Raw genomic sequence first — 57,671 nt, 5'->3', positions numbered from 1 at the left:
AACAGCATTTGTACAAAAATCTTTTTAAAGAAGTAATGGCTTCTATTTTATCTCTTTTTTCCCAAAGTCTAATAAAAATATTTTGCACTATATCTTTAGCTCCGTCAGAATCATTACAAAAGCTGTAAACGTATAAACATAAGGGGTGGTGGTAGGTATCCATTAAGTAAGATAGCGCTTTTTCGTTCCCATTTTTTAATTCTTTTTTTAACTCTTTTTCATTAGTAAACATCTCTTTCATTTTGTTAAAAATTAATATTAATCGTTGCAATGTAAAAAAAAAATTAAAAAAACGTTGGGGTAGTGTTAAATAGTTGCGTCATTTATATAAAAGCGCATAGGAATGCCAAAATCAGAAAAAATAGAAAAAATAATAACCAAGTATTTATCAAAATCTACCACTAAAAAAGATTTAGATAAATTATTAGACGCATTAAAAAGTGAGTCTACTAAAGAACTATTTAAAAGCTATATAAAGACTAATTATTTAGTTGATTATCACATGAAAGATTTTCAAACAGAAGAAGAAAAAGAAAAATTATTTAAGTTATTAAATAGTAACACTAAAATTTTAAAAAAGAAAAAGCAATTTCAGTTTTTAAAATATGCAGCTTTATTTGCTGTTTTGGTGAGTTTAGCGAGTTATTATTGGATTTCTAAGAAAAACTTTAAAATTGCTGATGATGTAATTGTATCTCAAGAGCAGAGTGTATTACCTGGCTCTTCTAAGGCTATTTTAACTTTAGAAGATGGTTCTGATATAGTTTTACATAAAGACAGTGTATATACTAACACAAATAGTAGTGCTGTGAAAAATAAACTTATCTACTCTAAAAAAACGAGTGAGGAATTAGCTCAAGTAAAGTATAACTTTTTAACTGTACCAAGAGGAGGGCAGTACTATGTAAAACTTGCAGATGGTACTGCAGTGTGGATTAATTCTGATTCTCAGTTAAAATACCCAACAAGTTTTAAAAGTGGCGAGACAAGGAAAGTAGAGTTAGTGTACGGAGAAGCTTATTTTGATGTATCTCCTAGCGCAGAACACAATGGTAGTAGGTTTAAGGTTTTATCTAAATACCAAGAAGTTGAGGTTTTAGGAACAGAGTTTAATATTAAAGCTTATAATGATGAGTCTTATGTGTATACCACATTAGTAGAGGGCAAAGTATCACTAACAGCAAATGCAAAACAAGATATTTTAAAACCAAATGAGCAAGTTACATTTAATGTAGACAATAAAGAGTATGCTAAAAATATAGTAGATGTTTATGATGTTACCTCTTGGAAAAATGGAGTATTTAGTTTTAAAAGAAAGCCGCTAAAAGAGATAACAAAAGTCTTGTCTCGTTGGTATAATGTAGATTTTAAGTTTACTAATAAAGAGATAGAAGACGTTAAGTTTATGGGAGTAGTTAGTAAAGATTCTCCTTTAGAAGATATATTGTTATCAATTAAAAATTCAGGATTTATTAAATCATATCAAATAAATAAAACAAGTGTAACCTTAAATTAAATATAAAAAAGTAGCGAAAAAAAAGAACAGAGTCTATGCCGTGGAAAGTTAAGACCCTGTCCCTTAAAAAATTATTAATTAATTAACCAAATGGTTTAACCAACTAACACTCAAATTTATGAAAATAAAAATTATTAACCCCATTTACTTTCGAAAGAGAGCAGGTGTCTTGAAGTTTATTATGAGAATATTTCTGTTTCTATTTTGTACAACCGTATTTAGTTTTACTTCTAATGAAGTATTTTCTCAGAACGCCAAGGTGTTTATAGAAAAAGACAAAGTAATATCTGTAGACGAGGCATTTACTATTATTAGAAACCAAACCGACTATACATTTCTTTACCACGAGGATTTATTTAAAGACTTTCCTTCAATAGTGGTAAAAAAAGGAAGTATAAGAACCAATGAGTTATTAAGTAACTTTTTTGAATTGAAAGGGTACCATTTTTCGTTAACAAAAAACAATACTATTATAATTAGTTCTAAACCAGCTTTAAGTCAGCAAAAAATTACAGGTAAAATTACAGATGTAAACGGTGTACCATTATTAGGCGTTACAGTTTTACTAAGAGGAACTAGAGATGGTGTTGTTACAGATTTTGATGGTAATTACAGTATAAATGTAAGTAAAGGTAATACTTTAGTGTACTCATATATAGGCTTTGATACAGTAGAAAAAATAGTAGGTACAGAGACTACTTTAAATATTGTAATGAAAAGAAATGCGACACAGTTAGACGAAGTAGTTTTAAGTACCGGTTACCAAAAAATATCAAAAGAACGAGCTACAGGTTCTTTTGACAAGGTAGATTCTAAAGTACTAGATACTAAAGTGTCGCAAAGTATTTTAAATAAAATAGAAGGAGAATTGTCTGGCCTTTTATTTGATGATGTAGACGGCCCAGTAATTAGAGGTATTGGTTCTTTAGAAGTTGCACCTACACCATTAATTGTTGTAGACGGTTTTCCTATATCTCAGGGTATAGAATCTATTAACCCTAATGATGTAAAAGATATTACAGTGCTAAAAGATGCCGCAGCAGCATCTATTTGGGGTATTAGAGCAGCAAATGGTGTTATTGTAATTACTACTAAAAAAGGAAATAGAAGTAGAAAACCAGTAATAGAGTTTTCAACAAACTACTCTATAACGCCCAAAAATAATTTAGAGGATTTAAAATATGCTTCTACCAATAGTTTTTTAGAGTTTGAAAAACATAGAGCAGACAATGAGTGGAGTTTGTTACCAGAGGGTAATAATCAGCCTGCATTAGGAGCAGGTATAGAAACATATTTAAAATTAAATGAAGGATTAATTTCCCAGGCAGAAGCAGATGCTATTATTAATAGTTTAAGAGGAGTAGATAGTCGTAAAGAGTTTCAGGACTTGTTTATGAACGATTCTTATTGGTCTCAGTACAATTTTGCGATTAGTGGAGGAGGAAAAAATAGTATGTATAGAAGTTCTATATCATACAATAAAAATGAAAATAATAATTTTTTTAAGAATAATGACTCAGACCAACTAATTGCAAATTTAAGAGGCATTTTTAACGTAACTCCTAAGCTAACAATTTCTAATGATTTTAATTTTACTTCTAGCAAAAGAGAATCAAACGGTATGTCAAGCGGAGATTATAGTAATCTTTTTCAATACCAAAATATTTTAGATGCTAATGGCAACCAAGTAGCGCAACCATATGGATTAGGACAAGATTTTAAAGATGAAAAAGTAGCAAGTGGTTACCCATATAATTGGGATCATAATTTAATGCAGGAATTTAATAATAAAGATAATACTATAGAAGGTACCTCTATACGTATACAAACTGCTGTAGATTATAAAATACTAGATAATTTATCTGTTAGAGGATCTTACCAATATGAGTGGAACAATTCAGAAGGAAATTCTCTTTTTAATGAAAATACATATTATGTTAGAGACCTTGTAAATACATATACAAGAGTAGAAAACGGTGAATTTATTAACCATGTAAATAAAGGAAGTATTTACCGTTTTAACAATGCAACAAATAAAACAAGACAAGGAAGAATACAATTAAATTATAACGAGTCTTTTAATGATAATAAGCATAGAGTAACAGCGTTAGCAGGGTATGAACTTAGGCAGGTTAAAAATACATTTAATAATAATACATTATATGGTTTTGATCCACAAGCATTAACTTCTGCATCTATAGCATTTGGAGAAAGGGTGCCTGTTACAAGCAGTGGAGTAAACCCTACTAGGGCTTTATTAAACCCATCATCTGTAGCATATGAAGAAAATAGATATGTATCTTACTATGCAAACGGTGCTTATACTTATTTAAACAAATATACATTAACTGGTAGTATTAGATTAGATGATACCAATTTGTTTGGAGCAAGTAAAGATTATAGAAACATACCTCTATACTCTATAGGTGGTAAATGGGATATTAATAATGAAGGTTTTTTTAAAGGAAAGGTATTTAATACCCTTTCTTTGAGAGGTACATACGGTGTTAATGGTAATGTAGACCGTAATACAGGTCCTTATTTAATTGCAGGAAACTCTAGAAACTATGTGACAGATGTAGAGTTTGCTTACATTAGAAATGTTAAAAATCCTGAGTTGCGTTTAGAAAAAGTTTATGTAACTAATTTAGGAATAGATTTTGGTTTGTTTAATAATACCATAAGTGGTAATGTAGATTATTATCATAAAAAAAGTACAGATTTATTATCTCCAGTTTCTTTTCCGTCTGTTTATGGGTTTAATAATGCCACAATTAATGTTGGTGAAATGGAAAACGAAGGTGTAGATGTTAATTTGAACATTAATGTTGCTCAAAAAACAGATCTTAAATATAATACAACACTACGCTTTAGTCATAACAAAAATACAGTTACAAAAGTAGATGTTCCAGAGGAAACAGTAACAACATATTTAAGAGGGCAACCTTTAGTTGGTAATCCTTTAAGATATATTTATAGTTATAAATCTGCAGGTTTAGACGCAAACGGAGATCCGTTAACATTAAACGAAAACGGAGAATTAGTAAATGTAGATGGCAAAGTAAATGTTGCTGGGACCTTAGAAGAAGCTGCTATAGAAAATACAGATGCTTTAGTATACAGCGGTACAACAACACCTAAATATTATGGTTCATGGGTAAACAATATTAGTTACAAAAACTTTTATGTAAGAACATTAGTTACCTATAAGTTAGGACACGTATTTAGAAACACTAATATTCTAGATTATACAAATGCGTCATCTTACATAACAGCTAATATTCATTCAGATTTTGAAAATAGATGGCAAAATACTGGAGACGAGAACACTACAAGTATACCTAGGTTGCCATTGCTTCGTTCTGATGCTTATAAGTTAGGTTACTCTTATTACGCTTCTGGAGATCAATTTGTAGATTCTGCATCACACATTAGATTTAAAGAAATAATTCTTGGTTATAATTTTGATAAAAAGGTATTAAAAAATACAGGGATAGATGCTTTTAAGGTTAGTTTACAAGCAACAAATATTGGTTTAATAAACTTTAATAAATGGAATGAAGATCCAGAAAGTTTTGTCTTACCTACCACACCTACTTTTACTCTAAACTTTTCATTTAATTTTTAAAATACAGTATATATGAAACTAAAATATTCAGTATTAATACTTGTATTAGTATTAATTTCAGCTTGTAATAAGGAAGAATGGTTAGATATTAAACCTAAAGGGCAAGTAATACCTACAAATGTATCAGATTATAGATTGCTTTTAGATCAAGTAGACCGCAACGGAGAAGGGTTTCCTAAAATTTCTCCTGGTTTTGGAGTTACGTATGCCAACACAGATCTTATGTCTGATGATTTTACAATTAATGACAATACATTAAATCAATTTTCTCCACAAGCTATAAGAGAATATACTTGGGATAACGATTTATATTTACCTAATGAAGAAGATGGCGATTGGGCAAGATTGTATGGGCAAATATACCCAGCAAACATTGTTATAGATGAAATAATGTCTGCTGAAAATGGGTCTGAGTTAGAAAAATTAGAAATTTTGGCAGAAGCAAAAATACAAAGAGCATTTAGTTATTTTGCTTTGGTAAATATGTATGGTTTGCATTATAATGAAAATGCAGCTTCTAACCCAGGAGTACCAATGCGTTTAGACTCTAATCTAGAAGGGGCAGATTTATCTAGAAAGTCAGTACAAGAAGTCTACAACTTAATAATAGAAGATGTAAAGAGTTCTTTACCTTATTTGCCAGACCTACCAGAATCTAATAACCACAAACACAGGCCATCTAAATCTAGTGCTTATGCGTTTTTAGCAAGAGTTTATTTGTATATGGCAGAGTATGATAAAGCTTTAAAAGCAGCAAATAGTTCATATGCAATATACAATGCCATAAATAATTATAATGATTATGGTTTTTATTTTGATGTTTTATATCTAGATCAACCACAAAATGACAAACAATTATTATGGGTTAAAGGATCTCCTAATCAATATGATTTATTAATTGCTAGCGATGAATTATTTTCTATGTATCAAGATGATGATTTACGTAAAACAATGTTTTCTCCAATTTCTTTCTTTTTTGGTATCCCTGAAGATGGCTATGTACTAGGTGCACCATTTTTTACAAACTATAGAGGTTCTGGTTTTACAGTACCAGAAGTGTTATTAATTAGAGCAGAGTGCAATACACGCCTAAATAATTTAGACTTGGCTTTAGCAGATATAAACTTAATTAGAGAAAATAGATTTAAAACAGGAACGTACACACCTTTAGTAAGTACAGATAAAACAGAGGTTTTAAATATAGTTAAGAATGAAAGAAGAATGGAGTTAGCGGGCGCTAGCTTACGCTTGTTTGATCTTAAACGTTACAATGAGTTTGATAATGCAAATATTTCATTGTCTAGAAACTTAAACGGACAAACATACAGCTTACAGGCCAATGGTAACAACTGGGCTTTACCAATTGCAAGAAAATATATTAACGCTACACCAGAAATAGGTGAAAACATAAGAGATTAATTTAATCTCTTATGTTTTAAAAAAAACACACATTTAATATGAAAATAAAATTTATAGCGCTTATGCTATCTGTATTTCTATGCAGTGTAGTTAGCTGTCAGTCAAAAGAAAAAGTTAGTAAAACACAAGAATGTGTTATTACAATACAAACAGGAGAAGTAAAAGAAGGTAAAGTAGTAATTTACCCATATCAAAGTCTATCTTCTAGAGAAGAGGCAGAGAGGTTAACAATAACTAAAGATATAAACTCTTCTAAAACCATACTAAAGTTAGATGGCTCTAAAGTACTGCGTAATGTAAATATACAATTGGCCAATAAAAATTATAGGTTAGAAGTATTTACGGGCCCCATAGCTATAAATATTAAACTAGAAAATGGAGAATTTATAATTGATGAAAATGAGTACCAAAAAGAGTTTTTAAGTATTAGTGAAGAGTTGGGATACCAAAGAATGTCTAACTTAAAATATAAGAGAAATTTAGCAACTAATGATTCTATTTTTATGGCAGACTATGCCCAATCTTTATTAACAGCTATAGACAAGTACCCTAATAGTTATGTTTTGCCAGCAATAATTAATAAGGAGTTTTGGGCAGCAAAAGCAGTAACACTACAACAAATACTTAATGGTTTCTCCCCAGCAGTTAAAGATTCTTATTACTTAACATCTTTAGATAAAAGACTTAAGTCAGAATTAACTACTGCAGTTGGTCAAAAAGTTCCTTTGTTTACAATTCCTTATGCAGAGAAAGAAGGCAATTTTAAAATATCTGATTATAAAGGTAAGTATGTTTTAATAGATTTTTGGGCGTCTTGGTGTGGTCCTTGTCGTCAAGGAATTCCTAATCTAAAAGAAATACATAAGTCATTTAAAAATAAAAATTTAGAGATTGTTAGTATATCTACAGATGCTGTAAGAAAAGATTGGGAAAAAGCTGTAGAGCAAGAAAAAATGCCTTGGATACAATTGCTAGACACCAAAGAAGTATCTAATAGTTTTAACATAACGGCAATTCCTCACATTGTTATAATAGATCCAGAAGGTATTATTGTTTCTAGAGGTAACTTTCATGAAGAAAAACTCTGGGAAGAGCTTGCAAAATATGGTTTTAAAAAATAATCTAATAGTTAAAAATGAAAGAAATAATATATATACTTTGTGCTTCGTTTTTAATAGCGTCTTGTAAAAATACTAAGCCAGAAACTATAGATTATGTTATAGTTTCTGGTAAAATAGAAAATGCATCTGTACCTAGCTTAAAAGTTAAAAAAAATTATAAACCAGTTAAGGAAATAACATTAAATAAAGATGGTTCTTTTACAGACACATTAGTGTTAGATACTGGAGCTTATGATATTCAGGCAGGTAAATATTTTTTTCCGGTTTACATAAAAGAAGGTCACAATATTAACATTAATGCGAATGCAACTAATTTTAAAAATAGTTTAACTGTTACTGGTATTGGTGCGCCTGAGACTAATTTTTTAATCTTAAAATCTAAAGAAAAAGAACAGTTTTACGGCGAAGCAGGACAAAAATTTTATGCTTTAGGTGAAGATGCTTATAAAAACAAAGTAGCATCCTACAAGAAAAGTTTAATTAAAAAGCTAGATGAAAATCCAGAATTTAATAAAAACTTTATAGAGTTAGAAAAAAGAGATTTAAACTATTATTACATAGATATGCTTTTAAAGCATCAAAGAATGCACAGGTACTTTGCAAAAGATTCTCTTTATACAGTATCTAATAGTTTTTTAAAAGAAACAGAAAGTTTGTCATATGAACTAGAGGAGGATTATAAATATTCACAAACATATCAAAATCTGGTTAGAGGACATTATCAAAATATAGCAAAAAAAGCGAGTGAAAAAGGAGAAGATTATAATATTACTTACTTAAATGCTTTAGGAACTAATAAAAACGATTTTATAAGAAATTCTCTTTTAATAGATGTTGCTTCTGGCTCTATAACGTATGTAAAGGATAGAACCACATATTATAATAACTTTATGAAATTCTCTACTAATAAAGAGGATAAAAAAGTAATTACAGATTTGTATAATAATTTACAATTAACTGTGCCAGGAGAAATATCTCCTAAATTTACCAACTACGAGAACCATAAAGGAGGAACAACTTCTTTAGAAGATTTTAAAGGTAAATATGTGTATATAGATGTTTGGGCTACTTGGTGTGGACCTTGTTTATATGAGGTTCCTTATTTACAAGAAGTAGAAAAACAATACCACGGTAAAAATATAGAGTTTGTAAGTATTTCTGTAGACGCAGATAAGGACCACGATAAGTGGAAACAAATGGTTACAGATAAAAAAATGGGAGGTGTACAGTTGTATGCAGACAATTCTTTTGATTCAGATTTCGCAAAAGATTATATTATAAAAGCTATACCTAAGTTTATTTTAATAGATCCAGAAGGAAAAATTGTGAAAAGCAATGCACCAAGACCTTCAGATAAAAAATTAATAGATTTATTAGAAGAACTAGGAGTTTAGCTACATTTTTTTAAAAATTAAAACGCCTATAGAAATTTTTATTCTATAGGCGTTTTATGTGTTTAATACCTTTATTAAAAATCAATTTTTAAACCAATAGGGCAGTGGTCAGATCCCATTATGTCACTAAAAACAGTAACTTCCTTTATTTTATCTTCAATAGATTTACTCACCAAAAAATAATCTATACGCCAACCCGTATTTCGTTCTCTAGACTTAAAACGGTAACTCCAAAATGTATAGGCAACTTCATCAGGATGTAGTAGTCTAAAAGAATCTACAAATCCATCAGCAATAAAATTATCCATACCATCTATTTCTGTTTGTGTATAGCCAGCAGTTTTATTATAGTTGCTTTTATCGTTTTTTAAATCTATGGCTGTGTGTGCAACATTAAAATCTCCACAAGCAATAACAGGTTTCTTCTTTTCCAAGTCTTTTAAATAGCTCAAAAAATCTTTATCCCATTGTTTCCTGTAGTCTAACCTATCTAATTTTTGCCCAGAATTAGGTACGTAAACATTTACTAAGTAAAAATTTTTATACTCAGTACAAAGGACTCTGCCTTCTGTATCATGTTCTTCTATACCAATATCCGCCTTAACAGTAATAGGTTCTGTACTGCTTAATGTTGCAGTACCAGAGTACCCTTTTTTATCAGCAGAATTAGACGCTAAATTAAAGTTTTCTAATGGAGAAAGTGCCTTGGCAACCTCATTGTCTTGTGCTTTAGTTTCTTGTAAACAAAGAATATCTGGTTTCATAGATTTTACAGATTCAAAAAACTCTTTTTTTACAACAGCACGTACACCATTTACATTCCAAGATACTATATGCATTAGTTTATACTTTAGGGTTTAAAATAGAATATTATATTTCTAGGTTGAAATTAAAAAATTGAATTGATTTAACCTTAAAAATAAGCGTATTTTAAGTGATATTATTTTAAAAGTGAAGCAACAAGTGCTTAATATTGTATTTTAGAAAAATTGATTATGAAGGTTGACAAATTTGTATTGTTTATAATAGCTGTAATTCTTTTGGCATATTTTTTTCCTGTATGGGGAGCAAATTATGTCATAAATACAATTAGCAGTGTTGGTATATCTTTAATTTTCTTTTTCTACGGATTAAAATTAAGTCCGTCTAAGTTAAAAGCCGGATTAAAAAACTGGAAACTACATATAGTAATACAAGCATCTACTTTTTTATTATTTCCGCTGTTGGTTTTATTGGTTAAGCCATTTTTACAAAGTCAAGAACAAGAAACTATTTGGTTGGCTTTCTTTTTCTTGGCAGCCTTGCCATCTACAGTTTCTTCCTCTGTAGTTATGGTATCTATTGCCAAAGGAAATATGCCCGCAGCCATTTTTAATGCAAGTATTTCTGGCTTAATAGGTATTTTAGTTACACCCTTATGGATGGGGTTATTTGTTACTAATGAACAAGCAAGTTTTAGTTTTATAGATATTTATACCAAGCTAATTGTGCAAATAATAGCACCTGTAGTAATTGGTTTATTATTGCAGCGTTACTTTGGAACATTTGCGCAAAAACACAGTAGTAAAATTACCTTGTTTGATAAGTCTATTATCTTATTAATAATATATAAGAGTTTTGCATCATCTTTTAAAAACAATATTTTTAGTGCTGTTTCTGTTTTAGATTTAGTTTTACTTTTAATTGGTGTACTAGTACTTTTTACTATTACTTACTTAAGCACGGGCTTTATAGCTAAAAAGCTAAATTTTAATACAGAAGATCAGATAACAACACAATTTTGTGGCACAAAAAAGTCATTAGTACACGGTACTGTTTTCTCTAAAATTATATTTGGTAATATGGCAATTATAGGAATAATGTTATTACCTGTAATGCTTTTTCATGCAATTCAAATTTTAATTATAAGTGTAATAGCAAGTAAATTAGCTAAAAGAAAAGTATAAAAAAACCTAGCACATAATGGCTAGGTTCTATTCATATTATAAGCTACTCGCTATCTATTATTTCTTCAATAGTTTTGGCTAGTACAAAGTCTTTTTCTGTAACACCATCTGCATCGTGCGTATTTAAACGTATGGTTAATGTGTTGTATACATTGGTCCAATCTGGGTGATGGCCTTGTAATTCGCATTCAAAAGCAATACGGGTCATTACACAAAAGGTTTCTTTAAAATTTTTAAATTCAAAAGTAGTTTCTAAAGCACCATCGTTATAATCCCAACCATCTAAATTGTTTAATTTACTCGTTATTTCTTCTGTTGTATATTTTTGCATCAGTATTAAATTTAGTGTTTTACAAAGTTACAAGAAGTAGCAACGTTATATCTATTATTAAGAAAAAAGATGATGGTCTATAGTATCTTGGTATGTTGTACGTAAATGTTTTGGTAATTTGTTACTCTTTGGTAGTACAGCTAAATACCTGTCTTCATTAGATGTAAATACTCTTTTGTACACAGGATTATATAATCCAATTTTAGAAATTATTTCTTTTATAAAATCTTCATGATGCACTAAATCTTTACTTCCTAAATGAAAAATTCCAGTTTTTTTATGATTAATAATGTAATGCAATTGCTGGGTAAGCTTGTTTATATGCGTAACATTAAAAACCAAATTAGGAAAAACCTCTATTGGTTCTTTATTTTGTAGTAGAGTTCTAATCTCTTTAATTCTGGGAGTGTTGTTACCAAAAACCATTGGTAAACGTATAATTATGGCTTTGCTTTTAGGTAGCCTAAGTAGCATATTTTCAATCTTAATTTTTAAGCGCCCATAAATACTTAAAGATAAAGTTTTGTCTAACTCGTATGATGGGTATTTGCTATAAGCATCAAAAACGTTAGCAGAAGATAAAAATAAGAGCTTGGTTTTGTGTGTGGCAACATATTCTACTATATGTTGATGAGCCAATACTTGTGCTGCAAAATTACCACGTATGGCAGATATAATATAGTCTGGCTTTACAATTTCTAATAATTCGTATATATCTGTTTCTTCAACATTATAATAAAAAAACTGACCGTTATCTTTAAATTCTTTTTCGTTAAAGCAATAAGTACCATAAGTATCATAAAAGGCATATAGCTCCTTATATATAGCATTACCTATAAAACCACTTGCACCTAGAATTAATATTCTATTTTTAGATTTTTTCTCTTTCATTACTCAGTTATCGTCTTAAAAAATAGAGAGCTTAGTCTGAGTCGTAAATTGTTCTAATGCTTGCATTCCTAATAAAGAATTTCCTTTAGGATTAAGACCTGGAGCCCAAGTAGAAATAATAAAATTATTGGGTAAAAAAGCAACAATACCTCCGCCAACACCACTTTTGCCTGGTAAGCCTACTCTAAAAGCAAATTCACCTGCCTCATCATAAAAACCACAAGTTAGCATAATGGCATTTATACGTTTTGCTTGGCTAACAGGTATTTGTTGTACATTGTTTACGCATTTACCACCATTTGCAAACAAATAAAATGCTTTGGCTAATTGTGTGCAAGTCATATCTATAGAGCATTGATGAAAATAAAAATCTAAAACATCCTCTACATTATTTTTAAGATTGCTAAAAGATTTTAATAGGTTAGCTGCAGCAAAGTTTTTGTAGCCTGTTCTTTTTTCTGATGCAGCAACATCTTTATTGTAATTAATAGTTTGGTCATTGGCAATAGTTCTTACGTAGTTTAAAAAATCTTCTTTAGGGTTTTTTAAATGTGTAACTAAAATATCTGCAACAACTAAAGCACCAGAGTTAATTAACGGATTTCTAGGAATGCCGTTTTCTAGTTCTAAGAGAGATAAATGATTAAATGGGTTACCAGATGGCTCTACGTCTACGCGTTGCCAAATACGGTTATCTTCAAAGGCTATTGCTTTAGACAACGCTAAAACTTTAGAAATACTTTGTATTGAAAACGGAATATCTGCATCACCAGCCGCAAAAGAATCGCCGTTTAAATGTTGTAAAAAAATACCAAGGCTATTTACACTTTGTTTAGATAGTTCTGGTATATAACTAGCAACAACACCCTTAACCTCCTCTTTACTAAGGTGGTCATGAATGTTGTTGATAATGCCTTTAAAATCTGTCATAAAAAATTATGCCTTGTAAAAAGGTAATTTTACTACAGTTGCAGCAACTGCTTTTTTTCTAATCTGTATATAAATTTCAGAACCAGCTGTAGCTACCTCTGTTGGTACATAGCCCAAGCCAATACCTTTGTTTAAAGAAGGAGACATAGTACCAGAAGTTACAATACCTATTTTAGTACCATTGGCATCTACAATATCATAATCGTGTCTAGGAATACCTCTTTCAGTAAGTTCAAAAGCAATTAATTTACGTGTAGGACCATTTGCTTTTTGCTCAGCTAATGCTTCACTATTTACAAAGTTTTTTGTGAATTTGGTAATCCAACCAAGACCAGCTTCAAAAGGAGAAGTGGTGTCATTAATATCATTGCCATATAAACAATAACCCATTTCTAAACGTAAGGTATCTCTAGCAGCTAATCCAATAGGAGCAATACCAAAATCTGCACCTGCTTTAAAAACGTTATCCCAAATTTGTTTAACATCTTCATTCTTGCAGTAAATTTCAAATCCTCCAGAACCAGTATAACCAGTAGCAGATATAATTACGTTATCTATGCCAGCAAAATCGGCAACCTCAAAAGTATAAAATTTAATAGCAGCTAAATCTACAGATGTTACAGACTGCATAGCTTCAATAGCTTTAGGACCTTGTATAGCTAAAAGCGAATATCCTTCAGATATGTTACGCATTTCAGCATTTATAGTTTCATTGTATTTAGAAATATGTTTCCAATCTTTATCTATATTAGAAGCATTAACAACTAGTAAATATTGCTCATCTTTAAGTTTATAAACAATAAGGTCATCAACAATACCACCAGTTTCATTAGGTAAGCAGCTATACTGTGCTTTTCCTATAACTAATTTAGAAGCGTCGTTAGAAGTAACTTTTTGTATTAAATCTAAAGCATTTGGACCTTCAATTAGAAACTCACCCATATGAGATACATCAAAAACACCTACACCTTTGCGTACAGTTTCGTGTTCTATATTTACACCAGCATAAGAAACAGGCATATTATAACCAGCAAAAGGAACCATTTTAGCGCCAAGAGCTTCGTGAGTAGATGATAATGCAGTATTTTTCATTAAAACAATTTATATAATTAGACTATTGTTAGTTTTTTGTCAAAGGTATCGAAAATTGTTTGTTTTATAAATCTGCTGTAGCATTAAAATAAGTTGTTTTTAGGTTGATGTAACTGTAACTTTTAAGAGTAATTCTTTAGTAAACTATACCCTTAACTACTTTGTTAATTTATATTAAACTAACGTTAAACTAGTTAAAACACTAGGAATTGGCACTATTGAAAGTTATACTAAGGGTATGGAAAACATATTAGTAGCCGGTGCCAATGGTACCACAGGAAAACAAATAGTGAACCTTTTAAAAGAATCTCAATATTTTAACCCTATAGCAATGGTTAGAAAAGAAGAGCAAAAAGAATATTTTAAAGCAAAACAAATAGATACAGTTCTTGGAGATTTAGAGGGCGATATTAATAAGGTATTTAACAAAGTAGAAAATGTAGACAAAGTTTTGTTTGCTGCAGGGTCTGGTGGAAAAAAAGTAATAGAGGTAGACCAAGAAGGAGCAAAGCGATTAATTGATGCATCTAAAAAAAATAACATTAAAAAGTTTGTAATGTTAAGTTCTATGGGAGCAGATAAGCCTGAAGAAGCAGAGCAATTGCAAGAGTATTTAAAAGCAAAGCACAATGCAGATGAATATTTAAAAACAAGCGGACTAAATTATAGTATTGTACGCCCTGGATCTTTAACTAACGAGAAGCCCCATAATGAAATAGAGCTCCAAGAAAAGTTAAATAAAAGTGGTGAAATTAGTAGAAACGATGTTGCACAAACATTGGTGAGAACACTAAATGATGATGTTGCCAACAAAGCTACCTTTGAAATTATTAAAGGTGACACTTTAATTGGTAAAGCATTAGATAAATTCTCTACTATTAAGGCTTAATTATTTTTTAGTAAATAAGATTTTAACTCATTGTAGCTGTCAATTTTGGTGGCTACTTTTGTTTTATGCATTACTGACTGTATTTGCGGTGGCAATGGCTGTTTTTCTTTAATTACTTCTTCAACCACATCTAAAAATTTAGTTGGGTGCGCTGTTTCTAAAAATACACAATGTGTATCATCATTATTATTTAAATACGCCTTGCAACCTAAATAGCCAACAGCTCCGTGTGGGTCTGCTACATAGTTGTGCTCTTTGTAAATAGTAGCTAATGCATTTTTAGTTTCTTCATCAGTAAAACTAAAAGACGATAAATTTTCTTTTAAGGCAGAAAAATCATTTTTATGTAACTCCTGTATACGTACAAAGTTACTTGGGTTGCCAACATCCATTGCATTACTTATAGTTTGCACAGATGGTTTAGGATTATAATCTTCGGTTTCTAAATAGTTGGTTACAACGTTATTCTGGTTGTTAGATGCTATAAAATGGTAAATAGGTAAGCCTAATTTTTGTGCAACCATACCAGCACATATATTACCAAAATTGCCACTTGGTACAGAAAAAACTATTTTTTTATGAGTTTTATGTAACTGCTTATAGGCAAACATAAAGTAGAAAAGTTGAGGTAACCAACGCGCTACATTAATAGAATTAGCAGAAGTTAATTGCATTTTGCTGGTTAACTCTTCATCTAAAAATGCACGTTTTACCATATCTTGACAATCGTCAAAAACACCATCTACTTCTAAAGCAGAAATATTTTCACCTAAGGTAGTAAGCTGTTTTTCTTGTATATCACTTACTTTTCCGCTAGGGTAAAGGATAACAACATTTACACCTTTTACACCTAAAAAGCCATTTGCAACAGCACCACCAGTATCTCCTGATGTAGCTACCAACACAGTAACCTCATTAGTATTATCTTTATTAAAATAACCAAGGCAGCGCGCCATAAAGCGTGCTCCAACATCTTTAAAAGCCATTGTTGGCCCGTGAAAAAGTTCTAGTGTAGATATATTTTTATCTAACTGAACTACAGGAAAATCAAAAGATAATGTTTCCTCTACAATAGTTTTAAGAACATCTTCAGGAATTTCTGGAGAAACAAATTGTTTAATGGCAGTAAAAGCAATTTCTGTATAAGATAAGTTATCTATATTTTTAAAGAAATCTGTAGGTAAAGGTGTAATACTTTCCGGAAAGTATAGTCCTTTATCTGGAGCCAAACCTTTAACTACTGCATTTTTAAATGTAGTATTAGGAGCTTTTTTGTTTAACGAGTAATAATTCATTTTTAAGGTATTCTAATTTATTATGTGTGCTAACTGTTCCAGATTCTCCAAGATTCTTCGGCTTGGTATTCTAGCATATGTTGCCCGTTACTTATAGTTGCGCCTTGTGTTTCCCCAGCTTTTAAAAAGGCGGTTTTATTAGGATTGTAAATTAAATCGAACAATAAATGTTCTTTTCCTAAATACTCATAAGGTATAGCCGCTTTGTCTGTAATATTTGGGTGTGTGCCTAAAGGCGTACAGTTTATAATTACTGTATTTATTTTAATTATATTTTTGTCTAAATCTGTATACGTAAATTGATTTTCTTTCGCTTTTCTAGAAACATAAGTACAGGTTATTCCTAATTCTTCTAAAACATATTTTACTGCTTTAGATGCACCACCTGTACCTAAAATTAATGCTTTAGTATGGTGTTTTTTAAGATGAGGTTCTATAGATTTTTTAAATCCGTACGCATCTGTATTGTAACCCACCAGGCCATTTGCTGTAAACTTTATAGTATTTACGGCACCAATAGCTTTTGCTTTAGCATCTAAACTACTTAAAAACGGAATAACACTTTCTTTGTAAGGTATAGTAACGTTACAACCTTTAATATTAGAGTTGTTTTCTAGTGTAGTTTTAAACTCATCAATATTCTGGTAATCAAAATTTACATACTCACAGTCTGTTAACCCAAGATCTTTAAACTTGTGTGTAAAGTAATTTCTAGAAAAAGAATACTCAATATCTTTTCCTATTAAACCATATTTATGCTGTTTTTTTTCTGTTTTTTCCATACCAATCTAGGCCTAATAAAATACTTATTCCTATAACTACAAAAAAAACAGCCCACCAAGTTTCAGAAATCACAAAATCGGGAAAATAGCGAGAATAATTCTTAATAATTTCATTTCCGTTAGAGTCTATTAAAATATTCCCAAGAGCATCTACTTTATAAACCGTTTTTTTCCAAGGCCAAACAACGCCTAAAGATCCTGTTATAAAGCCCAAAATTACAGCTGTAGTTATGTGTTTAAAGTGTTTTAATACGTAACTTATAATATGAGATAAACTTACCAAACCTACCGCAGACCCAGCAGTAAAAACACCAAGTATTGTTAATGTATTTAAGCGTTCTGTATTTTTTGTAAAACTAAAATCACCTTTAAATATTTCAGCAAAAGTATCATACAAAGCATTTACAGAATCTACTAAAAGCAATACGTAGTTGCCTAGTAATATTAGTATAAAAGAACCAGATAAGCCAGGAAGCGTCATACCAGAAACACTAATAATACCACAGAAAAAAATAAAAAACAGATTGTCATTTTCTTTAGCAGGATTTAAAAAACTGATAGATACACCTATGATTAACCCAATTATAGCAGCAAAAATGGTTTTCTTATTCCAATAATCAAAGTCTTTAGCAATGTAATATATAGAGCCAATTATTAGGCCAAAAAAGCAAGCCCAAACATTGAGTTCATTATGTTCTAAAAAGTAATCTAAAATTTTAGACACACTAAAGTAACTTACAAGCATACCAAAAATTAGTAGCGTAATAAACGTACCATTAATATATTTGTAAAAACTTTTTAATCTGCCGTTTAAAAGTAATTTTAAAGCTTTAAAATTAAACTTTTGTAGAGAGTATATAAATTCTTCGTAAAAACCACCAACAAAGGCAACAATGCCACCAGAAACACCTGGTACTTTATTTGCAGCACCCATACATAGCCCTTTAACAACAAGGAGAAACTTGTCTATAAATGTTCTAGTATGTTCCATTGTTTAGTTGTTTTTTGAAGCTACTTTTTCTAGTATAAAAATAGTTAAAAAACCAGTAACCATTAACGCAATAGCAACCATTGTTTGTGGATCTATATAATGGTTTAATTCTGAGTATTTTATTGGTATAATACTTTGTTCCGTTACTGTTTTTAGCGATTCAAAATTATTTATATTTTTTTGATGAACAGCCAGTGTGCCAAGGTCAGATATTGATGCAAAAGGAACAATTTCTCCTGTTTCATCTATCATTACGGTTATTGTTTTTTTCCAAGGCCAAACTTTGTTTAAAGAACCTAAAATAAAACCAGTTAAAAGAGCTAGAGTAGTGTTGTGGTAGTTTTTAAATAACCATTTTAAAATTCTACTAAAACTCAATAACCCTATTAAAGCCCCTGTTGCAAACAAAGCTATTTTTTTTAAATCAAAATCATGAAACGCATCACTTAGTGTTTTATAGGCGCCCATTATTACCAATATAAAAGAGCCGGATATACCAGGTAAAATCATTGCACAAATTGCAACAGCACCAGCAAATAGTAAATAATAAGGATTAGAATTAGCTGCTAAAGCTGGTAAACTTGTAATATAATAAGCTAAACCAGCACCAATAATTAAAGCTATTACTGTTAGTGCATTCCACTTTGTAATTTGTTTGCCTACGAAGTAAATACTCACTACAATTAAACCAAAAAAGAACGACCATATTAAAACAGGATGGTATTCTATTAAGTATTTAGCCAAACGCATAAACGAAATAAAGCTAATTATTATTCCGGTTAATAAAGCCAATATAAAGTTTCCATTAGCTTGTGTCCAAAATGCTTTTAATCCATCGTTTTTTAGAGTTTTAAATAATGATAAATTAATATTGCTAATACTATCAATTAACTCTTCATAAATTCCAGAAATAAAAGCAATTGTACCCCCAGAAACTCCAGGTACAGCGTCTGCTGCTCCCATAGCTAAACCTTTAAGAGTAATAATTAAATACTGTAGTAAGTTACGTTCTTTCATAATTATAATAAAAAACGTAAAAATATAGATTTATTTGGAAGAGTTGCTAAATTCTAGAATAATGTTGTTAATCCAATCATTATTTTTAAACTGAGGAAAATCTGACATAAATACACTAGCTTTTTTAGCGTTAACTCCTAATGCTTTAACCAGATACTCTTTTGTTTTAATGGTTTGATCTAGTACCATATGCGAGCCAGCTATTTTAAATAAAATGCTTGCATTATTAGGGTAGAATTCTAAAGCTTGTTGAAGAATTTGAATAGCGGAATGTGGATCTCCTTTTTTTATTGCTAGACTGCTCCATTTTAACCACGTTGTTAACTCACAATCTCCCAGGTCTACCATTTTTTGATAGCATTGTTCTGCATCTTCAACTAAGCCAAGTGCTTCATTAATTAATGCATTTTTCTCCCAGTAGAACAAGTTTTCTTCTTCTATATTAATAGCTTTGGTAATGTATTCTTTAGCCTTAATGTAATTTTCTTGTTTAATATAAAAGTTAGTAATTGCAAGCCATCCTTTATCTAATAAAGGATCTTCATGTACTGTTTTATAGTAATTTAGTTTGGCTAATTCTGTGTTACCTATTTTCTCATGACATTTTCCTATACGTAAGTAAGCAAAAGCAGAAGGGTCTTCAATTTCTATAGTAATTTCATAATTTTCTATAGCCTCGTTGTAACGTTTTAATTTTTCTAATATTTTACCTTTTTCAAAGTAAGCACCAACAAAACTATCATCAGAAATAATGGCAAAGTCAAAAGCAGAAATAGCTTCTTTAAACATTCCTTTTTCTATGTATTGTTTTCCTAATTGATGCCAAGCAACTTCGCAATACGGATTTTTCTCTAGGTATTCATTTAAAAATACAATAGCACCATCAAAATCTTCTAAAAAGTCAAAACAGTAAATAATATTGTAAAGAGATGCATAATCATGCTCATCAAACAAAACGCATTGTATAAAGTGCTTTTTAGCCTCTTCAAAATTATCCATAAAAAGGTGCTCCATACCAAGTAAAGAGTGTATATCTATAGAGTCCTCAGATAAAGACAATGCTTTTTCTAAAAGTTCAATAGCCATATTATGATTATCTTTTTTAGAAAATATATTTGCTCTTTGTATGTATATTTCTTCGTTATTGCTGTCTATAGTTTGTAAACTATCTAGCATACTTTCAGCAAGTTCAAGGTTGTTTTCAAAAACGTGAACCTCTACTTCTAAAAGTTTTAACTCTATTGTACTTGGGTGTTGGGTTAGTCCAATTTTAATGGCTTTTTTTGCTAATGCCATTTTACCATTATTTAAGTAATGGTGAATAATGTCTTCAAAATCTTCCGCGTCAAAGAAGTAGACGTCATCTGTCTTTAGCATTGACTCAAATTTTGCTATCGGTCTTTCTGGTCTTTCTTCAGCTTCAAATGCCATATAAATTCTTTCTTGCTTGATAAGATTAAAATAAAAGTAAGGTTTTAGGTTACTTTTTTTAGACTGTAGTAGCCTATATTATTAACAAAGTAGTTAACAAATTACTTTTTGTAGGAATTTAAAGCTTCTATAATTAGCTTACATCCTAAGGTAATTTCTTGGTTAGAAATGGTTAAAGGAGGGGAAATACGTACCGCCTTTGGCTCAAACAATAACCAAAATAATATTAGTCTGTTTTTAGCACAGTGCATTACAACATGATTAGTTATATCTGCATTTGCTAACATAACAGCTAACATTAAACCTTTACCATGAATCTCTTTTATATACTCGTGTTTTAATAGCTTTTTAAATAATTTTTCTTTTTCTAAAGTATCATTAATTATGTTACTTGTAGTTAATTCTTGCAATGTAGCTAAACTGGCAGCTGCAATAACAGGATTACCGCCAAAAGTAGTTATATGGCCTAGTTTAGGTTGTGTTTGCAGGTTTTTCATTAGTTTATTAGACGCAACAAAAGCACCTACAGGCATACCAGAAGCCATACCTTTACCAATTACTAAAATATCTGGAGTACAATTATAATGCTCAAAAGCAAATAATTTACCTGTTCTACCAAATCCGGGTTGTATTTCATCTAAAATTAATAAGGAACCTACAGCTGTACAGCGTGCTCTTACCTTTTGTAAAAAATTATTTTTAGGTACTATAAAACCTGCGCCACCTTGTATGGTTTCTAAAATTACAGCAGCAGTATCTGTTGTAATTTTCTCTAAATCTTTATCAGAATTAAAATTAATAAATGTTGTGCCTGGCACAAGTGGCCTATATGCACTTTTTTGAGATTCTGCTCCAGAAACACTCATACTACCCATAGTATTACCGTGATAAGAATTGCGTGCGGCAACTATTTTGTGTCTTCCTGTGGCTCTTTTAGCTAATTTTAAGGCGCCCTCAATAGCTTCTGTGCCAGAGTTAACCAAATATGTAGTTTCTAGATTAGAAGGTAATAGTGACGCTAAAAGTTTAGTGTAAGCTACCGGAGGCTCTTGCACATATTCGCCATATACCATTACGTGCATATATTCTGATGCTTGCTTAGTTACTGCGGCTACTACTTTTGGGTGACAATGACCTAAAGTACAAGCAGAAACACCCGCTACAAAATCTAAATGTGCATTGTTGTCTTGATCATAAATATAACTGCCGCTAGCTCTAGAAACTTGTAAAGTTAAAGGATGCGGACTAGTTTGTGCTTGGTAGTGTAAAAAGTCCTTTTTCACCTGTAATTTATTTTTGTTGCTTTAGTTTTGTACTTGGTACTGGCTTAGATAGTGTAGGTTTAGGTATTCCTTTTTTTCTTGTTCCCTTGGTATTGGGCGGGTTATTTATTGGATCTCCTTGGTTTTTATGACGCTCTTGTTCTTCTGCATCTATATCTATTGGGTTTGTAATTCCCCTTATAACTGGCAGAACAAGGTTGTTATCATCTTCGCCAAAAATATCGTCCTTAGTGTAAATGCGCTGATCACCATACCAAACAAAACCTTTTAATTTTACACCTCTTTCTGGTTCTTGACCTTCTGGAAAAGTTTGGCCACTAGGGTTTATAAAGTAGGTAATAACATCTATAGCATTCTCTTGCATAAGCATGCTTACTTTGCCACAAAGAGATTCATCTATACCTATAAATTCATTTTGATCGTTATAGGAATAGTAGATAACCTCTACGTTTTGTACAAGGTCTATCATATTTAGCTCGTTATTTATAAACTTGCCAAATAAATTTTTACCTTTTGCTTGGTTATACCCCGTTTTGCTTATAGTATCTAGTGATATTATAAATGCATTATTTATCACTTTTAAGGAGTCTAATTTATCAGTCTCTAAATCACTAATTAAATGTATACTATCTCCTGTCATTTGGTTGTCAATATTCCAAATAATAGGATTGGTAATAAGTTGTGTTATCCCAGTTTTTTGATCAAAGTGAATAGAATCACATTTACCACTTATATCAGTTTTAAAAAATTTAGCATCTCTAAAAGCACGTATAACTCTATTGTCTGGTTTGCCAGTAATCATTAATGTATCTCCGTGCATATACAAAGAGTCTTTCTCCATTACATTAATAGCCACCGCTCTTTTTGTGGCAAATATGGAATCTTTTTCTTTGTAAACTTCTGCATAATGAGCTCTAATAACACCATCATTAACTGTGTCTGTAACCACTATGTTATTGGTAGCAGATGCAAATTTTTTGCGTTTATTAAAGTAAACGCTATCGCCTTCAATAATTTTATTACTATAGTCTATGCGTGTATTTTTTATGCCATAACCAGTTTCTACTCTAGAGTCATAATAACCACGCTCACAATACATAACATAGTCTTTACCTGTAATTGTAGAAGGACCATACATATATACGTGCTCAGAATCTGTGTAATAATCCATTTGCTCAGATAAAACGTGGTATTTAGGATTTTCTACTGTAACACTGTCTTGTAATTGGTATTTGTTGGTTTCCATAAAAAACCTGCCAATTCTACTTTTTATAACGTTAGCAGTATCTACAATTTTACCAAAATGTCTGTAGTAAGACTCTTGTTTTTCTCTGTCAAAATATAAAGTATCTGTAGTAAGTGTGGCATCTGGACTTTGTAAAACTACATTTTTAGATGCTTTTGCTAATTTAATGTCACCAAAATATTCTAGTTTGCCACTATCCATTTGTATAGAGTCTCCCTGTTGCATACGAACATTATCTATAGCAATAAGCTTATTTTTTTTAGGATAAAAAACAGCAACATCACACCAAAGTGTAGCACCTTGATGCTCAAACTCTACCTGTCTTTGGCTATCTCTACTAAATATAGATGCGCCTGGGTACTTAACTTCATTTTTGGTAAAGTTAGCACCATGCACTATGTTTATTTGTTTTTTTTCTACGGGTTTATCTTGTGCGTTAACACCAAAAACAAATAAGATTAAACCAATAACTAATTTATATTTAAGCAAGTCTTAAAATTTTGGTCAAAAATAGGTTTTTTTTGATTGTTCTGATAACAGATTGGCATAGATTTATGAATATGAAGCTATGTGCCTAAAGAAGAGCAAAAAAAAAGCCACATTTTAAAAATGTGGCTTAGTATGTTTATCTATTAATTGTCTGTTTTCTATCTGGACCAACAGAAACAATTTTAATAGGAATTTCTAATTCTTTTTCTAGAAAATCTATATACTCATTTAGTTCTTTAGGGAACTGAGAAGGATCTGTCATTTTAGTTAAATCCTCTTTCCAACAAGGGAACTCTGTGTAAATAGGGTTTACATTTTCTGGTTCTATGTTGTATGGTAAGTGAGATATGGTTTCACCTTTATACTCGTAAGCAGTACATACTTGTAGGCTGTCAAAACCAGAAAGTACATCGCCCTTCATCATATTTAATTGTGTAACACCATTAACTTGGCAAGCATATTTTAACGCAACAAGGTCTAACCAACCACAACGGCGAGGTCTACCTGTTACAGCACCAAACTCATGACCAACTTTAGCCATATTAGCACCAACTTCATCAAACAATTCTGTTGGGAATGGGCCAGAACCTACACGTGTGGTATATGCTTTAAAAATACCATATACTTCTTTTACTTTATTAGGAGCAATTCCTAAACCAGTACAAGCACCTGCTGCTGTTGTGTTAGATGATGTTACAAATGGGTATGTACCAAAATCTATATCTAATAAAGAACCTTGTGCACCTTCTGCTAATATAGTTTTTCCATCTTTAATAGCTTGGTTTAAATACTCTTCACTATCTATAAAAGTTAATTCTTTTAAACGCTCTACAGCATCAAAAAATTCAACTTCCATTTCATCTAAGTCATATTGTATATCTACATTATAGAAACTAATCATAGTTTCATGCTTGTCTGCTAAATGACGATATTTTTCTTTCCAAGATTCTAATTCTAAGTCTCCAACACGCATACCATTTCTACCAGTTTTATCCATATAAGTTGGACCAATACCTTTTAATGTAGAACCAATTTTTGCTTTTCCTTTAGATGCTTCAGAAGCAGCATCTAATAAACGGTGCGTTGGTAAAATTAAATGTGCTTTTCTTGAAATAATAAGTTTAGCCTTATAGTCAATATCAAACTGGTCTAAACCTTCTAATTCTTTTACAAAAACAACTGGGTCTATAACAACACCGTTACCAATAACGTTCATTGCTTTTTTGTGGAAAATTCCTGATGGAATAGTTCTAAGTACGTGTTTAATACCGTCAAATTCTAAAGTATGTCCAGCATTTGGACCACCTTGAAAACGCGCAATAATGTCGTAATCTTTAGTTAATACATCAACAATTTTTCCTTTTCCTTCGTCTCCCCATTGGAGTCCTAGTAGTAAATCTACTGCCATTACTTGTAATTGGTTAGTTGTTTTCTTTTTTGTTTTTTGTTCCGTAGAAATATAGTGAGTGGTTTGTTATTTTAATATCAAACACATCTTCTATTGTTTTTTTAATTGACTGTATTCTAGGGTCACAAAATTCCATTACCTCTCCCGTATCTGTTAGTATAACATGGTCATGTTGTCTATCAAAATACGATTTCTCATACTGAGCCTGATTTTTTCCAAACTGGTGCTTACGTACCAATTTGCAATCTAATAAAAGTTCAATAGTGTTGTACAAGGTTGCTCTACTTACTCTATAGTTTTTGTTTTTCATTTTGATATAAAGAGATTCTATATCAAAATGATCTTCACTTTCGTAAATTTCTTGGAGTATAGCGTAGCGTTCGGGAGTTTTTCTGTGTCCGTTTTCTTCTAAAAAAGTCGTGAAGACATTTTTTACAATGTCTTGATTTTTGTTACTACCCATAGTATTTCTACAGCTTTTCGGTTTGCAAATGTAGTGTAAATTTTAAAGTCTAACTACTTTATCTATACCGTTAATTTTCTTTAAATTGTTAATAAGTTTAATTAAGATGGAATTATTTTTAACTACAACCGTAATTTTTCCCGAGAAAGTACCGCCATCTGTACTAAAGTTAACACTCTTCATGTTAACGTGCATTTGTTGAGAAATAATTGAAGTTAAGTCACTAATTAAACCAATGTTGTCTATTCCTGTAAGTTTTATATTGGCAGTAAATTCTTGCTGAGAAGAATCTATCCATTTGGCCTGTATAATTCTGTAGGCATAGTTAGACTGCAAAGATATGGCATTTGGACAGTTTTTAGAGTGTACTTTAATACCTTCGTTTACACTAATAAAACCAAATACATCATCACCAGGTATTGGGTTACAACATTGTGATAGTTTGTATTTTAGTTTTTCTTCTTCTTTACCAAAAACAAGCTGATCATATTTTGCTGTAATCTCTTCCTTATCTATATTCTCTGGAGTAGGATTTCTTCTAATTCTATTTTTAAAAAAACTGATAAAAGCATTACTATATGACGATGCAAAATCTTTTATTTTGTTGTTGTCTATAGAGCCAGTAGCTATTCTGTAAAATAAATCTAAACTTGTTTTTAACTTAAAGTGGGCTACCATTTTATTAATAGTATCCTCATTAAAAGCAATTTTTTGCGATTTTAATTTACGACGTAAAATTTCTTTACCTTCTTCAGCAATTTCTTTTTTCTCTTCTCTTAAAGATGATTTAATTTTAGATCTGGCACGTGCTGTAGTTGCATAATCTAGCCAACTTTGATTGGGTTTAGATTTGTCTGATGTTATTACCTCTACCTGGTCACCACTATGTAAAATAGTATTTAAAGGCACAAGCTTACCATTTACTTTAGTCCCTCTGGTTTTTAAACCAATTTCTGAGTGTATATGAAAGGCAAAATCTAAAGACGTAGCACCTTTTGGCAACGATTTTAAATCTCCTTGTGGTGTAAAAACAAATATTTCTTTTGAGTATAGGTTTAGTTTAAACTCCTCAACAAAATCTACAGCATTTGTATTTGCATTTTCTAATGCTTCTTGCAGTCTATTTAGCCAAACTTCTATACCTTGTTCTTTTTGGTCTCCGTGTTTGTATTTAAAGTGAGCAGCATATCCTTTTTCTGCTATTTCATGCATACGCTCGCTACGTATTTGTACCTCTACCCATTTGGCATCTGGTCCCATAACAGTAATGTGCAAAGCCTCGTAACCAGTAGATTTTGGAGAAGAGATCCAATCTCTTAAACGTACTGGGTTTGGTGTAAAGTTGTCTGTAACTACAGAGTAAATTTTCCAAGCTAAAAACTTTTCGTTTGCTTTGTCAGACTTATAAATAATACGAATAGCAAACTTGTCATAAATTTCATCAAAAGGTACATTCTGAACTTTCATTTTTCTACGAATAGAAAAAATAGACTTCATTCGGCCTTTAATGGTATAATTTAAACCTTCTTTATCTAAGGAGTCTTCTATAGTATGTGAAAAAGAGTCAATATATTCTTGTTGCTCTTCTTTTGTTTCTTCAATTTTATCCTGAATGTCATTATAAACTTCAGGTTCTGTATACTTTAAACTTAAATCTTCTAATTCAGTTTTAATATTGTAAAGTCCAATTCTATGAGCAAGTGGCGCATAAATATATAAAGTTTCAGAAGCTATTTTTAATTGCTTGTACTCTGGCATAGAATCCATAGTAAGCATATTGTGGTAACGGTCTGCAATTTTTATAATAATAACCCTAACGTCATCATTTAAGGTTAGTAGCATTTTTCTAAAATTCTCTGCCTGTTGAGATACGTTCATATCTTTTTTAAGGTGAGCAATTTTTGTTAAACCATCTACAATTTTAGCAACCGTTTCTCCAAACATACGCTCTATATCTGCAAGTGTATACTCGGTATCCTCTACAACATCATGCAATAGGGCAGAGGCTATAGAAACAGCATCTAAACCAATTTCTGAAGCTACAATTCTAGCAACAGCTATTGGATGAAAAATATAGGCTTCGCCAGATTTTCTACGTTGGTCCTTGTGTGCATCCACAGCAATTTCAAACGCAGATCTAATAAGCTTTTTATCATCATCAGAAAGTGTTAAGTAACTAACACGCAGTAATTCTTTATACTGGCGTGTAATTTCTTTATTTTCTTTTTCTATTTCCGCTTCCGTCATATAAACTAAAATTACATTAAAGTTTGGTAATAATCAACAAAAATTATTTTTTTAAATTGTTAATTCGGTCAATTAGCGTAGGGTGGGAGTAGTTCATAAAAACATACGCAGGGTGTGGGGTAAGATTGCTTAAACTAGTTTTAGATAGTTTTTTTAAGGAGGTAATTAACGGGGAAGAAGCATATGTTTTTTTTGCGTAATCATCTGCTTGGTATTCAAACTTTCTAGATAAGTAGTTCATTATTAGATTTGTAATTTCTGATATTGGACTGTATAATATTCCAAATCCTATTAAAGCCGCATGAAAACTAGGTACAGTAACACCAATTGCCAAAGAAATACTTGGGGTATTTATAAAGATTGATAAAATGTACAATGTTAAACCAGTAAGCAAAATTGAAGCCGTTAAATTAAATAGAATATGCTTGCGTTTGTAATGACCAACCTCATGCGCTAAAACGGCAATAATCTCTTCTTCATCTAAATCTTTAACAAGTGTATCATACAACGTAATTCTTTTTTGTTTACCAAAACCAGAAAAGTATGCATTTGCTTTTGTAGATCTCTTAGAGCCATCTATTATAAAAATATTCTGTAGTTCAAAGCCAACTTTTTTAGCATACGCTTCAATCTTTGTTTTAAGGCTTCCATTTTCTAAAGGTGCTTGCTTGTTAAAAAGCGGTACAATTAGCTTGCTATAAAACATATTCATAAAAATAGAAATAGTAGCAATTACTGCCCAAGCATACACCCAAAAATTAGTGCCAGCCCAATTATAAAACCATATAACTAATGCCAAAAGTGCACCGCCAATAATGGCAGTTAAAAACCAACTTTTAATTAAGTCTATAAAAAACAGTTTTTTAGTGGTTTTATTAAAGCCAAATTTTTCTTCAATAACAAAAGTGCTATAGTAAGATAAAGGAACATTTAGTATACTGTTGCCTATCATTATTATCCCAAAAAATATAGTGGCAATTAAAATAGGGTTGTTTGTTATGCTACGCGCAAAATTATCTACCCAAGCAAATCCTCCAAAGAGCAAAAAGGAAAGTGTTAATAATACCGAAAAACTACCAGAAAAAATACCGAACCTATAATTAGCCGTTTTGTATCGTTGAGATTTTATGTACTCTTCTTTATTAAAGATACCATCTAATTCTTGAGGTATAGCTTCTTTAAATTTTTTAGCATTTAAATAATCTACAATGGCATCTATTAAAAATTGAATTATAATAATACCAAGTATTACGTAAAAAAGAATACTCATAAATATAGTTATAGGTGGTGGTTTGGTTTCGTTTTGTAAAAATAGTAAATACTAGCCTCTTTGTCGCTTTGCTTCAAAAATAACTATAGCAGCAGCAACAGAAACGTTCATAGAATCTATTTGTCCTTCCATAGGAATTATAATATTCTGGGTAGAATTGTCTAACCATTGGTTAGATAAGCCAGTTGCTTCTGTACCAACTACAATAGCAGAGCCACTAGTGTAATCTATAGTAGTATATGTTTTTGAAGCAGTTAACGCAGCACAATAGGTAGCAATATTATTTTCTTTTAAATAAGTTATAATTTCTGTTGTTGTACCAGTTGCAATTTTAGTAGTAAAAACACAACCAACACTAGAGCGTATAATGTTTGGGTTATAAAGGTCTGTTTTAGGGTTAGCAATAATAACAGCATCTAAATTTGCTGCATCTGCCGTACGTAACAATGCACCAATATTACCTGGTTTTTCTGGCGCTTCTGCTATTAAAATTAAAGGTTTTTTAGTGCTAAGTTGTAAACTGTTTAAGTTGTGTTCTTTACTATTTACAAGTGCAACAACGCCTTCTGTAGTAGATCTGTATGCTATTTTTTGATATACATCTAAACTTACTTCTATTACCTCTGCAGAGCTGTTTTTTGTAAGTGAATTTAGCGCTTCATTAGAAATTAAATCTTTACAAAAAAACAAAGTTTCTATAATATAACCACCTTTTAAAGCGAGTTGAAGCTCTCTAGCGCCTTCTAAAACAAATATGTTAGTTTTTTTGCGTTCTCTAGACTTATCTTTAAGTACTAAAGTTTTCTTAATTAACGGGTTCTGGAGGCTGGTAATTTGTTTAAATGTATTCATTGCAACAAAAGTAATGTAATATTGTAAATTATATATTAGCATTACGACTATTTGTAACTTATAAATATAGATAACTAATAATTTAAATTTTAAAGAATGAAGTATTTAGCATTGGCCTTATTTTCTATTTTTATTGTTTCTTGTAAACAAGAGAAAAAACAAGCTCCAAAAGAAGAAGCAAAAGAAGAAAAAAATTTAGAGGTAGAGGTAACAGCATACCCACAAGAGTTACAAGAAGTTTTTAAAGCTCACGGAGGTTTGGATACTTGGAAAAGTATGAAAAGTTTAACTTTTGATATTCCAAAGCCAGATGCTAGAGAAACACATACAATTAATTTACACACCAGAGAAGATAAGGTAGTTACTCCTAACCACACCATAGGTTTTTCTAATGAAAAAACGTGGTTGTTAGATGAAAATAAGGATTTTAAAGGCGATGCAGTATTTTACCATAACCTTATGTTTTATTTTTACGCAATGCCATTTGTTTTGGCAGATGACGGAATTATTTATGGTGAAACAGAACCTGTAGTTTATGAAGGTAAAAGCTACCCAGGAGTTAAAATTAGTTACAATCCTGGTGTAGGGGCATCATATAAAGATTTGTATTTTATACATTTTGACCCAGATACTAAGCAAATGGCTTGGTTAGGATATAGTGTAAGTTACAGAAGTGGAGAAGTTTCTAATAACTACAGTTGGATACATTATAACGATTGGCAAACAGTTAATGGTTTAGTGTTACCAAAATCTATTAGCTGGCATAAAGCAGAAGAAGGAGTTATAAAGGAGGTAAGAAATACAGTTCCTTTTGAAAATGTAACGGTAAGTAAAGAAGCTAAACCTGCGTCATTTTTTGCAAAACCTGAAGCCGCAGTTTTTGTTGAAGGTAAAGTGCAAGAGTAATATACTCTAGCAACAAAATAAAAAGCCTCCAAAACAATAAGTTTTGGAGGCTTTTAAGTTTAGTACTATAAACAGCTATTCTCCTCTGTTGTATTTACCCATATACCTTTTGTACAATTCGGTTTGGTGTGTTTCTAAAGACACGTCTCTACCATCTATAAAGGCTTTTTGTAACTTATTTGTACGCATTTCTAAAGCGTCACCTTCAGATATAAACAAGGTAGCACTTTTGCCAACAGCTAATGTACCGTGAGTTTTATCAATACCTAAAATCTTTGCAGTATTACTCGTAATTAATTGTAAGGCTGCTTCTTTATCCATACCGTAAGCAACTGCATGACCTGCATAAAATGGCAAGTTTCTGTTCTGGAAATTAGCTTCGCCATTATTTTGTATACCTACAAGTAAGCCTTTATCTGTTAATAGCTTTGCCATTTTGTATGGTAAGTCATAATCATCATCATTGTTACTAGGTAAATTGTGCATAGCTCTAACTAAAACAGGAATATTATTCTCTTTTAAAAAGTCTGTTATTTTGTAAGCATTATAGCCACCAACTAAAACAACATTTTTAATCTTGTTTTCTTTTAGGGTAGTAATAGCATCAATAATTTCTTTTTCGCCATCTGCATACACATACATTTTTTGCTCACCAGAAAAAAGGCCTTCCATAGCAGCAAATTCTTGATGAAATGGTTTTGCAGTAGTTTCATTGTATGCCTTTGCGTTAACTATAAAATCTACAATTGAATTAATATCTTTTTTATAAGTTTTGTTAGGCTGTAAACCTCTTGGCTCACCCATCCACCAACGACCTCTTCTGTAAGAACTTGGCCAATGTAAATGTATGCCTTCATCTGTTTTTACAGCAGCGTCTTCCCAGTTCCAAGCATCTAATTGTACAACAGAAGATGTACCTGGTATAACACCACCTCTAGGTGCTATTTGTGCCATAAGCACACCATTAGGACGCATACTTTCAATTACTTTAGATTCAGAATTGTAAGCAATTAAACTTCTTACGTGTGGTATCATTCCGCCAATTTCTGCTTGGTCATCACTAGCTCTAACGGCATCTACTTCTACCAATCCTAAAACGGTACAAGCAGCAATAAACCCAGGGTATACGTGCTTGCCTTTAGCATCTATAACTTGCCCTTTACGAGCAACTTTCATTTTAGCATCTCCTACAAAGGTAATTTTACCACCTTCAAACATAATAAGAGAGTTTTCTATAACAGTACCATCTCCTAAATGTGCAACTGCACCTTCTATGGTAATAGCTTCTTTTTGTGGACTAGCAGGTGTTTGTTGCGCAAACCCATTTGCTGTAAAGCAAAATACTAGCAGTATATATATAATTTTTTTCATTTTTATTATTTTATATGTTGTCTATTAGGTTTACCACTCCGTATCCATAGTGTCACAATGGAACTTAGGTTTTTGTTTCTTAATAGGCTTTTGCGTTGGTTTTCCACCTTCTTTTTCTTCAAGCATCATTGCAATAAGCTTGTTTCTTTCGTTTTTAATAGCCGCTCTTTGTTGTTTGTCTTTTTCTAAATCAAAATAAACAACACCTTCTATTAATGTTTTTTCTGCTTTTGCATAAACAGATAATGGGTGGTTGTTCCAAAGTACTAAATCTGCATCTTTACCTTCTTTAATACTCCCTACGCGGTTGTCTAAGTGTAATAATTTAGCAGGATTAATTGTAACCATTTTCCAAGCTTCTAACTCGGTCATATCTCCGTACTTTACAGTTTTAGCAGCTTCTTGGTTTAATCTTCTAGACATTTCTGCGTCATCACTATTAATAGCAACGGTAATACCTTGACTTTGCATTATAGCAGCGTTATATGGTATAGCATCGTTAACTTCGTACTTATATGCCCACCAGTCACTAAATGTAGATGCACCAGCTCCGTGTTCTTTCATTTTGTCAGCAACTTTATATCCTTCTAAAATATGCGTAAAAGTATTTACTCTAAAGTTAAACTTTTCTGCAACCTTCATTAACATATTAATTTCTGATTGTACGTAAGAGTGACAACTAATAAAACGTTCTCCATTTATAATTTCGGCAATAACTTCCATTTCCTCATCATAACGATATGGTTGTCCGCTTTTCTTTTTTTCATCGTATTCCTTACCACGCTGAAAATAATCTATAAACATCTGCTCAACACCCATTCTAGTTTGTGGAAAACGAGAACGGCTACCCCAGTTACTTTGCTTTACATTTTCACCAAGCGCAAACTTTATGTACTTAGGAGAGTTGTCATAAATCATTTCATTTGCACTTTCTCCCCATTTTAATTTTAATAAGGCAGAACGTCCTCCAATTGGGTTTGCAGAACCGTGTAATAATTGAATAGATGTTACGCCACCAGCAAGGTTACGGTAAATATCTACGTCTTCATTATCTACTACATCTTCCATTTTAACCTCTGCAGAAGAATTTTGCCCGCCTTCATTAATACTTAAACCAGCAATATGTGAATGCTCATCTATAATGCCAGCAGTTAAGTGTTTGCCTGTAGCATCTACAACTGTAGCACCACCCGCACTTAAATTAGAGCCAATTTTTACAATTTTACCTTTTTTAACAAGTACGTCTGTGTTTTTTAAAATACCAGCATCTTCACTAGTCCAAACCGTAGCATTTTTAAATAAAATGTTTTCTTGTTTAGGTTTAGTTGTGTAACCATAACCAACATTAGGGTAAGTTATAGGTAATAACTCTGGAGTATCATTATCCTTTTTAGTCTTATCTTTTTTGTCTACATCACCTGTTTTTGTAGCAATAAAAGTAGATTCTGATCCATTTGGTAATACAAGCTTACCACTAATATTATCAGATGCAGGCGATACAACACCTGTCATTCTATATCTTTTTTCTCCTTCATTAGTAGTAAAAGCAAGATCTATCCAGTCTTCTTTATAAGAAAATTTAGATTTTATAGTTGTAGAATCTTGTTTTAAGGTTGCAGAAGGTTTATCTGCAGCACCTTTAATTTCTAACTTATATGTAGTACCATTTATAGCAAGGTTATACTTGCCACTAATATCTTTAACATCTTTGTTTGTAATTACATTTTTTTGACCTTGAACCCAGTTTTCATAAAGTGCAGTACTTTTATCAAAAATATCACCCGAAGTAATTAAAAAGTTAGCATAGCTACCTTTTTGTAATGAACCTATTTGATTAGATTTTCCAAGTATTTGTGCAGGTACCGTTGTTAAAGCTTCTAGAGCTTTAGTTTTTGGTAAACCATAAGCTATAGCTCTTAATAATTTATCTTTAAAAGCCGCTGGCGACTTAAGATCGTGAGTTGTAAAGGTAAATGGCACACCATTATCCGCTAATACTTTAGGATTAGATGGTGCTTGGTTCCAACCTCTCATATCCGCCAAAGAAACATTGTCTGCTTGGTATGGGTTAGAAACATCGTAAGCTACAGGGAAATTTATAGGTAGAATGTAAGTGGCATTTGTTGCTTTAATATCAGCAATGCTTTCGTACTCATTACCACCAGCTAATATTACATATTGTATGTTATTAGCGTCTCCTATTTTGTCAGCTCTAAGCGCGTGCCCTTTGTCTCCAGCTTCAAAAATTTGGACCAAGCCTTTGTTTTTATTAAGAGCTTCTAAAGACAAATCTTTTGTGTCACTATTGCCGTTTGCATACCAAGCAGCATCAGAATACATTTGTCTTAATAAGGCCAAAGATCCCATTAACGAAGATGGGTAAGATTGATTTTTTACAGCACTTCTTGTTAAAGAAAAGTACTGAGCAGATCTGTCATCTAAAATACGATCACTATTAGTACCATCATCATTTAAGGTAACAAGTATACCTGTACCACGAGCAATACCATCTTGTATATGCGAGTTTACAACACCAAAGCCTGCTTTTTGGTATTCAGCTGCTTTTTTAGCATCAAACTTAAAAACAGATAGCGCATTGTTTTCTGGCATAACGTGGTCATTCCAATAATAACCGTGTCTTGTAGCTTCATATTGTGTAGATCTTCCACCAGAGGCTTTTGGTTTAGCAATACCAAAATCCGAGTAAATATCAATAAAAGAAGGGTAAATAGATTTTCCTTTTAAATCTACAGTAACAGAATTTTTAGGAACAGTTACACTTTTGCCTACTTGTACAACTTTTCCGTTTTTAATAAGTAGTGTACCGTTTTCTACAATTTGTGTAGGAGTAACAAATATTTTTGCATTTGTAAAGGCGGTGTAATTGTTGTTTTTAGATTTTACACCAGTGTTTGTAGGGAAATAATCCTGTGCAAACACAGTAGCACTTGCCAAAAATAAGGCAAGCGATAGGAGTCGTATTCTCATATCGGTTTCTTTTTGAGTTGATTAGTAAATTAGTCTGTCTAAAGATATGTAAACAGGTATTTGAAAATCGTAATAAAATGTTAAAATTACTGATGGTAAATGTGTAAATGCACTACTATAACAGAGGATTTCTAATTATAAGGGATATTTTTGATGATAAGCCACGAGCAAAGTTACTACTCTACTATAGCTTTTCATTCCGTCTTTTTGGTTATTTGCTTTTAAAAAAGTACTGTATACAGATTTTAAAACTGGCTCCATTGGGTTTTCATAATTATCCCAAAAAGTACTTAGCTCTTGGTAATTTTTTTTAACTCCTACATTTAAATTAGCATATAATTCATCAAATAACTCGGGATTATTTCGCCTAATATCACTTAAACAATAACTAAGTGCATAAGAGTATGCAGCATATTTAAAGTACGTATCGTTGTTGTTAACAGTTACCAAGTACCCAATAAAATTGGTTTCATTTTCTGCAGAATATCCAATTTGGTGACCAGCTTCATGGCCGGCAACTACAGGAAACCTATACAGAGGTATTTTGCCATTTACTTGAGCTTCATTAGTAAACGGATTTAAATATCCGCCATAACCAGCATAGCTTAACCCGGTGCTAAATAATGACGTTTTTAAACTAGAAGTTTGGTAATTAAATAATGGGTATGTTTTTTGTAACTCTTTGTATCCTATTGTGGTTAAATTGTAAATTTCATCTTTACTATAAGGCATAACAACAGCTTTAGTGCTATCTTTTGTAATAGTCTTATGTATAGTATTTGTTTTTTCTATCAACCTATAAACAAAAGACTCTAGTTCTGGTAAAGAATGACTCTCTTTAATTTGTAACGTTTTATATAAAGGTTCTCTGTAATAATTTAATCCCCAACAAAAATGAAATGTAAAATAGGCTATAGACAATACTACCCCTATATTTCTTAAAAAAATGAGAGGTTTTTGCTTTATATATTTTCGTTTTGTGATAAGGTAATTAATGGTAAGTACAATAAGAGTAGCGTATAAAATGTCGCCAACAGAAAAAGGAATCCACCCCAGTAAATATCTAAAAAACTTAGAAGTGTATTGATAAATACCATTGCTATAATATTCTTCAATAAAAGTAGGGTAGTTAGCTAACCATTTTACCAATACTATTTGTAGCGGTAAAAATAGAACAATACCATTTTTTAGTTTAGACTTCATTATATCAAAAATAAGCAATACAGGGCATAAAATCGTTTTCTATTATGTAATTTTGAAGCTTAGAAAATAAAACGAAATGAGTAAAGATATAAGAGAGTTAGAACCAAAAGCAGTTTGGAACAAATTTGCAGATTTAAATGCAGTACCAAGACCTTCTAAAAAAGAAGAGCGTGTAATACAGTTTATGCTAGACTTTGGAGCTTCTTTACAATTGGAAACTTTAAAAGATGAGGTTGGTAATGTTATTATAAGAAAGCCAGCTACTCCAGGTTTAGAAAACAAAAAAATGGTTACGTTACAGTCTCATTTAGATATGGTACACCAAAAAAATAACGATACTGTTTTTGATTTTGATACTCAAGGAATACAAATGTATGTAGATGGTGACTGGGTTAGAGCTCAAGGAACTACTTTAGGTGCAGATAATGGTATGGGTGTTGCTGCAATTATGGCTTTGTTAGAAAGTACAAATATACCACACCCTGCTTTAGAGGCTTTGTTTACTATTGATGAAGAAACTGGTATGACAGGTGCAATGGGTTTAAAAGGAGGTGTTTTACAAGGCGATATTCTTTTAAATTTAGATACTGAAGAGGATGATGAAATTGATATAGGTTGTGCAGGAGGAGTAGATGTTACTGCTAGAAGAATTTATGAGTTAGAACCAGTACAAGCTAATTTTACAGGTTACAAAGTAACGGTTAAAGGTTTAAGTGGTGGTCATAGTGGTATGGATATTCACCGTGGCTTAGGTAACGCTAATAAAATAATGAATAGGTTACTTTACAACACAAGTTTAGCTACAGATTTGGCTATTTCTGAGATTGATGGTGGTAGTTTACGTAACGCTATACCAAGAGAAAGTAATGCTATTGTAGCTATAAAAGTAACAGATACATTTTTGACTAATTTTGAAGAATGGGTTACTACAATAAAAGGTGAATTAAAAGTTACTGAGCCTAACTTAATTATTACATTATCTGAGGTAGCATTGCCAGAAAATGTAATGGAGAAGGACGCACAGCATAAAATGCTACGTGGTTTATATGCGGCACATAATGGAGTGTATGCTATGAGTGCTAGTATTGCAGATTTAGTAGAAACGTCTAATAACATAGCAAGAGTTATTGTTAAAGATGGTGCCGTTAAAATAGGATGTTTAACTAGATCTTCTGTTAACTCAGGCAAAATGGATTTAGCTAATGCCTTAAAGTCTGTTTTTGAATTAGCAGATTTTACAGTAGAGTTTAGTGGTGAATACCCAGGATGGAATCCTAATCCAGATTCTGCTATTTTAAAAGTATTAAGCGCACAGTATGAAACTGTTTTTGGAGCTAAAGCTAAAGTTGTGGCTTGCCACGCAGGTTTAGAATGTGGTATTTTAGGACAAAACTACCCAGATATGGATATGATTAGTTTTGGACCAACTATAAAAGGAGCGCACTCACCAGATGAACGTGTAAGTATTTCATCTGTACAAAAGTTTTGGAAATTTACTTTAGAGGTTTTAAAAAATAGTCCAGAATAAGAATATATAACTATAATATAAAAGCCCCATTTGGAAATTTCCAAATGGGGCTTTATAGTAAACTTCATTTTTTACCCTAATTAGAACTTAGGATTTTTTTCTATTAATTCTGTTCGTACTAATTTTCCAGATTCAGTTACTTGGTCTAAACTCCAATTACCATTTCCACTAGCTCCAGGAGTTAATGCAGCAGATTTCTCGTTTTTATCTGCAATAGACCAGTTACACCATGATATTTTGTTATCATCTAAAAATTTCCACCATGTTTTACTTTCTGCAGAGTCTACATAACCATCTCCAGTATATTGTGTTGTTCCGTATTCAGTAACAAAAATAGCCAAGTCATTATCTATAGCTTGTTTAGCAACATCTCTAAGATATTGTTTGTGACTTGCAGCATAATAGTGTAATGTATAGGCAACGTTATCATCATTAATTTCGTTACCAATTACTTCATCTACACGTTGTGACCATACTCTTGTTCCACATATTACAATGTTATCTGGATCATATTTTCTAATCTCTTTAATAACAGCTTCGTGGTATGGCTTAAGTGTATTGTTCCAAGAAACACCATCTAAAGGTTCGTTATAAATTTCGTAAATAATGTTAGGTGCGTTACCATATTTTTGAGCAACTTCTGCAAAGAATTTTTTAGCCTCGTTTAAGTGATCTTCTGCGTGGTGACTATGCCAATCTACAATTACATAAATACCTTGTTCTATAGCAGCGTCAATTACTGTAAATACTTTAGCTTTTTCTCTTTCAGGGTTACTAAGATAACCATCGTTATCTTCTACAGCCATAGCTGCTCTAACAATAGTAGCGTTCCAGTCATTTTTTAACCAAGAAACAGTACCTTTTGTGTAGTATTGAGGCATCCATTGGCTCCAAAATAAAGACATTCCACGTAATTGAATAGGTTTGTCATTTTTGTTTACAATTTTACTTCCTTTAACGCTTAATTGTCCGTAGGCGTCTACAACCGTTTTTGCTCTTGCGCTACTTGTTTCTTCTTCGTCTGTAGTCTCTTCTTGTGTGTCGTTACCATTAATTATATCTGATAAGTCGCTGGACGAGTTGTCACAGGACAAAAAAGATAGTATAAATGCTAATAATACTGTTTTTAATGCAATTGTTTTCATAGTAAAGTTATTAAATTAAAGGTTATATGGGGAGAATTAATTTGTAGTAAATGTACTACAAATAAAAAGGACCGCCAAACGCGATCCTTTAATTTAATGGTAAATTTTGTTAAGAGAATTCTACTCTATTGAATGCCAGTAATTTCTACATCAAAAATTAAATCTGCATTTGGAGGTATTGGTCCACCACCTTGTTCACCGTACCCTAAATGTGGAGGAATAAACAAACGAACCTTGTCTCCAACCTTCATACGTAATAAGCCTTCTTTAAAACCAGCAGTTAGCCTAGATTCTGGACTGTACTCCATTGGATAAGGACTTAAGTCGTTACTGTGCATTTTATAAATAATATCATATTGGCCAAACTTTTTAGCTACGTCCTCCATTGTAGTATCAAACAAAGTACCGTTACTTAACCAGCCAGCATAATTAACTAAAGCTTTTTGTCCTATTTTTGGTTTTTTCCCAGTTCCTTCATTAAGTACTAGTACTTTTAATCCAGAAGGTAATGTTTCTGCTTTTTTAATTTGTTCTGCAGTTTCCGCAGCAAAAGCAGCTTCAGTTTTTTTAGCTTCTTCGGCTAGGGCAAGTTGTTTTTTCTCTTCTTCTTTTTCCTCATCAAAATAAGCTGTCATCACTTTAATAGCGTCGAACTTTTTAGCTTCTTTACCTTTTTTTACTATTTCTATAGTAGAAATTACAACATCTTCTATAGGTCTGTTTTTTGCTGCTACTTTTACATTTGCAATAGAATCTACAACCTCTATGCCTCTAATAACTTCGCCAAAAACAGAATGACAACCAACTCTTGGGTTGTCACAATTTTTTAAATTTCCAAATTCATCTAAACCATCAAGAAAAGGAGTAGGGGCGTGAGTAATAAAAAACTGGCTACCGTTTGTTTTTGGACCAGAATTGGCCATAGATAAAATACCTTTTTTAGTATGACGAAGAGAATCGCTAAACTCATCTTTAAATTTATAACCAGGGTTGCCCATACCACTACCAGTTGGGTCACCACCTTGAATCATAAAATCTTTCATTACTCTATGAAAAATAATACCATCATAATATTTTTTTCCTTTATATTCTTCACTAACAAACGGACTTTTTCCTTCTGCCAATGAAACAAAGTTAGCAACAGTAACTGGTGCTAATTGGTATTCTAATTTAACTAACATATCACCTTTATTGGTTTTTATGTCAGCATATAAACCATCTTCTAAATCTGCATATTGTCCAGATTTACAACCTACTATTGCAGTAGCGGCCATTAATAATATTAAAAAACTTTTTTTCATTTTACTTTTTTTGTTTGTTGTTAATTTAGAATACTATCCTTTTCTACTTTTAATATTGATACAACTGCTTTTAAAGGAACATTAGTGCCAATTTTATGGTCATCTCCGTGATAACCATAACCTAACGAAGACGGAAAAAAGAAGGTAGCAGTTTCGTTTTCTTTTAAAAGTTTAACGCTTGTGCGTAAGCCTAAAAAAAGCTCTTGCTTGTCTACCTTATATTGTATAGTCCCAATATCATTAAAGCCGTAAATAGTATCGTTATTTAAATTTAATAAGCTATAGCGCATTGTAACCAAATCATCTGGTTGTATGGTCTGTTTTTCTTGCTCATTTTTAGTATTGTAATAATACCAAGAACCATTTGTACCACTTACATAGGTATGTGTAGAGTCTTTTTTAATAATAGCCTGTATAGCAGATTCTTCTTTAGCTAGTAATAATTTATTACGTTCTATAGATTGTTTAATGTAACTACCTGTTTTAACTTTTATTGGTCTACGTGGTTCTGGACCGTCACAACTAATAAAGCATAAAACTAAAACTAAGTATATAATTTTTTTCATCCTTTTAATTGATCTTTATATTTGTCTAACAACCCAACAAACTTGTCTGTTGTTTCCTGTAGAGATATATCACTTTTTCCGCCAGCTGCATTATCGTGCCCTCCACCTTCAAAATTAGCTCTTGCAAATTCGTTCACAGAAAAATCTCCTTGAGATCTAAATGATATTTTTATAATTCCTTCGTCTTTATTTTCAATAAAAATAACGGCAAAAATAATATTGTCTAACGTAAGTCCGTAATTAACAATACCCTCTGTATCTCCTTTTTTAAAGCCATTTTCATCTAATTCTTCTTGGCTAAGAGTAATGTATGCGGTATTGTAATCTTCTAGAATAACCATATTTTTTAGGGCACAACCTAATATATGTAGTCTACTAGGAGAGTTGGTGTCAAATACCTTATTATGTATGGCCATATTCTCTGCACCCTTATCTATTAGATCTGCAACAACACGGTGTGTTCTACTTGTTGTAGATGAGTACTTAAAAGAGCCAGTATCTGTCATTATACCTGTATACAAGCAATTGGCAATATCGGCAGTAATTTTAGAAGTATCTTCTATATCTTCAATAAAATTGTAAACCATTTCGCAAGTAGAGCTCATATGCACATCAGAATAGGTAACTTTTGCATAGTCTGATGGTGCTTGATGATGATCTATCATTATAAATGTGCCATCTGCTGCTTCTAAACTTTCTTGCATAAAACCAACGCGAGATAAATGATTAAAATCTAATGTAAAAATTAGACTAGCCTCTGTAATATGCTTTTGAGCAAGATCTTTATCATTCTCAAAAATGACAATTTCTTCTTGTCCTGGCATCCATTTTAAAAACTTAGGAAAATCGTTAGGAGCAATAACTACAGTATCTTGACCTCTGTTTTTTAAGTAGTGCATTAAGCCTAAAGTAGAGCCAATTGCATCACCATCTGGATTTTTATGTGGTATTATAACTATTTTTTGTGGTGAGCTAAGTAACGACTGCACCACTTTACTATCTTCTATATTCATAAGCACCAAAGATAGTGTTTTTAGTAAATGCTCAAAATACAGAACAGTATTTATAAACTTGCAATCTTATGTTTAAGTTAATACCTTATATATTGCTTTAGTATGTAAAAAAATAGTCTTAAAATTGTTACTTAAATTATAAATTCAATATTTTGAAGAAAACTATTTTTGTTCTTGGTTTGTTAGTTGCTTTTGCATCTTGTAAAACAGTAAAAACTATAGAACCAGCAGTAGCATTAAATACTAAAACAGATTTTACAATTGCTTTTGGATCTTGTAATAAGCATGATGAGGTAAACCCTTTGTGGGATGATATACTTTCTACAAACCCTAATCTATGGATTTGGGGAGGAGACATTATCTATGCAGATACAGATAATATAGAAAAAATAAGAGCTATTTATGCGGCTCAAGATAATGTTCCGGGATATAAACAATTAAAAGAAAAGGTTCCTGTAATTGGTACTTGGGATGATCATGATTATGGTTTAAATGATGGTGGCGCAGAGTTTAAGGCAAAGAAGGAAAGTGAACAAGAGTTTTTGGATTTTATGGATGTGGCTAAAGATAGTCCTCGTAGAACAAGAGAAGGTGTTTACGCTGTTCATAATTACAACTTGCCAGAGGGGAAAATAAAAGTTTTGGTTTTAGATACACGCTATTTTAGAACGGCTTTAACACCATCTACAAGTAAAAAAAGACGTGTACAACCTAATGTTTACGGAGAGGGAACTATTTTAGGTGAAGAACAGTGGAAATGGCTAACAAACGAGCTTGTAAATTCTGATGCAGATTTTAACGTGCTAATTAGTAGTGTACAGTACTTGTCTAATAAACACGGTTTTGAAGGCTGGGGGAATTTTCCGCATGAAGTAGATAGGTTGAAAAAATTATTAGTAGAAAGCAAGGCTAAAGGAACAATTATTTTATCTGGCGACAGACATATATCTGAGTTTTCTGTAGATACGGTAAAAGATCTAAATTATCCTTTGGTAGATTTTACAAGTAGTGGTTTAACTCATACTTACACAGGCTTTAATGGAGAAGAAAACCCATATAGAGTAGGAGAGGTAGTTTTTGTAAAAAGCTTTGGACTTTTAAATTTTGATTTTAAAACTAAAACAGTAGATTTTAAGATGATGGGAGATAATGGGCAAGTGTTAGGAGAATTAAAACAAACGTATTAAGTAGCTTGTAATCATAAACCTAACAATCTATTAACGGTTGCTTTACAAGCTTTTAAGTTAATTTGTTGCGTGTTATATTAAAAGCATTATTTTTGCAAAAAATTAAAAAGACGATGATTACAAACAGAACTTTTACAATGATTAAGCCAGACGGTGTAGAAAATGGTCACATTGGTGGTATTTTAGAAAAAATTACATCTGCAGGTTTTAAAATTGTAGCTATGAAATATACGCAGTTAAGCACAAGAGATGCAGAAGCATTTTACGCTGTACATAACGAGCGTCCGTTTTTTGGAGAGTTAGTAGAATTTATGACTAGAGGTCCTATTGTTGCTGCTATCTTAGAAAAAGATAACGCTGTTGAAGATTTTAGAGCTCTTATTGGTGCTACTAACCCAGCTGAAGCTGCAGAAGGTACTATTCGTAAATTATATGCAACTTCTATAGGAGAAAATGCAGTACACGGATCTGATAGTGATGAGAATGCTGCTATTGAAGGAGCTTTCCATTTTTCTGGAAGAGAAATTTTCTAGATCTCACACAAAAAATACTAAAAAACCATCAAGTATTACTTGATGGTTTTTTTATGCTTTAAAATAAAATTTAGTTTAGCGTAGTACTAGTTTTTTAACTACTTCTTTTCCTAAATCTTCATTTATCATTTTTATTATTTTGGAATTTCCGTGACTTAATTCTTCTCTTAAAACAGAAGAACTTAAAGACACATACAACGTTCCGCCTCGCAACTCTACAGCGGTAGTGTAGTTGTTTACGCCTGGCCCCATAAGGTTTTTCCAGGCAGTACGTGTATCTACAACGTTTATACCACGGTCTAACTTGTTTTCTTTAATAAAATCTTGTAAAAGATCTCCTAGTTGTAGGTTTTCTTTTTTTCGTTTTGCCATTGTTAGTCTATTTGTATAGGTTGGTAGCGTTTGTAAACGTATGTAATTTGTTCGGTATCCTTTACGGTAAAAGAGTCTTGTGTAAGATTTAGCAATTCTTCTTCTCTCTGGGTAAGGTCGTTTGTGTATAGTATGGTAAAAGTAGTTTCTTTTTGGGTAATTAATACCTTGTCTATATCTTTATTTGTGTTAAAAGTGCCTCCTATTTTTGGCTGTAATTTTGTTCTAAATCCTTTTAGATTATCAATCTTAAAAAAATCTACCATAGGACTAGCTTTATAATTTTTGCTGCTACCGTCTGCAAAAAAAACTTGGCTAATTTCCCAATATCCGTTTAGGAGGTGCAAATCTTCTTTTTTTACAGTGGTTTTACTGTTACATCCTATAACCAGTATTGTAGCAAGTAAAAAGATTATTTTTTTCATTTTAAGACTTATTTTTTAGGCAGATGATACGCTTGTTTTGCAAATTTAGGTATAAAATAAGAGTAAGTTTTGGTCTTATTTTATTTTCTGATAATAAAAATGAAAACTGTAATACTTAGCTATTAAAGTTTAAATATCTTGTAACTCTGGTGTATATTTTTTACCACATTTTCAGTACGGTCTGCGTGTGTGTCACTAATAAAAATTTGTCCAAAATTATCATCATCTACTAAAGATACAATTTGTGCTACTCGGTTCTCGTCTAGCTTATCAAAAATATCATCTAATAATAAAATAGGAGTTGTTTTAGCTTGTTCTTTTATAAAATTAAACTGCGCTAATTTTAAAGCAATTAAAAATGATTTTTGTTGTCCTTGACTACCAAATTTTTTAACGGGATATTCATTAATCTCAAAAGATAAATCGTCTTTATGTGTACCTACAGTTGTGTATTGTACAGCTCTGTCTTTTTCTAAACTTTCATCAAACAACTGCAATAAACTTTTTTCTAGTAATTTACTATTGTAAGTAATGGTAACATTTTCTTTGCCAGCAGAAATAGCTGCGTATTGCTCTTTAAAAATAGGAATAAAAGCTTCTAAAAAAGCAACACGTTCTTTGTGTATTATACTACCGTATTCTTGCAATTGTTCATTATAGATACTAAGTGTTGTTTTGTCAAAAGTATGGTTTACAGCAAAGTATTTTAGTAAAGAATTACGCTGTAAAAGTATCTTATTGTATTTTAAAAGGGCAGTTAAATACTCTTTGTTAGATTGTGATATTACACCATCTATAAACTTACGTCTTGTGTCACTACCTTCTAAAATAAGATCGCGATCTGCAGGCGATATAATAACTAAAGGTAAAAAACCAATATGATCAGAAAACTTATCATATGCTTTACCATTTCGTTTAATTACCTTTTTTGCACCCTTTTTTAAGCTACAAATTATTTTTTCATCTCTTTCTCCTTTAAAAAACAAACCATCTACAACAAAAAAATCTTCACCATGTTTTATGTTTTGTGAGGCAATTGGGTTAAAATAACTTTTGCCAAAAGATAAGTGGTAAATAGCATCTAAAATATTTGTTTTTCCTACGCCATTACTACCAACAAAGCAGTTTATTTTAGCATCAAAATCAAATTCCTTAGAGTCAAAATTTTTATAATTTACAAGAGATAATTTCTTTAAAAGCATTCTGTTTTTGGCAAGTTTTATTTTGAAAATATAAGAGAAGTCGCAAATTATTGAAAAATAACGAATAAATAAGGTTTTAAATTTCAATAAAAACTTTATTTTTGCGCGATTAACAAAATTAACTATGGCTACATACAAAAAGCGAGGATACAAACCAAAGACTAAAGAAGAAGAAGTAGAAGTACAAGAACAAGATAGCACAACTGCAGAAGTTTTTAATACTTTAGATGAAAGTGCATCTAAATCTGAAGAATGGGTAGCAAAGAACCAAAAAGTAATTTTAGGTGTTATTGGTGTTATTGCCGTTGGTATTTTAGGTTACTTAGCTTATGTTAATTTTGTGCAAAATCCAAAAATAAACGATGCTAATAATGAAATGTATTACCCACAGCAATACTTAGACCAAGCATTAAACAATACATCTGCAAACAAAGATTCATTATTAACTTTAGCTTTAAACGGTTCTGAAGGTAAATACGGATTTTTAGATATTATTAAGGACTACAGTGGTACACCAACAGCTAACTTAGCTAGTTACTCTGCAGGTATGGCTTACTTAAATTTAAAAAATTATAAAGAGGCAATTAACCATTTAGAAGACTTTAGTACAGATAATGTTACTTTAGGCGCTTTAGCAAAAGGTGGTATAGGAGATTCTTTTATGCAGTTAAACCAAACTGAAGATGCTTTAGGATATTATGAAAAAGCAATTGCACAAGGAGATAACGATTTTACAACTCCAAGGTATTTATACAAAGCGGGTATTGCAGCTTTAGAATTAGGAGAAAAAGATAAAGCGTTAAAATTCTTTGAAAGAATTAAAAACGAATACTCTGCATCTATAGAAGCAACAACTATTGATGCATTTATAGGAAAAGCAAAATAAGAAAGATATGGCTACGGCTAATAAAAATTTATCAGTTTACGATAAGGCTTCAATCCCAAACGCGAAAGATTTTCGGTTTGGGATTGTTGTTTCAGAATGGAACACAGAAGTTACAGAAGGATTATATAATGGTGCAATAGAAGCATTATTAGATTGTGGAGCTGTACAAGAAAACATTATACGTTGGGATGTTCCTGGTAGTTTTGAACTTACTTTTGGTAGTAAAAAAATGATTGCAACACAAAAAGTAGATGCAGTTATAGCTATTGGTAGTGTTATACAAGGAGAAACTAAACATTTTGATTTTGTATGTAGTGCAACAGCGCAGGGTATAAAAGACTTAAATGTACAAACAGATACACCAGTTATTTTTTGTGTACTTACAGACAATAACTTACAACAAGCAATAGACCGTAGTGGTGGTAAGCACGGTAATAAAGGTACAGAAGCAGCTATAGCAGCAATTAAAATGGTAGCTTTAGGAAACTAAACTCTGTTTTAAATATCATATAATTACTCCTAAGAGTCTTTTTAATAAAGATTTTTAGGAGTTTTTTTATATTGATTTTAGCCTTTTTATGCTATTTTGACTTGTTAACAAGTTTTGGCATAGTATCTGTGCTATTTTTTGTGTTTTTAAGTACCTTTGAAAATCTAGCTATTATGGGAAAATTTACAAGATTACGGAAGAATAAATCGTACGAATACAAGCCTCGTTATTTTGATGATAAAGGTGAGGGTAATCCGTATAAAATTCAGCATAAACTAGATCAATACCGTACAACTGTTGGCCCAAGGCAAGGATTAAAAAGTAAGTTTGGAAACGCTTTTTCTGACTTACGCAAAGAGGGAGACAGAAATATGAAAATAAGAATGGCTATTATTATTACCATTTTAGTTTTCGCTTTTTTATACATTATAGACTTTGACCTTTCAATATTCTCCATAAAATAATGGCAGATATCATAAAACTTTTACCGGACCACGTTGCAAACCAAATTGCAGCTGGTGAAGTTGTTCAGCGACCAGCATCTGTAGTTAAAGAACTACTAGAAAATGCAATAGACGCAGGAGCAACAACTATAAAATTAATTATAAAAGATGGTGGTAAATCTCTAATACAAGTTGTAGATAACGGTGTTGGTATGAGTGCTACAGACGCTAGACTTAGTTTTGAGCGCCACGCAACATCTAAAATACAAAGTGCAGAAGATTTATTTAATCTAAACACAAAAGGGTTTAGAGGTGAGGCTTTGGCTTCTATTGCGGCAATTGCTCGTGTAGATTTGCAGACCAAAACAGCTGACGAAGAAACAGGTACGGCTATAGAAATAGAGGGTAGTGAAATTAAATCTCAAGAGGTTGTTGCTACACCACAGGGTACTTCTTTAGCTGTAAAACACTTGTTTTTTAACATACCTGCACGTAGAAATTTTTTAAAGTCTGATGCTGTAGAATTGCGTCACATTACAGATGAGTTTCATAGAGTAGCTTTAGCGCACCCAACAATTGCTTTTAATTATTACAATAACGGAAGCGAACTTTTTAATTTGCCAGAGTCTAATTTTAGACAGCGAATAGTAAATATTTTTGGTAAAAAATCTAACGAGAAATTAGTACCTGTAGAAGAAGAAACTCAGGTTGTAAAAGTTTCTGGTTTTATATGTAAGTCAGAGTTTGCTAAAAAGAGTAGAGGAGAGCAATATTTTTTTGTAAATAATAGATTTATAAAAAGTCATTATTTGCATTACGCGGTACTTGCTGCTTTTGAAGGGTTAATAAAACCGGGTACACATCCTGGTTACTTTTTAAATTTAGAAGTAGATCCTTCATCAATAGATATAAATATACACCCTACAAAAACAGAAATTAAGTTTGATGATGAGCAGACTTTATATGCTATTTTAAGGTCTACCATAAAGCATAGTTTGGGGCAGTTTAATGTAGCGCCAACTCTAGATTTTGAGCACGATAGTAATTTGCAAACACCATATGATTATAAAAATAAGAATGCAGTATTACCAAAAGTAACTGTAGATTCTACTTTTAATCCGTTTGCAGAAGAAACAAAGGTAACTTCTAGTAATTCTCCAAAATCATCATCTACTTCTTCTTTTTCATCATATAAAAAACCTAGTCCACAAAGTTGGGAGAGTTTGTATGTAGAAACTGCACCAACAGAGGTTAAAGCTTCTGGTTTTGAAGGATTAAGTTTTGAGTCTGAAGTTAGTACAAAGTCTATTTTTGATGATACTGAGGATGATTTAGATACAACAGCAATTACATTTCAGTTAAAAAGAAAGTATATTGTAACTACTATTAAATCTGGTATGGTTGTAATAGACCAAGGAAGAGCACACCAACGTGTGTTGTACGAGAAATTTTTACGTACTGTTACTTTAAATGAAGGATTAAGTCAGCAATTACTTTTTCCAATACAACTATCGTTTTCTTTAGCAGAAATAGATATACTTAAAGAAATAAAAGATAACTTAACTACTATGGGCTTTGTTTTTGGCAACATCAGCGAAAGTGTAGTAGAAATAAATGGTATTCCGCCAATGGTAGCAGAGGCAGAAGTAGATGCTATTTTTGATGAGTTAATGGCAGATTGTCAGCAAAATGTAGGAGCAGATGGTTTTTCACAAGCAGATGTTTTAAGCAAAGCATTGTGCAAATCTTTAGCTGTTAAAACAGGAGATGTACTAGATAAATTATCACAATCTGCGCTGGTAAACGATTTGTTTGCGTGTACAGAATCTATGGTAAGTCCGTTTAACAAGCTAATTTATGTGACTATCACAGAAAATGATATTGATAAAAAATTTATATAATGGGTAGACTTACAGATGTTATTAAGCATTTAATTATAATAAACGTTATTTTCTTTTTAGCAACAGAAACCCTAGGGGACCAAATGTACCAGTGGTTTTCTTTGTGGTTTCCAGAAAATGAGAATTTTCAATTGTGGCAATTGGTGTCACATATGTTTATGCACGGAGGTTTTATGCATATAGCATTTAATATGTATGCTTTGTACGCTTTTGGTACGCCTTTAGAACAAATGTGGGGTAAAAATAAATTTTTATTCTTCTATTTTTCTGCTGGTATTGGCGCAGCATTAATACATACAGGTGTTAACTATTTTTACTTTAACAAAGGTTTAGATGCTATTGTAAATTCAGGGGTTAGTAAGGAGCACGTAATGAGTATTATAGCAGAGGGTAAATATATGCCAGACTGGTATAATGTGGCGTCTAAAAGTACAATAGATAATTTTTTAAGTGCTTATAATACGCCAGCAGTAGGTGCTTCTGGAGCCATTTATGGTGTTTTAGTTGCCTTTGGTATGATGTTCCCAAATGCCGAATTAATGATGATATTTTTACCTATTCCAATAAAGGCAAAGTATTTTATTCCTGTTTTAATTGGTATCGATTTATTTTCAGGCATAACAGGTTATTCTTTATTTGGTGGCGGAATTGCTCATTTTGCACATATTGGTGGTGCCATTTTTGGATTTATTATGATGTGGTACTGGAAAAAAAATCAGTTTAACAACAATCGCTGGAATTAAAAATGAATGGAGATTTAAAATATCAATATGCAAGATTAAACGTTGCTGAAAAATTAATAGCTATTAATGTTGTTGTTTTTTTATCTACTCTAATCTTTGTTAATTTATTTAGACTGCCAAATATTGTGCAATGGTTTAATTTGCCTGAAAACATAGGTGATTTTATTTTACAGCCTTGGTCTATTGTTACATATTCTTTTTTTCATAATGGTTTAGGACATATTTTTTGGAATATGTTAATGCTCTATTTTTTTGGGAGAACTTTTTTAAACTTATTTAATGCCAAAAAGTTCTTAAATGTATATTTTTTAGGAGTAATAGTAGGTGGCTTATTATTTATGCTAGGTTATAATACTATACCAGCTTTACTTGGGCAAAATAGTGTTTTAATTGGTGCATCTGCAGGTGTAACAGCGGTTTTAATTTTTGTATGTACTTATTTACCAAACCAAACAGTGCGTTTGCTAATTATAGATTTAAAATTATGGCATTTAGGTGTTATAATAGTTGTTTTGGATTTAGTTAGGTTGTCTACGGGGCAGAATGTAGGCGGAATGTTAAGTCATTTAGGTGGTGCAGCTTTAGGTTATGTTTATGCAAAACAATTAACTAATGGCACAGATATAGGAGCAGGTTTTGGTAGGTTTATGGATAGTTTAGCTAATATTTTTAAGAAAGAAAAAAAGGCGCCTATGAAAACAGTTTATAGGAATACAGCATCTAAATCAGCATCAAATAAAGCAGTACATAATACAGCAACAACTATAGATCGTAAAAAGGCAGATAAGCAACGTAAAATTGATGCTATTTTAGATAAAATTAGCAAGTCTGGCTACGAGAGTCTATCTAAAGAAGAAAAAGATTTTTTATTTATAGCGGGTAAAGAGGACTAGTGAAAAAGCAATCGTTTTTTAATAGAATTGTATTTGTTCTCAATTATTTGTTTGCATTGCTACTTTGTGTTTCTTACTTAGCACCATATATATCTGTAAAAGTACTTCCATTCTTATCTGTATTTAGTCTGTCATTACCTTTATTAGTTTTAGTTAATGTTATTTTTTGTTTGTATTGGTTACTTGCTAAAAATAGGCGAATACTACTTTCTGCGTTAGTACTTATTCTAGGTTATTTCTTAATAGATTCTTTTTTTAAGTTTTCTTTTAAAAGTGAAGAGGCTAGTAGCAAGGATTTAAAAGTGATGAGTTACAATACAAGAGGTTTTAATAAATATGAATGGTCTAGTGATAAATCTCTCGGTGATAAAATTATTGATTTTGTGTTAAATGAAGATCCAGATGTAGTATGTTTTCAGGAATTTAGTAGAGTTCGTTATCATCAACTAAAACATAGATATAAATATAATTATGTTGCACCTGGCTTTTATGTGAATAAGGTAAACCAAGCAATTTATTCTAAATATCCAATAGTAAATACGGGCGAGTTACCATTTAAGCACACAAACAACATTGCCAGTTTTGCAGATATACTTTATAAGAATGATACCGTAAGAGTTTATAATTTACATTTAGAGTCTTTAAAGGTTGTACCAGATATTGAGACAATTTCTAATGAAGAGTCTTCTAAATTATATGGCAGAATAACAAAGTCGTTTAAAAAGCAACAAGACCAAGCTAAAATAGTGCAAGAGCACAGAAAAAAGGTGGCTTATAAAACCATAGTTTGTGGTGATTTTAATAACAACCAATACTCTAATGTGTACAGGACTATAAAAGGAGATTTACAAGATACTTTTAATGAAAAAGGATCTGCTTATGGCAGAACTTATAACTTTAAATATTACCCAGTTCGTATAGATTTTATTTTGACGAGCAAAGAGTTTGAAGTTATCGCACATAAAAATTATGATAATAAATTATCAGACCATTTTCCTGTAATGGCGGTATTTTCATTAAATTGATAAGCACTGTTACTATTTGTTTTAAAATCTAGAATGCTAATTAACTTCTTAAGATTATATTCTTTCGGGAGTTTTTTTGAATTTAAATATAATGTAGGTGTTGTCAATACGTTATTTTTAAACGACCAATTATAATTGTTTTTAACTATAATTTCTGAAATTGGATTGTGCTTAGTGGGGTGATTTTTATTGAAAAAATCAAAGTTTTTTATTTGAAACCAAGTTTTTAATAGCTCTTTGAAGAGTTCAGGATTATTTAAGTAATGGCTTGTGAGCATTAATGTAGTGTAATTCTTAATTTGCTCATTAACATTGTATTTAGCAGCAAAACGAAGGATAACTTTTGCGAAATTTGAATGTTTTTCTAATAATTGTAACACTAAGTCATATTCTTTTGCGCAGGCATTGCAATAAGGGTCAATAAGAATAGTAATTGTGTTTTTAATAGATTTATTTCCTAATATAATCTCATTAGGTTGAAAATCCATATTCACATTGACTTGTTTGTTTAATAAAAAATTAAAAATATCTCTATTGTTTATTAGTCTTTTATATGGATATTCAATAATATTATATTTATTATATTTTATTAAAATATCTTTTGAAAAAGCCCAAAATATTATGGGTGTTATAAAAGAATACATTAAAATAATAAAGCTATTTATTGAAATATACAGATAACTTGAATAATTAACAATATTTATATCAGCAATAATACTTTCTGCCCATAAAACAAGAATAGTTAAAATACATAAGGAACACCACTTTTTAAAAATAAGAGATTGATAAATTATTGAAAATATTGTGTAAGGAATAGAAAGAAAGCTTAATAAGTTTAGAAAATAGATCAATTCATTTCTAGTTTCGTTATTTGTTAGAGTTGATAGTGTTACTGTTAATAATGTACCAATAAAATAAATAAATGCTATATCTGTCATAGATATTACTCCAAAAACTTTTGAAGCAGGGGAGTTTAATATGTCATCACAATTAATTTTTTTACTTAAAGAACATATTTTATAATTAACATTCTTATTTATTTCTTTATTTATTAAAAATAAGGATATAATTAATCCAACTATTTTTATGTAATAATAAATTAAAAGAGAAGAGAATCCTATAAAATAACTTACTGTAATGATTATTAGAAGTATTGATAGAATTAATAGGGGGAATTTTATAGAGGTAGTTAATTCAGCTATTTTTTTTTTGCGATAATCTTTTTCTTTTATTTTTAGTTCAGTATCCACTAAAACTATGTAGTTATTCCATATTGAGTCAAATTTTTTTAATTTTATTTTTTGCCAGCCATCAGAAGAATAAGTAAAAATATAGCTGCCATCTATTTTTTTTATTAAGAAAATTTCTTTTTTGTTAGTAGTCACTAAAAAAGGAGTTTGAATTTGAAATAAATGTTCTTTAGTTACTTTGATTGCTTTATTTGTTAGACCTAAGCTTTCAAGGGTTTGGGTTAATGAAATTAAAGAAGGGTATTCTGGGTGTTTTAACAATTTATTTTCTATAGAACCCTTTGTAATGTAAATATCTAACTGTTTAAAAAGTTCATATATTACATTTGTAATTGTTTTTTTGGTAAACATATTTAAAATAATTAGTTGTTTAGTATTTTACAGATAGAAAAAAAATCACATCTATTCCACGTCTGATTAATTATTTTTATTTTGTAATATTATGCTTATTAATTTAAAATAGTTTTATTATGATTTTGAAAAAATTAAGTTTAAATGATTTTGATGCAATTTCTAAGGAAGAGTTATTAGAGGTTAAAGGAGGGCGTGATACTGGTGGTTGTGCCGGAGATCCTGATGGTTTTGGAGGGACTTATGATATGGGCGAGGTGGTACTTACTGGAGGGCCTTGTTATGCTTGTGCAGATAGGGAGTCACCAAGATCTGTGTGGCAGAACGGTTGGGGTACATTAATAAGGGATCTGTTTATGCATAGGTCAGGATGCCCTAATGCGCTTTAAGTTTAATAAAGTAAACCTTATAAGTGTCATACAATAATTTTTTTGTGTGGCACTTGCTTAATTGTATTAATATGCTCCGTAATTATAAAGCATTCTTTAATTTTTTATTTTTGTTATTACTTATTCAAGTAATACATTTAATGTTATTTTTTATTTCTAAGATTTTTTTGACTTATCACCAACAAAATTATTTGTTGTTGTATGGTTTTGAGTTGATTGTTTTTATTTTAATTTTATTTTTAGTTAAAAGGAATAAGATTAACTTTAAATTTAATAGTTTTTTTCCTAATATTTTAATCGTTGTTATTTCTTTTTTTATATTAATATTATCGTTTATAATATATAATATTTTAAATTATTCCTTTTTTTATAATTTATTTAATGGTAAATTAACATTTCTTGAAATTTATCCTGTTAATGTTAAGTCTAACATTGGGATAAACGATTTTGTAATATCAATATTTATTGCCCCATTTTTAGAAGAATTATTATTTCGGCGAATTATTTTCACAAAACTTTTAGAGATACATAGCTCATTAAAGGCAATTTTGTTAACATCTTTTCTATTTGCTGTAATGCACTCAGATTTAAATGGCTTATTGGGTTATTTCTTTATGGGGATAATATTTAGTTATCTATACAAAATAACCAAGTCATTATGGTTAAATATTATTATGCATATGTTATTTAATTTATTTGCAAATTTAACTCTAATTAAAATATTTGAGTCAAAGGAGTCGATGTATTTTATTGGCTTTGTTATATATGGAGTTAGTGCTATTGGACTTTTATACTTTTTAAGAAAGTTGTATTTTATGGGTTTGAAGCGATAAAACTATTTGACTGCATTAATTGTTTAAGAATTAATAAATAAACAGTCTACAAAATCTGCTAGCATATGTAGTAGTAATGCTATTCCAAAAATTCTTGTTTTCTTAAAAAATAACAAACCAATATAAACAACCATTGCCCAATAGGTGTGTAATGGATGAAAGTTAATACTACATCTGTTAGCTTCAAAAATAGGTGTGGCAAGTAAGTGGTCTAAATCTATTAAAATAGCGGCTAAAAGTATTATAATAGCTCTAGAGCGCTGTTCTTTGTAAAAAAAATAACCAATTAATATGGGTACAATAAAGTGTATACCGTAGTGTAAGCAAAACCTAAGCATTGTTTAATTTAAGTGTATGATTTTGCAAATAGGTAAGAGCATTTGTGCCTTCATTAAAAAGTAAATCTAAAATACTGCAGTTTTCTATAAAGCCATTACGATCGTTAAAAACCTGAAAGTATTCTTCTTGTTTAAAATCTATTTTACTTTTAGATGAAACAAGCAGTCTGCCATCTAGTATATCATTAGGATTTTTTTGAAAAGTAGAAGTTTTTTCTTGGGGCATATCAACCTGAAGAAAATCACATATTAGTGATGTTGTTTCTAAATTTAGATCTAATAAAAAAGTATGTTTTTTTTCAAATAAAGAAATAAGTTCGTCTTCATAAAACTCAAAAAAAGCAGATGTTCTATAAGCTGTTTCTAGTGTTCTCCAATGTTGGCGTTGCCAAGCATAATCATTCTCTACTTTTACATCTTTGTATAGCTGTTTACCACTAGATTTGCCTATATGTTTAATGGGTATGTTTAGCATATGCTTGCCAATGTCAGCAGCAATATATGTTCTGTTTCTAAATGTTTGCTTTTGGTAATTATCATTCACTTCCCAACATACTTTATTGTTTGCTATAGCAATAAAGTTTGCAATATTTAAAAAATACCCAGGGTGTAATAAAACAGACATTAAATTTATATGTTAGTGTAATTAAAGGTGAGTATGTAAGTAGATTTACACACTCATCTTTAATATTAATATTATTATTATTATTATTATTATTTAGTGTGTTATTAACTAGTTTTTTTCTTCTTTTTTCTAAAGTAGTCAAAGGCAAAGTACGCAACCAATGCTATTAAAAAATATTTTAAGTATGATACAGGTTCTCCAGAGCCTCCAACTGTTGTAAAGAAACGATTCCAACGAGGTTTCCAATTAGAGAAACCATCATTAATACCATCAATACTCATCCAAATAAATATAGGTTTACCTACAACGTGGTTTTCTGGTACAAAGCCCCAGTATCTACTATCTTCAGATTGGTGTCTGTTATCACCCATCATCCAAAAATAATCTTGTTTAAAGGTGTACGTATCTGTTACTTTACCATTAACAGTAATTTGGTTTCCTGCTTGTGCTAGTGTGTTACCCTCGTACTCTGTTAGTATTTTTTTGTAAATAGGCAGGTTTTTAGTGTTTAATTTAATTGTAGCACCTGCTTTAGGAATGTAAATAGGGCCAAAATTATCTTCCGTGCCTGCTAAATTTGCATTTTGTGGAAACACCTTTGTAGTAGGATTTTTGTAGCTAAACTTTTTAACGCTCACTACTGCAGATAACTTTTCAATCTTTTTAGCTTCAGCTTCCGTAAGGTTAAACAAGTTCATTGTTCGTACATCTTCAGCTTTTAGGTAATTTTTTATTTTTTCACTTCCAAAGTTACCTGTGTAATAAACGTAGCTAGAGTCTTGTTTTATTTCATCTAAATTAGTTCCTTTTTTCATTAACTCAGGAACGTTGTTTTTTTGTAAAACCTCCTTTGGTATACGTGTGGTGTATCCTGTAAAGTTTTTTCTTCCTAAGGTGTTAAGAACAGTATTGTCTAAAGGTGCCTTTGTAGTTACTACATGAAAAAACATAGGTTTTGCTCTGTCTGGTAAAACAGTTTTTTTTCCATTAATGTGCACATAGCCATCTATAACAGAAATTGTATCTCCAGATATACCTACGCAACGTTTAACGTAGTTAGATTTTTTATCAATTGGTTTTCTAACACCTTTTTCTTTAACAAAAAATTGTCTTACAGTATCTGCAGGCCAGCTAAAAACAACAATATCATTTCTTTCTATTTTCTGAAAACCAGGTAGCCTAAAATAAGGTAATTGTGGTTTGTTTAAGTATGATTTTAATCCTAGTACAGGTAGCGTATCGTGTACCATAGGAGCCGCAACCGTTGTCATTGGAGTACGTGCACCGTAATTAAACTTGCTTACAAATAAGAAATCGCCAACTAAAAGTGTTTTTTCTAAAGATGAAGTAGGTATTACATAAGGTTGTATAAAATAAGTGTGTACAAAAGTGGCTGCAACAATTGCAAATACTATAGAGCTTACCCATTCTCCTAAACCAGTAGTTGGGTGTAAACTTCTGTCTTCTATATATTTTACATCTAACGCGTAGTTTACATAGTAGATATAAAACCCAAGTGTTAATATAACTAACCAAGTGTCTAAAAGACTATTTTTACCGTAACTTCTAATAGTTTCTACCCAAATTACAGGAAACATTAAAAGGTTAATTATTGGAATAAAAAGAAGAATTACCCACCATTTTGGTCTTCTAATAATTTGCATTAAAACTATAGCGTTGTAAACAGGTATTGCTGCTTCCCAAGCTTTTCTGCCCGCTTTAACGTATAGTTTCCACGTTCCTAAAAAGTGTATTACTTGTATTATTAGGATAAAAATGATCCACTGAGATATATTCATTTTTTTAATTTATGGGTTTAAGTATACTGTTATT

The 57,671-nt window shown here is 31.1% G+C and carries 52 protein-coding genes and 1 pseudogene (1 of these 53 cut by a window edge); 20 read left to right on the top strand and 33 right to left on the bottom strand.

Annotation, left to right across the window (positions count from 1 at the left end; all coding sequences use genetic code 11):
* Positions 1-241, bottom strand: the 5' portion of a protein-coding gene (locus Q4487_RS13790; RefSeq protein WP_100895355.1) for an RNA polymerase sigma factor. 362 nt of this gene lie to the left of the window's left edge; only the first 241 of its 603 coding nucleotides appear in the window; its start codon is at positions 239-241; its stop codon lies off the left edge, out of view.
* Between the two features lie 102 nt (positions 242-343).
* On the opposite strand from Q4487_RS13790, the gene Q4487_RS13785 reads away from it, so the two are divergent.
* Complete coding sequence (locus Q4487_RS13785; protein ID WP_303543317.1) at positions 344-1,516, top strand: FecR family protein; 1,173 nt, start codon at positions 344-346, stop codon at positions 1,514-1,516.
* Here the strand turns inward: Q4487_RS13785 and Q4487_RS17065 are convergent.
* Positions 1,513-1,569 (bottom strand): annotated as a pseudogene (locus Q4487_RS17065) (hypothetical protein); the annotation flags it as partial. The gene Q4487_RS13785 and the pseudogene Q4487_RS17065 overlap by 4 nt on opposite strands.
* Positions 1,570-1,697: 128 nt before the next feature.
* Here Q4487_RS17065 and Q4487_RS13780 point away from each other — a divergent pair.
* From Q4487_RS13780 to Q4487_RS13765, 4 genes are read left to right on the top strand one after another with little or no spacing between them, the layout of a single operon-like run.
* Complete coding sequence (locus Q4487_RS13780; protein WP_303571897.1) at positions 1,698-5,144, top strand: SusC/RagA family TonB-linked outer membrane protein; 3,447 nt, start codon at positions 1,698-1,700, stop codon at positions 5,142-5,144.
* Between the two features lie 12 nt (positions 5,145-5,156).
* Complete coding sequence (locus Q4487_RS13775; protein ID WP_303543321.1) at positions 5,157-6,563, top strand: RagB/SusD family nutrient uptake outer membrane protein; 1,407 nt, start codon at positions 5,157-5,159, stop codon at positions 6,561-6,563.
* A 38-nt stretch (positions 6,564-6,601) separates the two neighbouring features.
* Positions 6,602-7,684 carry a TlpA disulfide reductase family protein gene (locus Q4487_RS13770; protein ID WP_303543323.1) on the top strand — a complete coding sequence of 361 codons (1,083 nt, stop codon included), beginning with the start codon at positions 6,602-6,604 and terminating at the stop codon, positions 7,682-7,684.
* Positions 7,685-7,698: 14 nt separating this feature from the next.
* Positions 7,699-9,078, top strand: a complete 1,380-nt coding sequence (locus tag Q4487_RS13765) for a TlpA disulfide reductase family protein (protein ID WP_303543324.1) — start codon at positions 7,699-7,701, stop codon at positions 9,076-9,078.
* Between the two features lie 74 nt (positions 9,079-9,152).
* Here Q4487_RS13765 and Q4487_RS13760 read toward each other — a convergent pair whose 3' ends face one another.
* Positions 9,153-9,917 carry an exodeoxyribonuclease III gene (locus Q4487_RS13760; protein ID WP_303543326.1) on the bottom strand — a complete coding sequence of 255 codons (765 nt, stop codon included), beginning with the start codon at positions 9,915-9,917 and terminating at the stop codon, positions 9,153-9,155.
* A 156-nt stretch (positions 9,918-10,073) separates the two neighbouring features.
* On the opposite strand from Q4487_RS13760, the gene Q4487_RS13755 reads away from it, so the two are divergent.
* Positions 10,074-11,024 (top strand): bile acid:sodium symporter family protein, encoded by a 951-nt coding sequence (locus Q4487_RS13755; RefSeq protein WP_303543328.1) that lies wholly within the window; start codon positions 10,074-10,076, stop codon positions 11,022-11,024.
* A gap of 43 nt (positions 11,025-11,067) precedes the next feature.
* Here Q4487_RS13755 and Q4487_RS13750 read toward each other — a convergent pair whose 3' ends face one another.
* Genes Q4487_RS13750 through gcvT form a run of 4 tightly spaced genes read right to left on the bottom strand, consistent with a single transcriptional unit; the run spans position 11,068 to position 14,268 of the window.
* Positions 11,068-11,355: a 4a-hydroxytetrahydrobiopterin dehydratase gene (locus Q4487_RS13750; protein ID WP_303543330.1), complete on the bottom strand. Its 288-nt coding sequence runs from the start codon at positions 11,353-11,355 to the stop codon at positions 11,068-11,070.
* A 57-nt stretch (positions 11,356-11,412) separates the two neighbouring features.
* Positions 11,413-12,246, bottom strand: coding sequence for a sugar nucleotide-binding protein (locus tag Q4487_RS13745; RefSeq protein WP_303543332.1), 834 nt, complete (start codon positions 12,244-12,246; stop codon positions 11,413-11,415).
* Between the two features lie 15 nt (positions 12,247-12,261).
* Complete coding sequence (locus Q4487_RS13740) at positions 12,262-13,176, bottom strand: glutaminase (protein WP_303543334.1); 915 nt, start codon at positions 13,174-13,176, stop codon at positions 12,262-12,264.
* A gap of 6 nt (positions 13,177-13,182) precedes the next feature.
* Positions 13,183-14,268 (bottom strand): glycine cleavage system aminomethyltransferase GcvT, encoded by a 1,086-nt coding sequence (gene gcvT, locus Q4487_RS13735; RefSeq protein WP_303543336.1) that lies wholly within the window; start codon positions 14,266-14,268, stop codon positions 13,183-13,185.
* Positions 14,269-14,506: 238 nt separating this feature from the next.
* Here gcvT and Q4487_RS13730 point away from each other — a divergent pair, with 238 nt between their 5' ends.
* Positions 14,507-15,157, top strand: a complete 651-nt coding sequence (locus Q4487_RS13730) for an SDR family oxidoreductase (RefSeq protein WP_303543338.1) — start codon at positions 14,507-14,509, stop codon at positions 15,155-15,157.
* Here Q4487_RS13730 and thrC read toward each other — a convergent pair.
* The 12 genes from thrC to Q4487_RS13670 all read right to left on the bottom strand — a co-directional run bounded on the left by thrC (position 15,154) and on the right by Q4487_RS13670 (position 29,931).
* A complete protein-coding gene (thrC, locus tag Q4487_RS13725; protein ID WP_303543340.1) occupies positions 15,154-16,452 on the bottom strand; it encodes a threonine synthase in 1,299 nt (432 codons plus the stop codon). The genes Q4487_RS13730 and thrC overlap by 4 nt on opposite strands.
* Before the next feature lie 29 nt (positions 16,453-16,481).
* On the bottom strand, positions 16,482-17,234 hold the full coding sequence (locus tag Q4487_RS13720; RefSeq protein WP_303543341.1) for a shikimate dehydrogenase: 753 nt from the start codon (positions 17,232-17,234) through the stop codon (positions 16,482-16,484).
* Positions 17,206-18,225: a DUF368 domain-containing protein gene (locus Q4487_RS13715; RefSeq protein ID WP_303543343.1), complete on the bottom strand. Its 1,020-nt coding sequence runs from the start codon at positions 18,223-18,225 to the stop codon at positions 17,206-17,208. Before Q4487_RS13715 ends, Q4487_RS13720 begins: the two co-directional genes overlap by 29 nt.
* Positions 18,226-18,228: 3 nt before the next feature.
* A complete protein-coding gene (locus tag Q4487_RS13710) occupies positions 18,229-19,242 on the bottom strand; it encodes a DUF368 domain-containing protein (protein WP_303543345.1) in 1,014 nt (337 codons plus the stop codon).
* A 30-nt stretch (positions 19,243-19,272) separates the two neighbouring features.
* Entirely contained in the window at positions 19,273-20,673 is a 1,401-nt protein-coding gene (locus tag Q4487_RS13705; protein ID WP_303543346.1) for a tetratricopeptide repeat protein, read from the bottom strand.
* A 101-nt stretch (positions 20,674-20,774) separates the two neighbouring features.
* Positions 20,775-21,956: an aspartate aminotransferase family protein gene (locus Q4487_RS13700; protein ID WP_303543348.1), complete on the bottom strand. Its 1,182-nt coding sequence runs from the start codon at positions 21,954-21,956 to the stop codon at positions 20,775-20,777.
* Between the two features lie 7 nt (positions 21,957-21,963).
* Positions 21,964-23,691: an OstA-like protein gene (locus Q4487_RS13695; protein ID WP_303543350.1), complete on the bottom strand. Its 1,728-nt coding sequence runs from the start codon at positions 23,689-23,691 to the stop codon at positions 21,964-21,966.
* A 136-nt stretch (positions 23,692-23,827) separates the two neighbouring features.
* A complete protein-coding gene (locus tag Q4487_RS13690; protein WP_100895375.1) occupies positions 23,828-25,099 on the bottom strand; it encodes an adenylosuccinate synthase in 1,272 nt (423 codons plus the stop codon).
* A 13-nt stretch (positions 25,100-25,112) separates the two neighbouring features.
* A complete protein-coding gene (locus tag Q4487_RS13685; protein WP_013619861.1) occupies positions 25,113-25,562 on the bottom strand; it encodes a Fur family transcriptional regulator in 450 nt (149 codons plus the stop codon).
* Between the two features lie 42 nt (positions 25,563-25,604).
* Positions 25,605-27,809, bottom strand: a complete 2,205-nt coding sequence (locus Q4487_RS13680; RefSeq protein ID WP_303543353.1) for a bifunctional (p)ppGpp synthetase/guanosine-3',5'-bis(diphosphate) 3'-pyrophosphohydrolase — start codon at positions 27,807-27,809, stop codon at positions 25,605-25,607.
* 43 nt (positions 27,810-27,852) lie between these two features.
* Positions 27,853-29,085 carry a M48 family metallopeptidase gene (locus Q4487_RS13675; protein ID WP_303543656.1) on the bottom strand — a complete coding sequence of 411 codons (1,233 nt, stop codon included), beginning with the start codon at positions 29,083-29,085 and terminating at the stop codon, positions 27,853-27,855.
* 45 nt (positions 29,086-29,130) lie between these two features.
* Entirely contained in the window at positions 29,131-29,931 is an 801-nt protein-coding gene (locus Q4487_RS13670) for an RNA methyltransferase (RefSeq protein WP_303543355.1), read from the bottom strand.
* A gap of 96 nt (positions 29,932-30,027) precedes the next feature.
* Here Q4487_RS13670 and Q4487_RS13665 point away from each other — a divergent pair, with 96 nt between their 5' ends.
* Complete coding sequence (locus Q4487_RS13665; RefSeq protein ID WP_303543357.1) at positions 30,028-30,837, top strand: DUF6503 family protein; 810 nt, start codon at positions 30,028-30,030, stop codon at positions 30,835-30,837.
* A gap of 75 nt (positions 30,838-30,912) precedes the next feature.
* Here Q4487_RS13665 and Q4487_RS13660 read toward each other — a convergent pair whose 3' ends face one another.
* The 3 genes from Q4487_RS13660 to Q4487_RS13650 form a co-directional block, all read right to left on the bottom strand.
* Positions 30,913-32,208: an amidohydrolase family protein gene (locus tag Q4487_RS13660; RefSeq protein WP_303543359.1), complete on the bottom strand. Its 1,296-nt coding sequence runs from the start codon at positions 32,206-32,208 to the stop codon at positions 30,913-30,915.
* Positions 32,209-32,238: 30 nt separating this feature from the next.
* Positions 32,239-35,196 carry an amidohydrolase family protein gene (locus Q4487_RS13655; RefSeq protein WP_303543360.1) on the bottom strand — a complete coding sequence of 986 codons (2,958 nt, stop codon included), beginning with the start codon at positions 35,194-35,196 and terminating at the stop codon, positions 32,239-32,241.
* 135 nt (positions 35,197-35,331) lie between these two features.
* Positions 35,332-36,399: a DUF3810 domain-containing protein gene (locus tag Q4487_RS13650; protein ID WP_303543362.1), complete on the bottom strand. Its 1,068-nt coding sequence runs from the start codon at positions 36,397-36,399 to the stop codon at positions 35,332-35,334.
* 76 nt (positions 36,400-36,475) lie between these two features.
* Here Q4487_RS13650 and Q4487_RS13645 point away from each other — a divergent pair, with 76 nt between their 5' ends.
* Complete coding sequence (locus tag Q4487_RS13645; RefSeq protein ID WP_303543363.1) at positions 36,476-37,927, top strand: aminoacyl-histidine dipeptidase; 1,452 nt, start codon at positions 36,476-36,478, stop codon at positions 37,925-37,927.
* Between the two features lie 80 nt (positions 37,928-38,007).
* On the opposite strand, the gene Q4487_RS13640 is transcribed toward Q4487_RS13645, so the two are convergent.
* From Q4487_RS13640 to Q4487_RS13625, 4 genes are all read right to left on the bottom strand, one after another.
* Positions 38,008-39,072, bottom strand: coding sequence for a glycoside hydrolase family 5 protein (locus Q4487_RS13640; protein ID WP_100895384.1), 1,065 nt, complete (start codon positions 39,070-39,072; stop codon positions 38,008-38,010).
* A gap of 125 nt (positions 39,073-39,197) precedes the next feature.
* Positions 39,198-40,373, bottom strand: a complete 1,176-nt coding sequence (locus Q4487_RS13635; protein ID WP_303543366.1) for a peptidylprolyl isomerase — start codon at positions 40,371-40,373, stop codon at positions 39,198-39,200.
* A 20-nt stretch (positions 40,374-40,393) separates the two neighbouring features.
* Positions 40,394-40,939 carry a gliding motility-associated peptidyl-prolyl isomerase GldI gene (gene gldI, locus Q4487_RS13630; RefSeq protein WP_303543368.1) on the bottom strand — a complete coding sequence of 182 codons (546 nt, stop codon included), beginning with the start codon at positions 40,937-40,939 and terminating at the stop codon, positions 40,394-40,396.
* A complete protein-coding gene (locus Q4487_RS13625; protein ID WP_303543370.1) occupies positions 40,936-41,952 on the bottom strand; it encodes a bifunctional oligoribonuclease/PAP phosphatase NrnA in 1,017 nt (338 codons plus the stop codon). The genes gldI and Q4487_RS13625 overlap by 4 nt, the downstream gene beginning before the upstream one ends.
* Before the next feature lie 152 nt (positions 41,953-42,104).
* On the opposite strand from Q4487_RS13625, the gene Q4487_RS13620 reads away from it, so the two are divergent.
* Both Q4487_RS13620 and Q4487_RS13615 read left to right on the top strand, forming a co-directional pair.
* Positions 42,105-43,139, top strand: a complete 1,035-nt coding sequence (locus Q4487_RS13620) for an alkaline phosphatase D family protein (RefSeq protein WP_100895388.1) — start codon at positions 42,105-42,107, stop codon at positions 43,137-43,139.
* A gap of 113 nt (positions 43,140-43,252) precedes the next feature.
* The gene (locus tag Q4487_RS13615) at positions 43,253-43,672 is read left to right on the top strand and encodes a nucleoside-diphosphate kinase (protein WP_100895389.1); all 420 of its coding nucleotides are present in this window, start codon (positions 43,253-43,255) and stop codon (positions 43,670-43,672) included.
* Positions 43,673-43,747: 75 nt separating this feature from the next.
* Here the strand turns inward: Q4487_RS13615 and Q4487_RS13610 are convergent, their stop codons facing one another.
* The 3 genes from Q4487_RS13610 to Q4487_RS13600 all read right to left on the bottom strand — a co-directional run bounded on the left by Q4487_RS13610 (position 43,748) and on the right by Q4487_RS13600 (position 45,671).
* Positions 43,748-44,044: a DUF721 domain-containing protein gene (locus tag Q4487_RS13610; protein ID WP_100895390.1), complete on the bottom strand. Its 297-nt coding sequence runs from the start codon at positions 44,042-44,044 to the stop codon at positions 43,748-43,750.
* 2 nt (positions 44,045-44,046) lie between these two features.
* Positions 44,047-44,469: a hypothetical protein gene (locus Q4487_RS13605; RefSeq protein ID WP_303543373.1), complete on the bottom strand. Its 423-nt coding sequence runs from the start codon at positions 44,467-44,469 to the stop codon at positions 44,047-44,049.
* Positions 44,470-44,591: 122 nt separating this feature from the next.
* Positions 44,592-45,671, bottom strand: a complete 1,080-nt coding sequence (locus Q4487_RS13600; protein ID WP_303543375.1) for a DNA replication/repair protein RecF — start codon at positions 45,669-45,671, stop codon at positions 44,592-44,594.
* 124 nt (positions 45,672-45,795) lie between these two features.
* Here Q4487_RS13600 and Q4487_RS13595 point away from each other — a divergent pair, with 124 nt between their 5' ends.
* The 7 genes from Q4487_RS13595 to Q4487_RS13565 all read left to right on the top strand — a co-directional run bounded on the left by Q4487_RS13595 (position 45,796) and on the right by Q4487_RS13565 (position 52,052).
* Complete coding sequence (locus Q4487_RS13595) at positions 45,796-46,557, top strand: tetratricopeptide repeat protein (RefSeq protein WP_303543376.1); 762 nt, start codon at positions 45,796-45,798, stop codon at positions 46,555-46,557.
* A 7-nt stretch (positions 46,558-46,564) separates the two neighbouring features.
* Positions 46,565-47,047, top strand: a complete 483-nt coding sequence (ribH, locus tag Q4487_RS13590; protein ID WP_100895394.1) for a 6,7-dimethyl-8-ribityllumazine synthase — start codon at positions 46,565-46,567, stop codon at positions 47,045-47,047.
* A gap of 173 nt (positions 47,048-47,220) precedes the next feature.
* Positions 47,221-47,511: a riboflavin synthase subunit beta gene (locus tag Q4487_RS13585; RefSeq protein WP_100895395.1), complete on the top strand. Its 291-nt coding sequence runs from the start codon at positions 47,221-47,223 to the stop codon at positions 47,509-47,511.
* On the top strand, positions 47,511-49,391 hold the full coding sequence (gene mutL / locus Q4487_RS13580) for a DNA mismatch repair endonuclease MutL (RefSeq protein ID WP_303543380.1): 1,881 nt from the start codon (positions 47,511-47,513) through the stop codon (positions 49,389-49,391). Before Q4487_RS13585 ends, mutL begins: the two co-directional genes overlap by 1 nt.
* Positions 49,391-50,134 carry a rhomboid family intramembrane serine protease gene (locus Q4487_RS13575; protein WP_100895397.1) on the top strand — a complete coding sequence of 248 codons (744 nt, stop codon included), beginning with the start codon at positions 49,391-49,393 and terminating at the stop codon, positions 50,132-50,134. Before mutL ends, Q4487_RS13575 begins: the two co-directional genes overlap by 1 nt.
* 2 nt (positions 50,135-50,136) lie before the next feature.
* A complete protein-coding gene (locus Q4487_RS13570; protein WP_303543382.1) occupies positions 50,137-51,027 on the top strand; it encodes a rhomboid family intramembrane serine protease in 891 nt (296 codons plus the stop codon).
* Positions 51,027-52,052 (top strand): endonuclease/exonuclease/phosphatase family protein, encoded by a 1,026-nt coding sequence (locus Q4487_RS13565; RefSeq protein ID WP_303543385.1) that lies wholly within the window; start codon positions 51,027-51,029, stop codon positions 52,050-52,052. Before Q4487_RS13570 ends, Q4487_RS13565 begins: the two co-directional genes overlap by 1 nt.
* On the opposite strand, the gene Q4487_RS13560 is transcribed toward Q4487_RS13565, so the two are convergent.
* A complete protein-coding gene (locus tag Q4487_RS13560; protein ID WP_303543387.1) occupies positions 51,995-53,653 on the bottom strand; it encodes a vitamin K epoxide reductase family protein in 1,659 nt (552 codons plus the stop codon). The two genes, Q4487_RS13565 and Q4487_RS13560, sit on opposite strands and share 58 nt — an antisense overlap.
* Positions 53,654-53,772: 119 nt before the next feature.
* On the opposite strand from Q4487_RS13560, the gene Q4487_RS13555 reads away from it, so the two are divergent.
* On the top strand, positions 53,773-54,042 hold the full coding sequence (locus Q4487_RS13555; protein ID WP_303543389.1) for a hypothetical protein: 270 nt from the start codon (positions 53,773-53,775) through the stop codon (positions 54,040-54,042).
* A 71-nt stretch (positions 54,043-54,113) separates the two neighbouring features.
* Entirely contained in the window at positions 54,114-54,875 is a 762-nt protein-coding gene (locus tag Q4487_RS13550) for a CPBP family intramembrane glutamic endopeptidase (protein WP_303543391.1), read from the top strand.
* A 23-nt stretch (positions 54,876-54,898) separates the two neighbouring features.
* Here the strand turns inward: Q4487_RS13550 and Q4487_RS13545 are convergent, their stop codons facing one another.
* The 3 genes from Q4487_RS13545 to lepB form a co-directional block, all read right to left on the bottom strand.
* Positions 54,899-55,213: a DUF6122 family protein gene (locus Q4487_RS13545; protein WP_303543393.1), complete on the bottom strand. Its 315-nt coding sequence runs from the start codon at positions 55,211-55,213 to the stop codon at positions 54,899-54,901.
* Complete coding sequence (locus Q4487_RS13540; protein WP_303543395.1) at positions 55,206-55,838, bottom strand: WbqC family protein; 633 nt, start codon at positions 55,836-55,838, stop codon at positions 55,206-55,208. The genes Q4487_RS13545 and Q4487_RS13540 overlap by 8 nt, the downstream gene beginning before the upstream one ends.
* 104 nt (positions 55,839-55,942) lie before the next feature.
* Positions 55,943-57,637: a signal peptidase I gene (gene lepB, locus Q4487_RS13535; RefSeq protein ID WP_303543397.1), complete on the bottom strand. Its 1,695-nt coding sequence runs from the start codon at positions 57,635-57,637 to the stop codon at positions 55,943-55,945.
* Positions 57,638-57,671 lie beyond the last annotated feature (34 nt).

Origin of the sequence: Cellulophaga sp. 3_MG-2023, from assembly GCF_030546975.1 — a bacterium.
In the GTDB taxonomy this organism is placed as follows: Bacteria; Bacteroidota; Bacteroidia; order Flavobacteriales; family Flavobacteriaceae; genus Cellulophaga.
This window is presented reverse-complemented; position numbering and strand designations above follow the sequence as displayed.

Excerpts from the sequence above, each read along its gene's own strand:
- Q4487_RS13635 (WP_303543366.1), bottom strand. The coding sequence starts at position 40,373 with ATGAAAAAAAGTTTTTTAATATTATTAATGGCCGCTACTGCAATAGTA.
- Q4487_RS13555 (WP_303543389.1), top strand. The coding sequence starts at position 53,773 with ATGATTTTGAAAAAATTAAGTTTAAATGATTTTGATGCAATTTCTAAG.
- Q4487_RS13660 (WP_303543359.1), bottom strand. The coding sequence starts at position 32,208 with ATGAAAAAAATTATATATATACTGCTAGTATTTTGCTTTACAGCAAAT.
- Q4487_RS13610 (WP_100895390.1), bottom strand. The coding sequence starts at position 44,044 with ATGGCAAAACGAAAAAAAGAAAACCTACAACTAGGAGATCTTTTACAA.
- mutL (WP_303543380.1), top strand. The coding sequence starts at position 47,511 with ATGGCAGATATCATAAAACTTTTACCGGACCACGTTGCAAACCAAATT.
- Q4487_RS13625 (WP_303543370.1), bottom strand. The coding sequence starts at position 41,952 with ATGAATATAGAAGATAGTAAAGTGGTGCAGTCGTTACTTAGCTCACCA.
- Q4487_RS13670 (WP_303543355.1), bottom strand. The coding sequence starts at position 29,931 with ATGAATACATTTAAACAAATTACCAGCCTCCAGAACCCGTTAATTAAG.
- Q4487_RS13710 (WP_303543345.1), bottom strand. The coding sequence starts at position 19,242 with ATGAAAGAACGTAACTTACTACAGTATTTAATTATTACTCTTAAAGGT.
- Q4487_RS13745 (WP_303543332.1), bottom strand. The coding sequence starts at position 12,246 with ATGAAAGAGAAAAAATCTAAAAATAGAATATTAATTCTAGGTGCAAGT.
- Q4487_RS13715 (WP_303543343.1), bottom strand. The coding sequence starts at position 18,225 with ATGGAACATACTAGAACATTTATAGACAAGTTTCTCCTTGTTGTTAAA.
- Q4487_RS13755 (WP_303543328.1), top strand. The coding sequence starts at position 10,074 with ATGAAGGTTGACAAATTTGTATTGTTTATAATAGCTGTAATTCTTTTG.
- Q4487_RS13690 (WP_100895375.1), bottom strand. The coding sequence starts at position 25,099 with ATGGCAGTAGATTTACTACTAGGACTCCAATGGGGAGACGAAGGAAAA.
- Q4487_RS13750 (WP_303543330.1), bottom strand. The coding sequence starts at position 11,355 with ATGCAAAAATATACAACAGAAGAAATAACGAGTAAATTAAACAATTTA.
- Q4487_RS13575 (WP_100895397.1), top strand. The coding sequence starts at position 49,391 with ATGGGTAGACTTACAGATGTTATTAAGCATTTAATTATAATAAACGTT.
- Q4487_RS13770 (WP_303543323.1), top strand. The coding sequence starts at position 6,602 with ATGAAAATAAAATTTATAGCGCTTATGCTATCTGTATTTCTATGCAGT.
- Q4487_RS13540 (WP_303543395.1), bottom strand. The coding sequence starts at position 55,838 with ATGTCTGTTTTATTACACCCTGGGTATTTTTTAAATATTGCAAACTTT.
- ribH (WP_100895394.1), top strand. The coding sequence starts at position 46,565 with ATGGCTACGGCTAATAAAAATTTATCAGTTTACGATAAGGCTTCAATC.
- Q4487_RS13720 (WP_303543341.1), bottom strand. The coding sequence starts at position 17,234 with ATGGAAAAAACAGAAAAAAAACAGCATAAATATGGTTTAATAGGAAAA.
- Q4487_RS13645 (WP_303543363.1), top strand. The coding sequence starts at position 36,476 with ATGAGTAAAGATATAAGAGAGTTAGAACCAAAAGCAGTTTGGAACAAA.
- Q4487_RS13615 (WP_100895389.1), top strand. The coding sequence starts at position 43,253 with ATGATTACAAACAGAACTTTTACAATGATTAAGCCAGACGGTGTAGAA.
- gldI (WP_303543368.1), bottom strand. The coding sequence starts at position 40,939 with ATGAAAAAAATTATATACTTAGTTTTAGTTTTATGCTTTATTAGTTGT.
- Q4487_RS13595 (WP_303543376.1), top strand. The coding sequence starts at position 45,796 with ATGGCTACATACAAAAAGCGAGGATACAAACCAAAGACTAAAGAAGAA.
- Q4487_RS13780 (WP_303571897.1), top strand. The coding sequence starts at position 1,698 with ATGAGAATATTTCTGTTTCTATTTTGTACAACCGTATTTAGTTTTACT.
- Q4487_RS13765 (WP_303543324.1), top strand. The coding sequence starts at position 7,699 with ATGAAAGAAATAATATATATACTTTGTGCTTCGTTTTTAATAGCGTCT.
- Q4487_RS13730 (WP_303543338.1), top strand. The coding sequence starts at position 14,507 with ATGGAAAACATATTAGTAGCCGGTGCCAATGGTACCACAGGAAAACAA.
- Q4487_RS13655 (WP_303543360.1), bottom strand. The coding sequence starts at position 35,196 with ATGAGAATACGACTCCTATCGCTTGCCTTATTTTTGGCAAGTGCTACT.
- Q4487_RS13570 (WP_303543382.1), top strand. The coding sequence starts at position 50,137 with ATGAATGGAGATTTAAAATATCAATATGCAAGATTAAACGTTGCTGAA.
- Q4487_RS13650 (WP_303543362.1), bottom strand. The coding sequence starts at position 36,399 with ATGAAGTCTAAACTAAAAAATGGTATTGTTCTATTTTTACCGCTACAA.
- gcvT (WP_303543336.1), bottom strand. The coding sequence starts at position 14,268 with ATGAAAAATACTGCATTATCATCTACTCACGAAGCTCTTGGCGCTAAA.
- Q4487_RS13600 (WP_303543375.1), bottom strand. The coding sequence starts at position 45,671 with ATGCTTTTAAAGAAATTATCTCTTGTAAATTATAAAAATTTTGACTCT.
- Q4487_RS13760 (WP_303543326.1), bottom strand. The coding sequence starts at position 9,917 with ATGCATATAGTATCTTGGAATGTAAATGGTGTACGTGCTGTTGTAAAA.
- thrC (WP_303543340.1), bottom strand. The coding sequence starts at position 16,452 with ATGAATTATTACTCGTTAAACAAAAAAGCTCCTAATACTACATTTAAA.
- Q4487_RS13685 (WP_013619861.1), bottom strand. The coding sequence starts at position 25,562 with ATGGGTAGTAACAAAAATCAAGACATTGTAAAAAATGTCTTCACGACT.
- Q4487_RS13545 (WP_303543393.1), bottom strand. The coding sequence starts at position 55,213 with ATGCTTAGGTTTTGCTTACACTACGGTATACACTTTATTGTACCCATA.
- Q4487_RS13585 (WP_100895395.1), top strand. The coding sequence starts at position 47,221 with ATGGGAAAATTTACAAGATTACGGAAGAATAAATCGTACGAATACAAG.
- Q4487_RS13785 (WP_303543317.1), top strand. The coding sequence starts at position 344 with ATGCCAAAATCAGAAAAAATAGAAAAAATAATAACCAAGTATTTATCA.
- Q4487_RS13640 (WP_100895384.1), bottom strand. The coding sequence starts at position 39,072 with ATGAAAACAATTGCATTAAAAACAGTATTATTAGCATTTATACTATCT.
- Q4487_RS13665 (WP_303543357.1), top strand. The coding sequence starts at position 30,028 with ATGAAGTATTTAGCATTGGCCTTATTTTCTATTTTTATTGTTTCTTGT.
- Q4487_RS13740 (WP_303543334.1), bottom strand. The coding sequence starts at position 13,176 with ATGACAGATTTTAAAGGCATTATCAACAACATTCATGACCACCTTAGT.
- lepB (WP_303543397.1), bottom strand. The coding sequence starts at position 57,637 with ATGAATATATCTCAGTGGATCATTTTTATCCTAATAATACAAGTAATA.
- Q4487_RS13680 (WP_303543353.1), bottom strand. The coding sequence starts at position 27,809 with ATGACGGAAGCGGAAATAGAAAAAGAAAATAAAGAAATTACACGCCAG.
- Q4487_RS13605 (WP_303543373.1), bottom strand. The coding sequence starts at position 44,469 with ATGAAAAAAATAATCTTTTTACTTGCTACAATACTGGTTATAGGATGT.
- Q4487_RS13705 (WP_303543346.1), bottom strand. The coding sequence starts at position 20,673 with ATGGCATTTGAAGCTGAAGAAAGACCAGAAAGACCGATAGCAAAATTT.
- Q4487_RS13560 (WP_303543387.1), bottom strand. The coding sequence starts at position 53,653 with ATGTTTACCAAAAAAACAATTACAAATGTAATATATGAACTTTTTAAA.
- Q4487_RS13550 (WP_303543391.1), top strand. The coding sequence starts at position 54,114 with ATGCTCCGTAATTATAAAGCATTCTTTAATTTTTTATTTTTGTTATTA.
- Q4487_RS13775 (WP_303543321.1), top strand. The coding sequence starts at position 5,157 with ATGAAACTAAAATATTCAGTATTAATACTTGTATTAGTATTAATTTCA.